Origin of the sequence: Gimesia sp. (genome assembly GCF_048262075.1) — a bacterium.
GTDB lineage: Bacteria > Planctomycetota > Planctomycetia > Planctomycetales > Planctomycetaceae > Gimesia.
In genome coordinates this window covers 57,672-115,342 of the sequence record NZ_JBLXFK010000009.1, presented here as the reverse complement: position 1 = coordinate 115,342, position 57,671 = coordinate 57,672, and the positions used below count along the sequence as shown (strand labels likewise).

The following is a 57,671-nucleotide window of genomic DNA, read 5'->3' as shown; positions in this document are numbered from 1 at the left end:
CAGACATCCCGCAATCCGAAGGCACCATTCTGCAGCGAAGAGACCGGCAGAATGCGACGCTGATCCAAAGCAATGCAGTGTACGACATCGGCGATGCTCACCCCGACGGCAAAACCGGCTCCCCCCTTTTTCTTGATGACTTCAGCTCCGCTGCCACGAGTTTTCTTTTCGACTTCGGCAATCAGGCTGGGGTTACAGCCCGGAAATTTTTCGAGTGGCAGACCACCAATTTGAGCGGCAGACCAGATGGGAACCATGCTGTCGCCATGCTCACCCAGAATCAGAGTCGAAACCTGAGTAGGAGGCACGTCCAGCCGGGCAGCCAGCATACTGCGAAGACGGGTTGTGTCGAGCACAGTACCCAGACCAATCACCTGCTGTGGTGGCAGTCCGAGTTCTTTCATTGCCAGGTAGGTCAGCACGTCGACCGGGTTGGAGACGACAAAAACAATCGCTCCCGGCTTGGTTCCGACACGTTTCACATCTTCCAGAATGTTTTTGAACAGGGCCACGTTCCGGTTGATCAGGTCCAGGCGGCTTTCATCCGGTTTACGTCGCAGACCGGCGGTGATCACAATCACGTCGCTGTCTTTCACGAGTTCGGTTCCACCAGCGTAGATCTTCTGGTCAGCGGTTAAAGAGCTGCCATGCAGTAAGTCCAGGGCCTGGCCTTCGACCAGATCCTGATTGACGTCTACCAGGGCGATTTCCCGGACGATGCCTCCGGCCTGTAATGCAAAGGCGGCACAAGAGCCCACGAGCCCGCCACCACCGATAATACTGACATTCATATTGATATCTTTTCTATATGACGATGTGATGCGTGTTATATAAAATCAGAATACAGGGATTATTTACCCAGAGCCGACATGACCTGATCGGTAATCGCTTTGATCAACTGATCTGAGTTACCGTCATTGGTCGTGGGAGTTGCCTGCGTAGATGGTTTCGACAGGTATCCGGGATAGCTGGGAGCAGGTTCGAATGATTTCTGCTGAGGAATTCCCTCTTGATAACCATCACGGAATGCGCTGTTACCACACAGGTCACAGTCTTCGACATGGAAACGGGGATCATCAAATCCGAGCTTCTTCTTCAGGTCAAGCAGTTCCCGGGTTTCGTTTTCAGTGAAGTAAGTCACGCGACCCAGTTGTTTGGAGAGCAGCAGGATATTGCAGTAGGCATCCAGGATCTCTGTTTTCCAGTAGGCGTCTTCCAGTGATTTACCAAAGGTCACGGTGCCGTGACCGGTCAGGATGATCGTGTTTGTGCCCCCTTTGAGGAACGGCACTACTGTGTCAGCAAATTTCTGACCACCGGGTGTTTCATAAGGAGCCATCGGAACTTCACCCATGAAGACTTCCACTTCAGGCAGTACACATTGAGGAATCGGCTCACGGGCGACAGCGAAGGCGGTCGCGTGAGGTGGGTGGCAGTGCACGACAGCTTTCACGTCCGGGCGTTCTTTCATGATCGCCAGGTGCAGTAGAATTTCGCTGGTACGTTTGCGGGTACCGGCGATCTGATTACCATCCAGGTCAACGGCACAGATGTCGTCTGGTTTCATGAAGCCTTTGCAGATCATGGTGGGTGAGCAGAGCACTTCGTTTTCGCCGACGCGAATCGAAATGTTTCCGTCGTTGGCTGCTGCAAATCCTTTGTTGTACACGCGACGTCCGATTTCGCAGATTTCTTCTTTCAGCTTCCGATCATGAATTCCACTGTTCCATTGATTTGACATGGTTTTAGCTCCAAACATTAAAAAAAATATGTGATTTCAGTGAGGGATTTATTTCAAACTTGTCTCAGTAAACTTCAACCTGATCGAGAATGGCTGACACGTAAGCGTCAATCGGTTTCACATCAGGATGAAAGGGAGCGGCTGCTTCTGCTCCTTCGCTGACTGCTATCTGGCAGCCAGGTGAGGCACCCAGCTCATCGTAAATGATAAAAGGTTCCGTTTTTTTCTTCTTTTTTGAATTCAGTTCATCACTCTTCAAGGGAATCGCGACCAGCCAGCGAGCACCATCCAGACTGGGATGCTTGCGAGACAAGGTCACTTTTCCGATGACTTCTGCGATTTTCATGATTCTGTACTTTCAGCAGGTTAGTTTCCCTGGGGAATGCCTGCCTTGACGAATGTTTTGACCAGGTTTCTCAGTTCAATAAACGATTTCTGTTTTGGGTTCACGCAAATCAGGTTCGGCCCCATTTGCGAGATCACATCTCTTAAGTGATTGACGTCCTGTACTGCTGCCCCACGGACTTTCTGGTTTCGATTTGCCTGACAGGCTGCTTTTTCTGCCACGGAGGCAAACAGGACCACTCCTGCAGCATCAGCACGACACAGGCTGCTGATCGCATCTTGCACAGCGTGATCCAGTGAGGTACTTAATTCCTGTGACCAGCGTGAGCCAGTCTGTTGTTCAATATCAGTCAGCGCGTTTTCCACGGCCGAGGAATGTGTAAGCACAATCGCCCGCCACTTCGTTCCCTGCCCTGTGGAGGCTGTAGAGGTCGAAGCACGATGCACACTGATTTGATTCTGACGTAAATAATCTTTGGCAGTTGGTGTCAGGATGGCTCCCGCGATGATGCCGACGGAAGTTTGTCCCTTAACCTTTGCTGCCAACAAATCTGCTGTAATGACTTTCTCGGTTAACATAACTGAAGAGTCAGCAGCAGGGCCAGTGCGCTGTGTGACCTGACCCTGGCGGGAAAGGGTCGACAGTACATCGGCGACGACCTGATTGACTAATTCTTCAGAAAACTGCATGACTCTGTAATTCACTCTAATTCTATATTTGATTATTCGGGATCAATGACACCCATCGTAGCCCAACGAATGGGAGTATTATTGGCCCCCACCATGTCCCGGACAGCGGCTCCATCGGATGTAAGCAGGACAATATCCCCTTTACCACATCCCAGGCGATCAATGACCAGTTCAGGAAATCCATCCGCGTTGCCCTGGATATCCAGAGTCTGGACCAGCAGTAATCGCCAGCCGGCAAGACTGGGATGTTTTGCCGTTGCGGTAGCTCGTCCTATGACCTGTCCTGTCAACATATAAATTTCATTCCTGCAGCAGAGTTCCGCTTGATATTCTAAATTAAATAATCCGTAAGTGTCCTACGGTGGTGGAACGACGGAAACGTGTGAATGTCAGTGGATTGGTAACTCCTTCACCGGTAGGAGTCGCGATGCTGAATGAAGCATAACCTTCTCCCCCGTTCCCCAAGGCAGCCCCACAGGGACCATTCTGCACAAACAGAGTGGTATCCATGATACGACCCATTTTTGTGATTGTTTCAATATTACGTGAGTGAATCATGCTGGTGTGGCGGAATCCGTGTTCGAATTCTTTGGCCAGCTCAATTCCGTGATCGGCATTGCGACAGCGAACAAAAGGTACGAAGGGCATCATCTGTTCTTCGGGTACGAACGGGTTATTCGTATCAGTTTCGCCGTAAAGTAATTCGGTTCCTGCTGGCACGCTGACGCCGATCATCCCCGCCAGTACAGCGGCGTCTTTGCCGATCATGTCGCGGTTGAGGACAGGGTGTCCACCCGGTTCTTTGGGCGGCGAGAATGCCAGGGATGTAAGTTGTGCGACCTGCTGTGCGTTCAACTGGAATCCGCCATGACGTCCCATGGCGGACATCAGCTGATCAAAAATACTTTCGACCGCGAAGACTTCTTTTTCGCCGATGCAGAGCAGGTTGTTATCATAGGCCGCCCCGATGATGATCGATTTAGCGGCGTTGTCGATGTCGGCGGTTTCGTCGACGACGACAGGCGGGTTGCCCGGCCCAGCGACGATTGCCCGCTTCTTGGCAGCCAGAGCAGCGCGGGCGACGCCCGGTCCTCCGGTAACGACGAGCAGAGGAATGTCGCGGTGATTGAAAATTTCGTCAGCGGTTTCCAGAGTCGGATTGCCGACGATGGTCACCAGATTCTGCAGACCGGTCGCCTGGTGAATGGCTTTGTTAAAGCGGCGAACCCCTTCGCAGGCGATTTTCGCTCCGCTGGGATGCGGGTTGACGACCAGCGTGTTCCCGGCGGCAACCATGTTAATAAAGTTGCAGGCCAGTGTAGGCAGAGAGTGAGTGACAGGGGTGATGGCCCCGATGACGCCGAACGGGGCGTACTCGGTGAGGCTGACACCATAGTCACCGGAGACGGCTTCCGTCTTCAGGAATTCCATGCCGGGAATGTTTTTGATCAGATGCAGTTTTTCGATTTTGTGATCGAGGCGTCCGATTTTGGTCTCTTCCATTTCCATGCGACCGAGTTCATCAGCCTGGCTGGAACAGATCTGTCTCACAATTTCCAGAGCCTTGGCCCGGTCTTCCAGTGTGGCGTTCAGCAGCTGCTTCTGTCCGGCCGTAGCAGCAGCGACGGCCTGGTCGACACTTTGGAATACACCCCAGTCGCCATCCGTTTGAGTGGCAGCGGAAGCGGAACCATAACCGCCTTTGTTATTAAGTTGTGATAACACTTCCTGTACGACACTACGAATGGCTTCTTCAGTCGCCTGCATAATTTAATTCTCCCCGAGTGATCTGGCATTGAACTCGAATGGTCAATGCTGCTGACTCAGTCTGTAAAATTCAGTTTTGGTGTTCCAGGTTATAGTTTTCCATCTGGTTGCGAATCCATCCGTCCAGTTTTGATTTCGTGGGCATTGAAGCGATCATGACCAGCAGTAAAATCACTACCGGGATAAAAGCCAGCTTCTGGTTTTCAATTATCATGGCGACAAGATTGAGCATGGCGGCACCTTCCAGTAACGCCAGCCCGATAATCATTCGCACCATAAAGATCTGATAAAAAGTTCCCAGCACCTGTTCTTCATCCTGATGTTCCTCTTCTCTCGCCTCCTGCATTGCCTGTGCAAACTGATTCCGGGCAATCAGATTGGGAATAATCATTCGCAGCACCAGCATCAATGCCGCCAGGCCCATTCCCAAATAAGTAATGACGGGCAATCCCTTCCCCGGTTCCTTATTCTGTCCAATTAAAATCACAATAATACCGAATGTCACCACACCCATGATCAGCGCCAGCCAGATGACGGTCATCATCATCTGTCGCTGTTGAAGTGTAATTTGTGGCAATTCTCGGGACATGTCGTGTTTCCGAAACAGAACGCGGATCAATCCGTTGAGTTAAATATTTCCTTGGGACCAATATGGACCTGATCGACAATGCCGATGATGGCTGCATCGATAGGCAGAGATTTAGTCTCGGGTGTGAAACGGGCCGAAGACCCCTGCACACACAACACGACTTCACCCTGCCCTGCTCCCACGGTATCGACGACGATAAACGATCGTCCGGTGGGAGTCAGATCACTCTGGTCTTTTTCGTTGACGCGCAACGGTTCGACAATGAGCAGTTTCTGACCGATCATTGTTTCGACTTTCTGAGACGAAACAACACTGCCGGTTATGCGTCCTATAAACATCGAACCAACTCCTGTAAAATCCTCAAAGGGATAACTGTACTCTCCAGGCGTTACGAACGCCCTTCGATGACTTCGACTGTCTGTCTGCCTACTACAATTTCCTCATTCGTAGGCACAACCCAGATTTGTACTTTGCTGTCGTCCGCCTGGATCTGTGCCTCGTTAGAGGCTGTTTTGTTCTTTTCAGAATCCAGACGAATCCCTGCCCACTCCAGGTTGCTGCAGACTTTTTCTCTTAAGCTGACACTGTTCTCACCGATTCCACCCGTGAAAACAATCGCATCCACGCCTCCCAGTACCGTCATGTAAGCTCCCAGGTATTGACGGATGGCTGAGTGAAACACGCCCAAAGCAAGTTGTGCCCGTTTGTGTCCTTTGGCGGCCGCTTCTTCCAGATCGCGACAGTCACCACTCAATCCGCTCATGCCCAGTAAGCCGCCTTTGCTTGACAGGTCTTCCAGAAGTTCCGCCAGGGATTTCCCGGTGGCCTTAATCAAAACCGGCAGAGCAAACGGGTCAAAATCACCCACACGGTTATTGTGCGGCAATCCTGTCTGAGGGCTCATTCCCAGACTGTTGGCTTTGGAGACTCCACCTTCGATGGCACATAAAGAGCTACTACCTCCCAGGTGGCAGGAAATAACCTTCAGATCGTCTTTACCGGTGAGCTCGGCCATACGAGAGCCGATATACCGGTGACTGGCGCCATGAAACCCCCATCGCTGGACTTCGTACTCTTCCTGCCATTCATGGGGAATAGCATAAGCACGATTTTCAGGAGGGATGGTTTCATGGAAGGCGGTTTCCAATGCGGCAACCAGCGGGATTTCAGGGAACGCCTGACGCAGTTGTCGCATTGCCCGGGCATAGGGAGGGTTATGAGCAGGTGCAATATCTGCCAGCGCCTCCATTTTGGTCAGCAACGCTTCATCGACCAGTCGCACGCCACTTAAGTTTCCGGCAAAGACTGCTTTGAAACCAATACCGGCCACTTCTTCTGCAGAATTGAGACAACCCCAATCGGAGTTGGTTAATTGCGACAGACATAAGTTGACGGCAGCCGCATGGTCGGGCACGTTCTGTTCGTGCTCTTCCCCATGCGAACCAATTTCGACGAAACAATGACTCTGTTCCTCACCAATTCGATCAATACCCCCGCGGGCAAGCTGCACTTCGGCGGGCATATCGAACAGGCGATATTTGAAACTGGTGGAACCTAAATTGGCAACAAGTACTTTCATTGCAGGAATCCATTCTGTGACTTAAAGACTGGTGTTTCGACTTCCATTTCCCCGTCGCTCACACGCTGAGCAGCGGGAAGAACCAACAGTGCGTCTCTTACATAAAGTGTGACATCAGGCTTTCAGAGGGGCGAGCGATCACGTGAGCGCCAACCAGTTCTCCGATTTGAGAAGCGGCGGCTGCACCAGCGTCAACGGCAGCGCGAACCGATCCGATATCTCCCTGGATCACAGTTGTGATATAGGCACCACCAATCTGAATCTGGTCAACCAGAGTCACGTTGGCAGCTTTCAGCATGGCGTCGGATGCTTCGATTTGAGCAACCAGACCTTTTGTTTCAATTAAACCAATGGCTTCAGAACTCATTTTATCCTCGATTTTTTTAGTTGTGATGGGTTGAACTGCATTATCCTGAACTGCATACCAGTTGAACGTCAACTGGTTATGGTCATCGTCATTACGATCAGGTTCAGTAATGTCAGCCGTCAATGTTCATAACCCGATTATGATTTCTTGGCTGTAGTCTTAGGCAGTACGCTGGCTAGTTCTTCGTGAGGACGTGGAATCACCTGAACGCTCACTACTTCACCAACTTTGCTGGCAGCAGCTGCACCGGCATCAACGGCTGCTTTTACAGCAGCAACATCACCGACGACAAAACCTGTGACCAGGCCGCTACCGACTTTTTCCCAGCCAATCATCTGTACGTTGGCCGCTTTCAACATTGCATCGGCGGCTTCAATCAGGCTGATCAGCCCTTTTGTTTCCACCATTCCCAGGGCTTCCATTGCTTTCGCCATGAGTCAGTTCTCCTTTTAGAGAGTGTTAAGAAAAAAAACAGTTCGTTGTTTCTGCAGAATCGGAAATCAGGTTCTGCGACAGGTATCAAAGATGTCATCTGCTGAAATTCGCAGTTGAATCCGTTGTCGATCTTTGTCGGATCAGCTGTGTTTACACTTGCAGCCTTCAGGAACAAAGAGTTTTACTGAGGTGGCATGGTCGAGGTCGACGGCATTGCCTTCATCGGTATCGATGTGGACTTCCAGTTTGACTTCGGGGTTTTCGCGGACGACAACGTCTTCCAGCACTGTTGTGCAACCTGCTGATTCAATTCGCAAATGTAAATTATCGCCATTTGAGCAACCGTAATAGGCACAGTCGGCGGGCGACATGTGCACGTGACGGGCAGCACGGATTACGCCGAATTCCAGTTCAACAACACCTTTGGGGCCCATCAGCACACAGCCGGGAGTGCCTTTGAGGTCGCCACTGATACGAATGGGAACTTCCAGTCCCAGCGAAATGGTGTCAGTAAAAGCGAGTTCGACTTGAGTATCACCACGGCAGGGCCCCAGGACACGCACGTTCGGAATCATGCGGCGGCGGGGACCAACGACGGCGACCGTCTGTGTTGCTGCAAAATATCCATCCTGGTAGAGATCTTTCTGAACTTCCAACTGGGCACCTTTGCCGAACAGGATTTCCAGATGTTCTTGAGATAGATGGATGTGTCGAGCGGAAATGTTGACGACCAGCGGGTTAGGAGCGGTCTGAGATGCCGTGGCAACGCCTCCCGTCTGCTGTGTCAAAGCCTGACGAACCAGTTGTTCTACCTGCGAGCGTGAGATGGAATTGGTAAGTTGTGTCATATTATCGGATCTCAATTTTTGAATTTGTATTGGCTTCAGAAAGGGATGAATTATGTTTCGACGACTGTAAGTTCGATGCCAGCCTTATGAATAACGTCTTTCCATTCTTCGGTGATGCCGTCATCCACGACGATGTGGTCGACCGTATCCAGCGGACACAGGTAAGCAAGAGCCGAGTGTCCGAATTTGGTACTGTCAGTGACCACAATTACTTCTTCTGCTGCTTCAAACATTTGCTGTTCTGTTTCAACTAACAGCATGTTGCTGTTATAAAGTCCGTCTGCTGTGATTCCCCCGACGCTGATAATCAGTCGTCGGACATGGACACTTTTCAGTGATTCCACCGCGGTCTTCCCTAATGCGACCCCTGTTTTGGGAAACAGGAATCCCCCGATCAACATCAGGTCAATCTGTGGCTGATTGACCAGCAGATTGGCGATCGGAAGTGAATTAGTGACGACCTGTAACTGTTTGCCTGCCAGTTGCCGGGCGACTTCCAGAGTGGTTGTGCCCCCATCCATCAGCACCGCCTCTCCTGGAGAGATCATGTTAGCCACTACTTGAGCAATCTGCCTTTTTTGCCTGGATGACATAAAAGACCTGTCTTCAAAAGTGGCTAATGATTCTCCACTATAAGCAGCCCCACCTCGGGTCCGCCTGATCTGACCGATCCCGTCAAGATACTCCAAATCCCTTCGAATGGTAGATTCGGAAGCCCCCACAGAATCCATCAAATCCACAAGGGACACAAAACCCTTGTTTTCTACTATCTTTAATATGCTTTCCCGTCTTTCGTCAAGCAACATTGACATGCAAACTCCTCCTGAGACGATATAGTTCCCTGTAGAATATGCCTCTCAAAGCGCTGACTTTCAATCAATATATCCAAAATACCATCAAAAACTTTCAGAAACAATCAAAATCTGTCAGTTGTTTTGGATTTTCCTAAAGACTTCATCTTACCTGAAGGGAATATTCACTTTAGGAGGGAATTCATTAAAGTCTTCCCAGAGTATCTGTCTTGTTTTTGAGTCAGGCCTGTATCAAATCCAGAAATCTCCAGGATGCGCTCTTTCTGTGGCACCGCCAGTAAGCCGGTTCCGAAAATAGCATTTGTTCTGAATGCCCGGATTATTGCCATTGATCTGAATGTCTGTCCTCGGGTTCAGGCGTTTGCTGGCAAGGTAGAACGCGATTCCTTCCGATGAAGATTTAAAGCAACGGCATTTGTACGCGCCAGGATGGCGTGCAGGTTAGACCATTCATGGAGGGTCAGTATGAAAACCGGATTTTCTGTCACTATCGGGTTACTTGCCGTATTACTCGGCGGGTGCGCATCCAGCTCCGAGCGACAGATCAGCGATCTGGGGGATTCAAAGCCCGTGTCGATTGCACTTCGGGATTCCTCTTCGGTTAAAGTCAATACGAATGAGTCTTCACAGCTCGCTGCTGCAACGGACTCAGAAACAAAGCAGGTCTCACACGAGCAGGCGGAAGAACTTCCTTTTGCGGAATACGATATCCCCCTGCTCCCTGTTCCCGGAGCCATTGAGGGGCAGCAGCAGACCGCATACTCTTTGAGTGATCTGGAGTCACTGGCTCAGGCAAATAATCCCACATTGATTCAATCAGCGGCTCAGGTTGAAGCCTCTCGCGGTGCTGCTTATCAGGCGGGGCTCTACCCGAACCCGGTGGTTGGTTATGCCAGCGATCAGATTGGCATTGATGGAACGGCAGGAGAGTTACAGGGGGCCTTTGTCTCGCAGGAATTCGTCACAGGAGGCAAACTGAAACTGAGTCGGGCCAAGTGGACACAGCAGATCTGTATTGCCGAAACCAATCTGTCGGCTCAGTACACGCGGGTACTCAACGACGTACGCATTCACTTCTACCGTACTCTGGCTGCACAGCAGATGTTGTTGGTTCACAATCAGTTGCTGACGAATGCTCAGGACAATCTGCAGACACATAAGGAGATGCTCAATCTGGGGCAGACCAATCAGGCGGGACTGTTACAGGCGGAAGTTGACCTGCATCGCGCGCGGCTGAAGCAGATGGCGGCACAAAATAATCTGGAACAGGAGTGGCGTGATCTGGTCGCGATGGTGGGGGTTCCCGATTTGCAATGTACCAATCTCAAGGGATCACTGGAGCCGGCGACTGAAGTTTATGACTGGAGTTCGGCCATGCATCAACTGCTGGAAAACAGTCCGGAGATTGTAGCTGCCTGGGAGAAGGTGCAGCATGATGAAATCACGGTGGAGCGCGAGCGTGTGCAGCCGATTCCGAACATCCTGATGAATGTTGACTTTGGTCACAATTTTGAGACCAACAACAATGTCGCAGGAGTCACCGCGGGTTTGCCGCTACCCATTTTTGACCGCAATCAGGGGACCGTCGATCAGGCGCTGGCCGACCTGAATCAGTCACGGGCGAATGTCAAACGTCTGGAATTATCGCTGATGAGTAAGCTGTCTGATAAATATCGGGACTATCGCACGGCGCAGCAGCATGTAGAAACCTACCGGAGCGAGATGCTGCCTAAAGCGAAAGAGGCGTACGATCTGCTGCATGAGAGTTATAAACGCAGACGTGCGCCCTGGCCTGAAGTTCTGATGGCACAGAAAATTTATTACGATCTTCAGGCAGAATACATCATGAGCCAGTTACAGTACCATGAAAGCGAAATTGCGATTCGAGGCATGTTGCTGACGGGCGGTTTGGAAGTTCCCGCTGCTCCCATGTCTGGCGGGCACATCGATGCGGTACCGAAACCACGTTGAGCGGAACATGATCTGCTGAAAGTATGAAACACTAATCAAGGAAAGAGGTTCACCAATGGGTTCACCGAACGATCGTCGGGATTTTCTGAAGCATGGTGCAGCAGCAACGGCCGGCTTGTTTGCTGGTGGCGCCACGATGAGTAAGGCAGCAGAAACAGGTAGCGCTCAGTCCCAGGGAGATACTTTTCCGCGTATGCATCCAGGGCTGGGAGGGCCGATCGGCAGCCCCACGGACCGGGGAAAGCTGGTGCCCGGATTGAGGGAAGCGGGACAGGCACCCGTGAATGTGATCGCGCCGGATCTGAAAACGACCTGGGGTAAAATCGTGAATGGAGCGCGCGAATTCCATCTGCACGCGATGCCGGTCCGACGGGAAGTGCTGCCGGGAATCTGGATGGACGCCTATGGATTTAACGGCCAGTTTCCCGGGCCGGTTCTGGAGATGTACCAGGGAGAGCGAATCCGGATTGTCTTTCGTAATGATCTGCCCGAGCCAACCACGCTGCATTCACACGGTCTGGAACTTCCGATCAGTTTCGATGGGATTCCCGCAGTGACTCAGGATCTGGTCAAGCCGGGCCATACGTTTGTGTATGAATATGATGTGCACCAGGAAGGCAGCTATTTTCTGCATCCGCACGTGGCGATGCAGGAAGCGATTGGCATGGTTGTCCCTTTCATCATTCATCCGAAAACCGCTTTTGAACCGACGGTCGACCGTGATTTTGTATTGATGACTCAGCAGTTTGCCATGCTGCCAAATGCACACATTCCCAATACGATGTCGATGGACTGGAATTTTCTCACGATCAATGGTCGCTGTGGTCCCTATACCACTCCCCTGGTCTGCAAACTGGGTGAGCGCATTCGAATTCGGTTTCTGAATTTCAGTACACTCCATCAGCATCCGATGCATTTACACGGTCATACGTTCTGGGTGACAGGGACAGAGGGGGGCCGGATTCCTGAGTCGGCCTGGATTCCCGGTAACACGGTGATTGTGGGTGTGGCGCAGTCGCGGGATGTGGAACTGATAGCGAATAATCCCGGTGACTGGGTACTGCATTGTCATATGTTTCATCACATGATGAACCATATGGTTTCGCAGGTAGGGCCGATCATTCGACAGAAAAAAAATGACCCAGGATTTAAGGTTTCCGGTTATCCGCAGATGATGAAAGGCATGTCGGATATGAAAGTTCTCTCCGAAGGAGAAGAACTGCCTTTTGATGATTATTCGATGCCCATGACGAAAGAAGACATGCGAAAGATCAATGGACGTCGCGAAGTCCAGGGGATGCGGGAAGGCTGGTTTAAAGGAGTGAAGGGGCTGTTTACCGTAATGCGTGTGCTGCCTCCCGATCTGTATGATAAGGTGATGAATACAGACGAGCCGATTCCACCTAACTCCAGCACGCCCCTCAATCCGCCGCCAGGCAGTCAGAAACTTTAAATGAAGTAGAGTCCTCAATCCTGGATGACGGTTCGCCGCTCGACGACTTTGATTTTGCCGGCAGCGAACAGGCGGATCATTTCCGGGTAGAGTTCACATTCCGCCTGGAAAACATTGGCGGCGACCTGGTCCGGTGTGTCGGTTCCAGAAACGGGAACTGTCTTTTGACCAATGATCGGGCCGTGGTCATATTCGTTATCGGCGAAGTGGACTGTGCAACCACTGACTTTCACGCCACGGGCTACAACGGCTTCGTGTACTTTGTGACCATAAAAACCATGTCCACAGAAAGCGGGAATAAGAGCCGGGTGGATATTCATTACGCGGTATTGAAAGTCGTCCGGGATATGTACCAGTGAAAGATATCCTGCCAGAGTGACCAGGTCGGCACCGACTTCGCGACAGAGGCCGAAAATAGTAGTGCTGAATTCGCTGATATCTTGAAAGTCACGGCGGCGAACGACTTCACAGCGCAGGCCGGCTGCTTTGGCTTTGGCGACTCCCCCGCAGTCAGGTCGGCTGGCAATGACCAGCGGAACTTCAATATCGAGTTCGCCGGCAGCACGCTTCTCCAGGAAATTGGTGAGCGTCGTACCGCCACCCGAGATGAGAACGGCCAGTTTCAAGGGGCGATTCGGGGGAACGCTGGGAGTGTGGTCCACATTCATACTATCAGAACAATACTTTTAAGATATTTTAATTAAGTGGGACTATTAAGTACCGGAATCGGGTTGCGGATTTGATTCGGAATTTTTGGTTTCCGGAGTTGTTTTTTCCGGTTGTGTTTTTTCTTGAGGCGTTTCCAACTGGCTGAAGTCAGCCTGGTCCTGTTTTTTTTGCAGGCGTCTTTCGCGAAATTTTTTGTCGCGCTGAGTGGCTTTCCAGATGGCGATCGCGATACCGGCCATCAGGACGATCAGTGTACCGGCCAGAATTTGTGAAAACAACCGGCTGCCCCGTTCGTCTGCCGTCTTTGGGTTCCATTCGAGTTGTTTTGCCAGAATCAAGGGAGCGACGCGGGATGTATCCTGTGCATTGTAGACGTACATTTTAAACAGATATCCTGTCACGGTGACATGATCAATGACGTCTGATCCTTCCGGCAGCCCCTCTTTTAACGCAGGAGGGACCTCTGTGCAAATGATGACAGTCGGGTTTTGTTGTGAATCATCGGTAAAGAGCCAGGCTTCATAGAGTGTTTTCATCCCATACTGGTTGTCATCCGCCGCAGGGTAATGGATCAGTTTGCGGACACGACCGGTTAAGGTGACCAGTCGACCTTTGTAACGATCACTGTTTTTAAAGAGATCAGGGAAAATGGGAAGCTCCCGTTCAGGATGATCGCGCAATGATTTGATTTCGGAACGGCGCTGTTGCAGATTGAATTCGGCGGCCTGTTTCTGATCTTTCAAGCTGGTGTCGCGCAGGTGTTTGAGGACGTAGTAGTAGAGTGCCTTCTCCTCATCCAGAATGCCACCAAAGGCCTTATCCTGAACTTCATTGAAGAGTGATGGAGCCAACTGATCCGGGAATGGCCTGAATGGGTCTGCCTCTGTCTGGTTTGCGAAAACAGTCGATGGGAAGGCGATTACCAGGCAGAGGATGATCCCTGGAATTTGGATGTCTGGAATTCGGATGTAAGACAGCATATTCTGCTCCCAGGGTTCCACTTCTTTAAGTTCTTTAATATAACAGTATTATGACAATTGCCTGCTGTATCTATTTTGTCGAGAGTCCGATGATTTGTCGAGGTTAAAAATAAATAGCAGTCAGTTGGTATGCTGAGCGTAATTCCTTATTTGACAAGAGGTTTTGGCGTTCCAATGCCGGGAGAGAGCATTGACACAAAACCGAGGATCTCTATAATTCCCTTCAATCGCAGGCAGACTAAGTGCTGCCGATTGCTTGAATTATTATGAGTCGTTGCGATCCCGCATCCAGAAAGTTATGTCATTGCAGGGTAGTCGAGAAGATTTTCTCTGCTTTTTTCAAGGTATATATCGAATCCAATTGTAACGGAGACAACCAGTAATGGCTGAAAATGTTTTGGAATTTACTGATGCAAACTTCCAGTCTGAAGTGTTGGAAGCATCTGAACCTGTCCTGGTCGATTTCTGGGCTCCCTGGTGCGGTCCCTGCAAAATGATGATGCCCACCATTGAGGAAATCGCCAGTGATTATTCAGGCCGTGTCCGCGTCGGTAAATTGAATACAGACGAGAATCCGGGTATTGCTTCGGCCAGCAGTATTAATGCGATTCCCACAGTAATGCTTTACAAGAACGGCGAAGTTGTCGAAAAGTTTGTAGGCGTCACTCCTAAAGAACGCTTTGCCGCTTCCCTGGACAGCCAGCTATAATTACCTGGCTGATAAGCTGTGTGATAAAGAATTAGAGTGGGCAGAGGAGTTGTAGTTACTCCTTCTCTGCCCTTTTTGTCATAAGTATATTTGCGTTATTCCGGATTGAATGTTGCACTCGGGAATTGGATTCCTCAGCTTCGATCCCGATTCGAGTAACGTTGCGAGACGCTTTTCAGGGAAAGGAATCCCGGCATGAGCGAAGAAACCAGGCCCGATCAGAAATCTCAGGCACCCTCCCCGTTTGCAGGCGTACAACGTCCTGCCAGTGACTCAACCGACTCACATCCGCTGAGTAGTCCTCCGGGAGTGGAACGTCGTGCAGATGCGCCCCATTCTTTCACTGAACCGGGTATTTCAGAAGAGAATTCTTACTTCAGTGATCAGAAACAGAAAGCTTTGGAAGAGAGTCTGACGCATGCAGCGCAAGCGTCCGAGACCCAGACCCAGGGGGCTACTGAAGCAGGTGCTTCTTTAACTGGTGCAGAACTGCTGTCCCAGGCGGGTGAAATCGCCAATTACCTGAAGTCCCAGTTTGCAGAGATCAGTCGCCGCGAACAGACCGTTACCAGTCAGCTGAATGAAATCGACAATGAGCGTCGCAAAATCCGCATGTGGGTCGGGCAGATTGAGGAGCAGTACGACGAACGGGAGGCCAGTGTTCGTGATAAAGAAAGCGAGCTGATTCGCAAAGCCGTTGAGTGTGAAAAACTGGCGAAGACCGTACAGCGGGAACAGGAAAAAGTATTCGAAGCCCAGGATTCACTGGAGCAGGAACGCGCAGAAATGCGGGACCAGATTCTGCGGGAGTTTGCGGAACAGCGGGAAACGCTGGAGCGACAGCGGCTGGATTTGATTAACGAACAGAAGCGGATTCGGGAGCAGGTTCTCGAAACTCTGTCCGAGCAGCGGACTGAACTGGAACACGACCGCGCGGAGTGGCAGGGAGTCAAGCAAACAGAGCTGAACCACTTGAAACGGGAACGTGAAGTTCATGAAGAGGCGGTGCGGAAAGTTGAATCCGATTTGACTTCACGAAAAGAAAAGTTTGACCTGGAACTGAAAACGCGACAGTCAGACTGGGATTCGAAACGTCAGGCAGAACTGGAAGCATTAGAGTCTCGCAAGCGGGACTTTGTCATCAGTTCCGAAGAGATAGAGCATCAGCTTAAAATTCAGCGGGAAGACCTGCAACGCGAATACGGTGCCCGTGAAGAAGAATTTGACCAGAAGCGGACCTTGATCGAGAACCGGATCAAATTTCAGGAAAACCACCTGCTACGTCTGCGCAAGCAGATTGAAAAAGAACAACATGAGTTTCAGCGACAGCAGCAGATTCAGCAGCAGCAACACGAACAAAATGAGCGGATTCATATCCTGCGAATGAAGCAACTGGATCGCTTCCGTGACCTGTTGCAGCAGCGCGAACAATCATTGAGCAAGGAACGCTCATTGCATGCGGAGCTGCGTCGTTCGGTTGAACGTTACGAGCAGAACCAGAAACAGAGAATGTCAGGTGAATACGAGGTCTGGCAGAAAGAGCGTGATGCCCAGAAAGCAGAATTGCGTCGGCAGCATGACATGCTGGCTCTGCATGCTGAAAATCTGGAACGCCGGCGCGAACGACTGGATACGTTGCGGGCAGAAGTGGAAGAGACACATCGCGGTACCCTGGAAATGCGACTGGCTCTGGAAGAAGGCTGGGCACAATTGACACAGGTGGAAGGAGACGATGCTGCCCGTGAGCGACTGGAAAAAGCCAGGGAGGCACTTGCGACACACTATCGACAATTACGTGAATCGATGTCTGTCGAACGTCAGGAACTGGATCATTCCCAGGAGCTCTTTCATCGCCATCGGGATGAATTCCGCCAGGAACGCCAGGACCTTTCAGAATGGGTAGCGGAACGTGACGAGCAATTGCGTCAGCGCAGCGAACAATTGCGGTTTGAAGCAGAGCAACTCGCAATTCGTGATGCAGCCTGGGGACAGAAACGGGAATTCTGGTTACAGGAAAAAGTGTCTGCTGAAGAAATTATCCGTAATTTACTGGAACAGCTGACTGAATTGACGGTAGGCCAAGGGGCGGCCATCCAGCTGGCAGCAAAAAAGAGCCGGCAGTCTCCAGGGCAGGATGTAGAGGTGAAGCCCGTTGATGAGGCAGCAAAGGAAACAGAATCTGCGAAGACAGAAAAAATTCTGGATCCGCTGGATTAACGCAGATCTTTCCACGCATCCCAGCAGAGAAACATGACCAGGCCAGCGGAAATCAGGAACATGATGTCCATCATGGTGCTGCCCCGGAAGGGGATTCCGATGGCAATATCTGCCAGAGCCAGTAATACCACGATCCCGGATACGGCCATTGAGCCCATGATCATTTTTTTGGGTGCATCCGCCATGGCGATCCCAGTCCCTCTCTACTCATGCTGAAGCTGTTTGATTTATAGATGTCTGTCTGAGCTGTATTTTCAGTTAAAAATCAGACCCCGTCTGAGCTCTGTTGTACTAAGTATAGCCTAATGTCTGGTGCAATTTCCAGTCGATTTTATGGCAGGAGCATCTACCCTGTCACGAATGCCTCCAGCGGGCAGGGCGAGACCGATAAAACCGCTACAAATCCGATATTCCGTTGCTCAGGTGGGTGAACAGAGTTCGATAATATGACCATCCGGGTCATTGACGAAGGTCTGCGTGGCCCCATCCGGCCTGGATTTGGGAGGGGAAACGATCGGAATCCCCCGTTCGACTGCTTTCTCATAGGCCTGTTTCGCATTGCCCACCTGAAAGGCGAAATGATGAGTTCTCGTGTTCTGATCCGGGTTAGAGTTGCCTGCCCTGCCCGACTGATCGTGTTCGAGTATCAGGTGAATCTGCTGATTCCCAATCTGAAACCAGTGTCCGTCGAATGTAAAAGCGGGCCGAGGAACGTGGTCCATGCCGAGAAAGTCGACATAGAATTTGCGGGATGCTTCCAGGTCTTTGACAACCAGTGTGATGTGGTCAAATGACTGGACCTGCAGGTTTTCGGTCAGGGCAGAATCACTCATGAGTCGCTTACTCTCCCGTATAGAAGTAAATCAGGATGCGGCGGCAGCCATAATCGGTTCGCCTACGCTCCAGTTGGCCCCCTCGCGGACGATGTGCCTGTAGAGTGTATCGCGTTCTACCGGGATACGTCCTGCTTCTTCGATGAGACGGTGTAACTGTTCGACCGTGAGTCCTTCGGGTGTTTTGGCGCCGGCATCATGGTAGATCAGTTCATGGACTACGGTGCCATCCAGATCATCTGCACCGAAGCTCAATGCGGTTTGTGCCGTCTTCTCGCCCAGCATGATCCAGTAGGCTTTAATGTGATCAAAGTTGTCGAGCATGATTCGGGACAACGCAATTACTTTAAGGTCCATCAGGCCGGATGGTTTTATGATTTCTGACATCCCCGTGTTTTCAGGATGGAATGCCAGTGGGATGAACGTCTGGAATCCACCTGTTTCGTCCTGCAGTTCCCGCAGGCGACAGAGGTGGTCAACGCGGTGCTTTGCCTGTTCATAGTGTCCATACAGAATGGTTGCATTACTGCGGAGACCAAGATTATGTGCTTCGCGATGAATTTCGAACCAGCTTTCAGCGTCAGCCTTGTGTTCGCAAATCTGTTCACGGACTTCGGGATGAAAGATTTCCGCGCCTCCGCCCGGCATACTGGAGAGTCCCGCTTCCTTCATCTGTTCCAGTACCCAGCGGACCGGCTTTTTGGTCATGAAGCTGAACCAGTTTATTTCCACAGGGGTCCAGGCTTTGATGTGCAGTTCAGGATATTCTTCATGGATGATACGGACGACATCGAGGTACCACTCGAATTTTTTCTGATGATGCAGACCGCCAACTACGTGAATTTCGGTAGCACCGGTGCTGCGTGCTTCCTGAACACGTTCACGAATCATGTCATCGGTGAAGGTGTAACCGCGGGGGGATTTCAAGTCGGCCCGGAATGCACAGAACTTGCAGCGATAGACACAGACATTCGTGGGGTTTAAATGAATGTTGGTGTTATAGAATGCGAAGTTACCGTTTTTGCGTTCGCGTATCCGATTGGCCAGATCACCCAGTGTCAGAATATCGACTTTCTCATCCAGAAAAACGCCTTCATCAAAGGTGATGCGTTCTCCCGCGTCGACTTTGCGGGTAATGAGATCCAGTTGTTCCTGTTCGTTTTGATTCAGATTCATCAGACTGACTGTTGATTCTTTTCGCTGTGGGTTTGTCAGATTGGGTACCTGGCGGTCGAAAAGACCACTCAATGGAAGCTTGTTTCTATTATTGCGTTTCAGAGCCGCTTATGCGAGCCAGACGTCAATCAATCCCACAAAGAACAATCCAATACTGATGATGGCGTTCACGTGAAAAAATGCCAGATTGACGCGTCCCAGATCATCCGGATTCACCAAAAGATGCTCATATATTAAGAGCCCTGCTACAGCAACGACTGCAATTAAAAAGGGAATTCCTAAGGCGGCGACATACCAGAGGCTGAACAGACAGACGATTGTCATGAAATGACTGAACATGGCAAATCGAAGTGCGTTTCTGATTCCCCAGCGGGAAGGAATACTGGACAGCCTGGTTTCCTGATCAAAATGAACATCCTGGCATGCGTAAATAATGTCAAACCCGCCAACCCAGAAGAATACAACGGCTCCCAGCAGCAGTGGTTCCAGCGACAGGCTGCCACGAATGGCAATCCAGGCTGCGATGGGAGAGAGCATGAGGGCGGTAGAAAGCCAGTAATGACAGAAGATGGTAAACCGTTTTGCATAGGAATATCCCAGCAGAAACAGCAGAACGGGAATCGACAGGTACAGAGGCCAGCGATTGGGTAGAAACAGAAGTGTCGAGGCGATAAATGCCAGCGAAGTCAGGATCGTAAAAATGGTAACGGTGCTGACACTGATCAGGCCGGCGGGAAGGTGGCGGCCTTGAGTACGCGGATTTTTCGCATCAATCTCACGGTCTACGAGCCGGTTAAAAGCCATCGCTGCGGAACGGGCAAACAGCATACAGAGCAGAATTCCCACCAGTTCCTGCCAGCGAACCTGCTGTCCACGCCAGGCCAGAACCGCAGACAGGAGGGCGAATGGGAGAGCAAATATGGTATGGCTGAAGCGAATCAGTTCCAGGAGAAGGCGCAGTCGGGCCAGCATTACATCTATCCGGTTAATAGTTGGAGAAGATCCCGTCGGGCAAGATCAAAGCACGCATTTGATGCTGTATCTTAGCGGATGGGGGGATGACACCCAACCCAGAGCCGGATGAAACTAGCGGTGTGCTATGGGAAATCGGAATCCGGCTGGAGACTATCTGGTCGGAAAGGTATTCAGGGATGCCACATAATTCACAAAGCGTTCATCGACGCCGGGAATATTGCGAGGGAGCCGGGCACTTAAGACTTCCGGCTTTTCATTGCTTTTCAGTTCCGCCAGATATTCGAGCAGGGTATCTTTGGTTTCCGGGGTGCTGTTCAGCATAAAATGAACCCAGGCCCAGGCTTCCTGGTAGTCGACCCGTTGCATCTGCGATACTTTTTCCAGCTGTTCCAGCCGTTTCATGTCAGGTTTCCAGCCATTATTCAGTGCGGCGGAAAGTCGAGAAGCATGATCGCGGTTGATCTGACCGGGCGTGTTACCGGCGACTTCAAAATATTCAGCAAGACCCTCATCCAGCCAGAGGGGGACGGTCTTCAGGCTGGCGTGTAACAGTCCATGCGTAAATTCGTGTCGCAGGTCTTCCTGGATGCGATCACCCCAGAATGTATAGACGGCGAGTTCCTTAGGCGTACCCACAAAGTAAGCACGTCGCGGAGGCAGGCCCGGGTAGGTTAAATCCAGGTAGTTGCGGTACTCTTCCTGATTTGAAAACAGGTAAACGGTGACCTGCTCGCTGTTGAGTGGAATATTCAGGGTCTCAGCGACATCTTCGCGCAGTTTTATCAGATCCTGAAAGAGCTCGTGGTCCTGTCCCAATTTAAAATCACTGAGCACGATGAGCTGCTCTGCACTGACACTATGTCGTGCAGGCAGATGGACGGACTGATTTTTGGCAACAGAATGACAACCGGGAAAAAGCAACAGGCACGACAATATACATGCATGCAAAACGGCTGCATTGTATGTGACTCGCGACATCATGTCTGAAGTCTTGTCCTGACTGACGGGGTTTTCTGATTTCACGGTTGGCTGTGTTATCTCATGAGGCAATGAAAGAAGTTAAACGGAAGGTTGAGCAAATTATTTATAGCGATGATCAGGAGTTGTCTGCCGGGCAGCAGAACGTTTTTTATTTGAACTCTGAAACAGTCCTTCGAAGATACTACCATTCGAAGCGGATTGAATAATGAGATTTCCTTTGCCATTCTGGATCAGTGACTGCGCAAGCTGGGGATGACTTTTCCAGGTGGTCGCCTGCCACTTGCGGATGTCGGCGTAGGTATCCTGCAAACCCACCTGGGACTTGGGAATAAAGAGCCAGCCTTCCCTGGATTGGACAATGTGATATTCAAAGGCAGCATACATGCCTCCCGCTCCAATGAGCATGAAGATCAGTGCCGCGATGATTCGGCGCATCTAATTCACTTCCTTGTGTTTCTTAAAACTGCTTCGCCTCAGTTCAGGGGCGGAATCATCTCAGAATACGTAAAACGCGGCAAGAGTGAACTGCCCGTTTTAGGCAGGGTGAGTGTACATTAGTTGCTTTCTGTGGGCGGATTACCAAAGACATCACCCGGCTTGATCTGTTTACCACACAAAAACTGACTGATTTCCATAGCGCGTTTCCCCTGAGGCTGGATCTGTTTGATTTCCAGCAGTCCCTCTCGAGTGCGAATAACGACACGTTTAGTGTTGCTGAAAGCGACTGTTCCTGGGGGGCATTCCTGCGTTTGAGGATCCATTTCCAGCGATTTCTCAGCTTCTGAAGAGAGCGTTTCAACATCCAGAATCAATAATCTTAAAGGTTCCTGACCGGATTGCAGCAGAAACGAAAACGGACTGGGCCAGGGTTGCATGGCCCTGACGTGGCAGGCGATCTGTGTGGCGGACTGATTCCAGTCTATGGCGCCTTCCTGTTTGTCCAGTGTGGGGGCAAATGTGGCTGCGGAATGGTCCTGGGGCGTTTCTACCAGGGTTCCCTGCTCAATTTGGTCGAGCACGTCCATCGCCAGGGGGGCAGCCAGTTCCGCGAGTCGATCCTGTAACATGCCGGTCGTTTCTTTCGGATCGATGGGAGTTTCCACCATCGCGGCAACAGGACCAGAATCGAGGGCACGTTCAATACGGAACATGGAAACGCCGGATCTGGTCTCTCCGTTGCGAATCGCATAGAGAATGGGGGCAGCCCCTCGATATGCGGGCAGAAGCGAAGCATGTAGATTGAATGCTCCCAGGTGGGGTAAGTCCAGCAGTTTTTGTGAGAGGATCTGTCCATAGGCGGCGACGAGCAGGACATCTGCTTTCAGTTGACTGAGTTCTTCCAATGACTCTGGAGTATTTATTTTTGCAGGCTGGAAAACAGGGATCACATGTTCCAGCGCGAGTTCTTTCATCGGATTTTTGTGCCTATGATGTCCCCGTCCTGTGCGATCAGGCTGTGTATACAGTCCGAGGACCTCATGTCGCGAATCGATAAGTGCCTGGAAGGCGGGGATGGCAAAAGTACCGGTTCCCATCATGACCACTTTTAATGCCACTGTGGTATCTCCTCATAGCGGACCGTTTAGTATTTGAATTTGAGCCGGTAAAGTCGTGCTGGCCCCGCTGTTAATGCACGGGCTGAAAGCTCCACAATCTGCAGCTCGAGCGGTGGTTGTTCTGCTCAGCCCAGTTGCTGTTCGAGTTGCGCCAGTTGTTTGCGAATTTCTTCATCAGGCAGGTACTCCCCCGTTTCCTGCTTGTGACGAAATTCTGCTTCAAAATCGGCAATCAGAACATCAATTTCATTGCGCTTGGCTTCGACCATGCGATCAGGGAACATGATACCTTCAATATGATCGTGTTCATGTTGCACGGCACGGGCTGCGAGATCATCCAATGTGATCTCAAACAACTGGCCTTCCAGGTCATAAGCTTCGACTGTAATCTCTTCTGACCGTTTCACATCGCCATAAACCTGAGGCAGGCTCAAGCAGCCTTCTTCACCTTCTGCGGTTCCTTTGCGTTTTGTGATCTCCGGATTGATGAACACAAATTCTTCTTCTGATTCATTGGGGTCCGAAGTGAGATTGATCACAAACAGGCGATAGGGAAGTGCGACCTGATTGGCAGCCAGGCCGATTCCGCGTGCTTCGTACATGAGATCAAACATGTTCCGCACAATATCACGCAACTCGGGTGTGATACTTTTAACGGCTTTGGATTTCCAGCGAAGTGCCGGATGCGGATAATTGACAATTTGCAAAGCAGGCATAATAAACGGATACCCGGCGGGGTATGATATACAGACGAAGTTCTAGAAACCAAAGACCATCACTCCGCCCGCAGATCATGCGCAGCAGGGATGATGGATAACATTAGTACCTGTATATCAAGGCTGAACTGTAGATACAATCCATATCTCTGCGAACAACTGGTTTGTTGCCGTATTTTGTTCCGCGCAGACCGGGATTGGTACGGAGCGCATTTTCACCTGCCCATCGGCCTGAACCAGGCCGAGCTGATAGACTGTGTCCAGTTTTACTGTAGCGTTTCCAATGCTGTTTGGCCCGAGTCTATTAGATTGAGAGCCGCCAGACTTAAATGTGATGCGCTCTGGAGCACCCGGGAGTAGTGAATTCCCGGGGGGTGTTAATACATCGGCAGTGGATCCAGTGGTGCGTAAGCAGTCGTAGGCACATTTCCCTGAATCACAGGTGCACTTGCTGTTGACTGATACGTATCGTAAGTGTTGTAAGCGCCTTGAGGTGAATAAGTAGGAGCACCAACACCGCAGTTACCGGTTGAACAGCCACCGCCGCCACCACTAAAGGGTGCCATTGTGGGACCGTAATTACAGCTGCCACATGAGCCATATCTTCCGCACTGGCAACCTGTTGTCAGGGCGATCAACGCGAGACCCAGCATCGTAATTCCGAAACGTTTCATGAGTTCAATCCTTTTCTTCTACAAAATAGCGAGAGAAATATTCAATCGCTGAAATCAAGCTTTCATGGGGAAAGTCAGTTTTTACGAAGCAGCAGCTGCTGCAAAATTTTTAAAGTCAAATGGAATCAGGCTGGAAGAGACTCCCGCCCAATGTGCAGTAAATCCTCCGGGATGGCGTTCGGCGTTGTTCGCGAACGCGGTAACATCATCTCGGATTTCATTCACTCCCCGGTATAAGGCAACCGTGGCTGAATGCTGGCTTCTCCAGATCTGCAACGCAGGGCTGAATCCTTCGAAGTTTCCAGAGATAATAGTTTCCCAGCCGGTAGAAAGTCGATTAATACTGACTGAGAATTGGCTTCTCAGTTTCCACCAGCGAAAGAATGTGTCGAGTGACGTCACCCAGACCAGAGACATCTGTTTGCGATCCAGGTGAATGTCTTGAAATAACTGGTTCAGTTCGACGCGTGAGGAAACAGACGAGAGCGAAACCGGTAAACCCTGACGGTATCTGCTGATCAATTCCACACGCAGTTTTTTCTGAGTTTCTGAATTTGATTCGGCCTGCCATTCTGCTTCCGATTGGCAATGCAGCAAATCCAGAGATAAGGGTAAAGGGCTCATCACGTTTGAGAATTCGCGAAAATCATTTCCGAGTGCGGATTCGTCATAACAGATGACACCCTGGTAGGGATAAGGATAATCTCCCAGGCGGATCCAGGCACCACCCGATTGTTGAATGCGGGTTTTCAGTTGAACCACAAACTGCGAGTTGAACTGTTCTACTCCCGAGTTGGCTTTTTTCGCCAGTTCCGGAATCGTGCGGCCTATGCCCGTCTTGTTATTGAATTCTGCCAGATCAATGATGGGGATCCTGCAGCGAGAGAGAGTCTGCAAATCCTGTTCATTAAAACATTTCTGCGAACCAACCAGCAGTAGATTCCAGCGGGATGACTGATATCCCGTCAATTGTGCCAGATCGTCCTGAAGTTCTGTTATCGGCAGTCCCATCTCGCGCAGTCCTTTTACGACAGGAGTCGAAACTCCAGCCAACAGGATCGGATAATCCGGTAAATGACGCGAGACGGACATGGTTTCCAAAATCTTAATAAGACAATGATATGGGGTGCTTAGTGAATTCGTTACCTTGGAAGGAACTCACTGCGGTATCAACTTGAAGTGTTGTGTGCGAATCTATTGATGGGTAATCAGTGTGGGAGGTGAGTGACCAGCCTATAGAACAGGCGCAGAGGTCACTAATGTGAGGCGGGAAGATATTGCTTTTCCAGAATCAGGTCAATACGAAAGAACGAAATGAAATAAAAAAGCGGCAAACCTTTAATCTTTTTTCAATTTCCAATCTGTTTTTTGAAAAAAAATTCTGCATCAGAATCAAAATCAGTGTGGAATCACGTTCCGAAAGAGACCGTTATGTCCACTGGATTCTTAGGAAGGGGTAACGTTTTCTGCAGTTGAAACCTGAAATTGAAATGAGAGTAAGTGGTTGAACTGGCACTATGAATTTCTCTTCAAAATTGGGGTTGGTGAAAATCAGGAATGCCATCTATAATCCGCCCCTCGCGAAACAAATGGATTGGTTTGCGAGAATAACTTTCGTAGAACTACTGAGATGTCAAAGAGTTTCGTATTGAGCGAGAGTTTAATGAACGAAATTTTTACTGACTGATATAACAACAACGTCTAAGCATGGAGGCGCGGCGTGGAAACAGTTCTGGTTATTGGACTTGATACGGTTGCCGGAGCAAATATTGCAACCTGTTTATCCAGTCGATATCGGGTTGTCGGATTAACTTCAGCATCACCAGTTTCCATCCAGGGATGTGAAACTCATACTTACCAGGAAGACGATGTCGAAACAGCCGAGCACTGGCTATCGATGGTTCGTCCCAACTGGGTGGTCTATTGCGGCGTTGCTGCAAATTCTGCCTGGACTGTTGATCCTGAGAAGTTTTTAACGAAGGATCCAGTGCTCGCAGTGCGCAACTGGGTGAATGCCGCTGAACTGCATTCATCCCGCTTTACGCATATTTCATCTGATGCTGTATTTACAGGTCCCTGGATGTTCCATGAAGAGGACTGCCAGGGGTTGTGTGAAAGCCAGCAGGCAGAAGTACTGCGTGCGGTTGAACGTGAAGTCAGCCTGTGTGATAACGCACTGATTATTCGAACCAACGTGTTTGGCTGGACCCCAGCGGCTTATGGTCAGGGGCAGATAGAAAGTCTGGTACAGTCCCTGGAAAACGGGTCGTTTTCTGAGCAGGACTGTTATCGGCATGCCACACCATTGCTGGCAACGGACCTGGCAGCGATCATCGAACACGCTTATCAGGAACGATTGACGGGAACCTTCCATGTCGCTGGTGGCGAGCGTATCAGCCCGATCGAATTTGTGCAGCGTCTGGCTGCCACATTCGGGCTGACTGTGCCGGTACTTCCGCGGGCTACAGTTCTTAATGAACGCACCACAGGTTTTGCCAACGGCGAAACTTCTCTGCATACACGTAAAATTCGTCGGTCACTCAGCATTTCCATGCCGATGCTGGATGATGGACTGCAGCGTCTGCTCGATCAGCAGCACAATGGTTATCTGAACCGTTTGAACAATGCACCGGCTCGGCTCTATGAGCAGGAAATTGCTGCCTGATACGCGTTGAAAAAATCAAAAAAGTAAACCCCTGGTCAGTTTAGACCAGGGGTTTACTTTTGTATCAGGCCAGTATTTTTGTGACGATTTTCGCCGGGTTGACACCGATCAGTTTTTGATCAAGTCCCTGGAAACGGAACGAGAGTCGATCCGGATTCAGTCCCAGCAAGTGCAGTATCGTAGCATGCAGATCGTAGACGGGGACTTCATCTTCGATCACATTGAAGCCGAAATCATCAGAGCCACCAATGGTGGTTCCCCCTTTAATCCCCCCGCCGGCCAGCCACATGGTGAAGGCATTGGGGTGATGGTCGCGACCGTCATTGCCCCCCTGTACCATGGGGGTGCGACCGAATTCTCCTCCCCACACGACAAGCGTGTCGTTTAACAGACCTCGCTGTTTGAGATCTTTGATTAAAGCCGCAGAAGCCTGGTCAGTGGCTTTGCAGTTGTTTTTTAATCCACTGACCAGTCCGCCATGCTGATCCCAGGATTCATGAAACAACTGCACACAGCGAACCCCCCGTTCTACCAGTCGACGGGCCAGCAGGCAGTTATTTGCAAATGACGTTTTACCCGGTTCTGCGCCATACAGATCGAGTGTCTCTTTGGTTTCCTGACCCAGGTCCATGACATCGGGAGCACTCGATTGCATGCGATAGGCCATTTCAAAAGAATTGATCCGGGTGGCAATCTCAGGATCACCGACCTGTTCAAGGTGATTCTGATTCAAAGCCTTGAGTGTATCCAGCGAATCACGTTGCAATTGTGCAGAGACTCCGGGAGGGTTCTGCAGGTAGAGCACCGGCTCCTGTCCCCCGCGGAACATGACACCTTGATGTGTAGAAGGCAGAAAGCCACTTCCCCAGCAGGAGCTGCCGCCACTGGGGCCTTTGTTTCCTGAACTGAAAACAACAAAGCCGGGAAGGTTTTTCGATTCGCTGCCCAGACCATAAATGGTCCAGGCACCCAGGCTGGGTTTGCCAAATAACTGAGATCCGGTCAGAGCCTGTATCTGGGCGGGAGCATGATTAAAGGCGTCGGTTTTCATACTCTTGACGATGGCAGTATCATCGACAACTTCAGCGAGGTGAGGCAGAATTTCAGAAACTTCTGCCCCGCATTCCCCATGTCTTGCAAATTTAAACTTGGGGCCGAGAAATTTGGAATTCGGATTGATAAACGCAGCGCGGTACCCTTTTAACAGGTCTTCGGGTGGCAGTTGTCCATCAAACTTGCCCAGCACTGGTTTATTATCGAACAGTTCCAGGTGACTTGGTCCCCCGCCCATAAACAGGAAAATGATATTTTTCGCCTTGGGGGGATGGTGTGGTTGCCTGGACGCCAGCGGATCTTGTGCTGCATCACGATTTGAACTGTCAGCGTAACCGGATTCCTGGAGCAATTGATTGACGGCGATTGCTCCGAGGCCGACTCCACATTGTTCCAGAAACCAGCGGCGGGCCAGCGGATGTGCCGGGGGATTTAAGTTATTCATCAGCTTCACCTGTTAAAGTTCACTAGACTGTGTCCAGTTTTACTGTAGCGTCTCCGGGGCTATTTGAACCGAGTATAGTAGTTTGAGAGACGCTATGATTAAATGTGATGCGTTCTAGTTCAATTCGATAATCAGCTATTCTTTGGTGATCGTCTCGTCCATATTGAGCAGCACCCGTGACAGGGCGACCCAGGCAGCAAAATCGGGAGTAGTATCTTTGACTTTTCCCTTAGCGGAAATCTGTTTTGCTTCTGTGGGATGGTCGTCAAAATATTGGCGCTGCCTGTTCAGGAAACGAGTCAGTACCTGTTTTTCCACAGCAGTCGGATAACGGGATACGCAGCTTCGAAAAGCCATTTCAATCCGTTCTTCCTCAGTTGCAGACTTTGTAGAAAGCGTAGTCTCTGCAAGTCCGATTGCACATTCCATGAACAGGGTTTCATTGAGTGTGGTCAAAGCCTGCAGCGGTGTATTGGAACGTGTGCGTTTGACGGTGGAAATATCACCATTGGGAGCATCAAATGCCTGGAGCATTGGATAGGGAACCGAGCGAAACCGGAAGGTATAGATTGCACGACGATAGCGGTCGGCATCTTTATCTACATTCCAGGTTTTGGGACCATAGCTGGCCGGTTTGTCAAACAGGAAGGCGGGGGCCGGCGGATACACGGACGGGCCGCCGATTTCAGGGTTCAATAAACTGCTGGCTCTCAAGGCGATATCACGGACAAGTTCCGCGTCGACACGGTGGCGCGGTCCCCGGGCCAGCAGGCGGTTATAGGGATCTTTCGTAATCAATTCAGGGCTGACCTTAGATGACTGTTGATAGGTACGGGATGACACAATGAGGGTATGAAGTTTTTTCAGATCCCAGCCTTCGTCCATAAACCAGACTGACAACCAGTCCAGTAGTTTTCGATGCGTGGGCGCGGCTCCCTGGGAGCCGAGATCTTCACTGGTTGAAACAATTCCCTGGCCAAAGTAAGCCTGCCAGACCCGGTTTACGATCGCGCGAGCTGCTGTCGGGGATTGACGATCCACAAGCCAACGGGCAAATGTCAGTCGATCCACGGGGGTCTCTGTGGGGAGTGAGTTCAGGAAACCAGGCACTCCTGGCTGCACGACCTGTTTCTGTTTGAGGAAGTCGCCACGATCCAGCAGATGTGTCTGACGGGGCTGAGGCCGTTCCTGGTAAACCAGTTGTGTCGTTCCTTCCGGATGCTGTTGCCAGAGTGTTTCGATTCGCTCGTTTTCTGCTTTCCACTCGGGGACAGTGGTCCGCCAGTAGCTGAAGACCTGCTGCTGCTGTTGGGGCGTGCGTTCTGCAACTGGTATTGCCAGAATTTCTCTGACCTGATCGGGAACGGGATCTGCCTGTGCATTCTGACTATTGCTCCAGGAAATGCGGAAACGGCCGAGGTTCATCGTCTGATTGTTATCACTATTCCAGCCACCATGCATCTGCACCAGACTAATTTTTAATTTACTGCCCTCCGGGTAACCGAATGGTTTTTCGGCGCGAAAGACAGCTTCGTGCGGCTGGTTAACACGCCCCGGTCCCGCGTCAATTCCCCAGGCTGTTGAGTTGTCTCCATCAATCGCGTAGCTGACCGGTCCGGTAAAGCCACGGACTCCCTTTTTATCTTCATATGGATACTGTAGCTGGAGTCGGGGATTACTGAAATCGGCGGTGGCTTCTGTGAATTTGATATTGGTTTTCTGCTCGGGGTTCTTGAGATCTTCGACAGAAAGTTTGATGTCGGTCAGGGCACAGAGACCGGATGTGGCGCGACCCGGGCCTCCTGCTGGCAGATTGGGGTGGTTTAACAGTTCCAGTCGGATAGCAGTGATCTCGGAGGCATCGGTCTCGGCTTCAAAGTTCGAAGTGAACCGGGACGGGGCATAACCCTGTGCCAGCATGGAATGATCGGGTTGCTCAAAGTAGCGCTGGGAATTACTGTCGATATTTTTCAGCTTCATGACATGCCAGACAGGTTGCTTCTGCTGTACTTGCTTTTCCCATGCGGCCATGCGTTGAGACCAGTCTGGCAGGGATGTTTTGAGGGATCTTTCGATGGATTCGATTTCTGTAAACAGCTTTTCCCGCTGCTGCTGTTCTTCATTTGTATAACCTCGCATACTGGCTTCATATGAGTTGTTAATACAGGCGAAAATCTGATAGTAATTTTCATGAGTTAACGGATCGTACTTATGGGAATGGCATTGGCTGCATTGCAGCGTCAGTCCGAGAATACTTTTTCCGATCGTATCCATGCGATCGAACATGGCAGCCATACGAAATTCTTCCGGGTCGATGCCCCCTTCCTCATTGAGCATTGAATTTCGCATGAAACCCGTGGCAATTTTCTGATCCTGTGTTGCCTGAGGCAGTAGATCACCGGCGACCTGTTCAATGATAAATTGGTCGTAGGGCAGATTCTGATTGAATGCATCAATGACCCAGTCACGATAGAGCCAGACTTCGCGGGGTGCATCTTTTTCATAGCCGTTGGAATCGGCATAGCGTGCAGCGTCGAGCCAGAGACGTCCCCAGCGTTCTCCATAATGGGGTGAAGTCAGCAGGCGTGTTACCTGTTTCTGATATGCATCAGGGCTTTTGTCAGCAAGAAAACGATCGATTTCTTTGATGCTCGGCGGCAGGCCGATCAGATCCAGACTTAACCGTCGCAGGAGTGTCGTTCGATCTGCAGATTCCGAGAAGGTTAATGCCTGCTGTTCCAGTTTTTCCAGTACGAATGCATCTATGGGGTTTTGAATTAATTCTGGTTGTCTGACTTGAGGTAACGCTGGTTTAACGGGTGTTTGAAAGGCCCAGTGCGAAGCCCAGGGGGCTCCTGATTCAATCCACTTCCGAATATTTGCAATGTCGGAATCAGATAGTTTTTTCCCGGAGTCAGCGGGAGGCATGCGTTCGGATTCATCGGCAGCAGTCATGCGTAGATAAATCAGGCTGTCAGCAGGTTTGCCTGGTACGATCAACGCCTGCCCATTGTGATCTGCGAAGACGGCTTCTTTCAAATCCAGTCTGAGTTCCGCTTCACGATGTTCGGGATCAGGACCATGACATGAGAAACAGGCGTCGGAAAGTAAAGGGCGAATGTCGGTCGCAAAGTCGAGAGTCTGATTAGAAGCAGGGGGCGTTTCCGGCTCTGCGTTTAGATGCAGAATGCATGCAAATACAACACAAAAGGCAGCGAACAGGCTGATCGTTCGAGCGAACATGATCTTTTCTTTCGGTCTACGGAGAAAGATCAGAAATCAGAACCGTTACAGGGAAAAAGCGAGGCGGCTTTGACAAAACATGAAGTCTGGTCTGGCAGGCTGCAAACCCGGATTTTCTGTGAATCGGAATGATTTCTCAATCTCAAAATCAAACACGAGTGAATACCGGTCCGCCACTTTCCTCAAAGTGGGGGTAGCTCGTAGTAGTTCTAACACTCTTTGAGCAGGTGACTTAGGATCCGGTTTTATCAGTCCGGCTCCTGATATTTCTCCCATAATTATACGAGCTTTGGATGGGGAAATTCAAGTTTTGTCTCTATCAGGTAGCCTGAAACGCAGCACATTTTTATGAAGATCACCGCAGAAACCTAACTGTATATTAATGAAACGCTAATAATACGCCGTATTTGATCAATTATGCTACGCATTATTCATTGCTTCTTAACGTAACGGGGGGAAAAAACTTCACAGTCGCACGATACCGTATGCCCATCTGAGAAATACAGCCGGCAAACTATTTTTCAGATGCACGTTACAAATCGAATTCGAAGTGAGTGAGTTTTAAGAAAACTGAGTGAGTATAAGAGTTCAAGGGGAGAGCAGTTCAGTTTCATGCATCCAACGCCAAGCTGATGGGGATGGCCTGTTTCTTTCAAAATCAAAATCAATTGTTTTTAGCCTTCATTGTTCGCGTAAACTTCAAGCAACTTTTTAAAAAACAGGAAACACAATGCAAAAATCACGTGCTCATAACACGAAACGATCAGGTTTTACTCTGATTGAACTTCTGGTGGTGATTTCGATCATCGCGTTATTGGCTGCTCTGCTGATTCCAGCAGTATTCGCAGCTCGGGAATCTGCACGGTCTTCACAGTGCAAAAGCAACTTGCGTCAATTCGGTCTTTCCATGCACTCCTTCGCTTCTACTGACCCCAGTGGTCGATACTGCACGGGTGCCTACGACTTCCGTCGTGATGGATGTCCTGACACCTGGGGCTGGGTTGCTGATATGGTTAACAGCGGTTCAGGTCTTCCCCAGAAGATGCTGTGCCCTTCCTCCACTCTGCTGGGATCTGAAAAGCTGAACGACATGATTGGTGTCGCTAACACCAGTAACAAGGACTCAGCTCCGCTGTCACGCCTGAGTGAAGGCGTTTGTGCTACCTGGACCACTGGAACTGAAGGAACAGACGCTCGTCTGCTTCAGGTTGCCAAGCTGCTGGAAGACGGTTACGGCACGAACTATGCATCCAGCTGGTTCCTGGTTCGCTCTGCTCCCAAAACATCCGCTGGTGTAACATCTGCTGGATTGAAGGGTTTTGGCGGTACACTGGGACCATTGACGATTCGTCGTCTTGATTCTTCCCGCGTCGCTTCTTCTGCTGTCTCCTTCATGGGCTGCGGAGCCCCTGGTGACGTTGGTGAAGCGGTATTAAGTCACTCGATTCCCGGTTTCCTTGATGCTGGTGAACGTCTGGCTGAATCTTTCAATGATGGTCCTGCTTACTGGAATTCAACTGCCATTGATCTGATGCCAACCGGTACCAATGTTGTAGGAGCTATTCCAACAGAACTGCCAGATCCCAATCGTGTCGGAACTCCCGGTTCAGACGGTATCCTGTGGTTGCAGGATTCACGTGACTGGTTTGCATGGCACGGTCGTGGACGTAATAAGATCTGCAATATCCTGATGGCAGATGGCAGTGTAAAAGCAATTGTTGACCTCAATGGTGATGGCTTCCTGAACCCAGGTTTCACTGGTTCTGCTACAGGTGGATCTGGTTATACCGATGCCACAGTTGAGTTGCGTCCTTCCGAGTGCTTCTCTGGCCCATGGTTGGATGCTCAGTTGACTAAGGGTAACTTCGAATAGTCGAAGACCTGATTCAACGAATCTTTTAAAGAGAAAACGAGTGACTGGATCTGAACCGGTCACTCGTTTTTTTTGTTGTAATAATCAGGAAATGATGTCTGTAATTACATGGCCGTGTACATCGGTCAGACGACGATCAATGCCGTTGTGCCTGAAGGTCAGTTTTTCATGATCAATGCCAAGCTGATGTAAGATCGTCGCGTGCACATCGTAGCACATCGTCGGATTGGCAGGATCTGCCGGTTTGAAGGACCACTGATCTGATTCGCCATAAGTCGTACCCCCTTTGATACCGCCTCCGGCCAGCCAGTTGCTGAAGACAAACGGATTGTGGTCGCGCCCTTTACTGCCTTGACTGCAGGGCATTCTGCCAAATTCGGTCGTCCAGAGAATGATGGTATCATCGAGCATACCCCGCTGTTTCAGGTCTTTGATTAACGCAGAAGCTCCGATAGACATACCCCGCCCTAAAGGCCAGTGATCGCGTTTGATATCTTCGTGCGAATCCCAGTTGCGGCGGGGATGGCCGTTGTCGGCACCCGACCAGATTTGTACGAAACGCACTCCCTGTTCCAGCATGCGACGGGCCACAAGACAGTTTCTACCGAAATACGCAATCTCAGCTGCTTCGCTGATGCCTTCCTGAACTTCGAAATCGACGGTATCCAGGCCGTACATCTGAAGTGTACTTTTTGTTTCGCCGGAAAGATCAAGGACTTCCGGTGCCTGCAGCTGCATTTTGGCGGCGAGTTCATAGGATTGAATCCGCGCATTCAGTCGAGAATCACCGTCGCGATCCTGCTCGTGTTTTTGATTAAGCTGTTTGAGAGCTGTTAAAACATCGCGATCACTTTTTCGGGTGATAAAGTCATTCTCAGGGGGAAATAAATTAGAGATGGGAGTTTTAGAATTCGGGCGAATCATGGTCCCCTGGTTATTGGCGGGCAGAAAGCCGGCTGACCAGTTCGCGGCACCATTGGGCGCGAAGCCGCGCGGGTCGGGTAGCACGACGAACGTGGGAAGATTATCGGTCATACTGCCAAGGCCGTAGCTGACCCAGGCGCCCATGCCGGGAAATCCGGGCAGAATGAATCCGGTAGCCTGCATGAAAGTCGCGGGACCATGCACATTCGACTTGCTGACCATATTGTGAATGAAAGCCATGTCGTCTACGCAGTCTCCCAGCGGTGCGACGCATTCATTCAGCCACTTCCCAGATTGGCCATATTGTTTCCACTTCCAGGGGGCCTGCATGGTTTTGCCCGGTGAGGACTGAAAGAGCTGTACCTGTTCCCCGGGATCCCAGTCGTTGCCATTGTCTTTGATCAACTGCGGTTTGTAGTCGAACGTATCACACTGACTGGCGGCACCTGACATGTAAAGCTGGACAACACGTTTCGCTTTTGGCGGGTGATGCAGCGTCTGTGTGCTGGTGTGAGATTCTGCCAGTAGTTGATCATTTTGCAGCAGCGAAGCCAGGGCCATTCCCCCCAGTCCACCGCCGGCTGACATCAGAAACTCTCGACGATCCATAAGATCACTTTCTGCGTGTTTGATTAATCGATAAAGATAAATTCGTTGCTGTTTAAAATCAGGCGACAAACATTTATCAGCCCATGCTGTTGGCCGATATTCTTTAATATTTTCAGTTCATCCGGCCCTGGTTCCCTGCCTAGTGCTGATTGAAATGCCTGGCTGATTTGAGTCGTCAAGTCGGCTGATTGGGGCTCGATATTCTCTGCAAAAAAAACTGACATGCTGACCATAAACGGGTCATTTAACAGGGAGAGCGCCTGGAGTGCCGTCAAGGTTTCAATTCGCTTGGGAGTGATCTGCGAAGGGTCGGCACAATCCAGCGATTCCATGAACGGATCGGGGACCGAGCGGACGATAAATCGATAGATGGAGCGACGATGCTTTTCCGCTGTCGCGGGATCATACTTTTGATAGAGATAGTGGGGAGAATGCTGTGGTTTCTCCAGTACAAACAGTCGGTCACCCGGTCCATACATTTGGAGATCCAGTTTTCCACTGATCTGCAGGACGGAATCACGAATCGCTTCTGCTTCCAGTTTGCGGCGGTTCATGCGCCAGAGCAGACGGTTATCGCCGTCAAGCTGATTCCCTTTGGGACTGGTGCGTGATGATTGTCGATAGGCGGTGCTTAAGACGATGAGTCGATGCAGATCTTTGAGAGACTGTCCTTCATCGCGGAAGCGGCTGGCCAGGTAGTCAAGCAACTCCGGATGTGTAGGTTTGGCTCCCATTTTGCCAAAGTCATTCGGTGTGTCGACGATGGCTTTACCAAAATGATAGAGCCAGACACGGTTCACAATGGAACGCCACGTGAGTGGGTTGCGGGGGCTGACGATCCAGTTTGCCAGCGCCAGGCGGCGGGCTCCTTCGTTGTCTGGATCTTTCAGATGCAAATCACCGTTAAGTCCGTCGATCAGGTTCGGGGCGGAAGCTGCAACCTCCCGGATCGGTGCTTTTTCACTGCCCCGACTGAGCAGAAACACGGGACGCGGCTCTCCTCCCGTTGGTCGAAAGTTACCTTTCGCAGGGAAATCGGTGGCCGCTGCGAAGACCTTTTCAGGCTTCGGAAGTTTGTCGAGATTCGACTGAGCCTGTTTGATTCTGAGAGTCCAGTCGCGGAGATTATTTTTCTCTTCCTCGGACGACAGGCTGGCCAGCAGATCATCCCGTTTCTGTTTCAGTTTGGCCAGATCCTCGTAGTATTCCAGGCTCTGATAAAAATTACCATCGATCAGATTCTTGCGGGCCCAGCGGGGGTGAACATCGATTGAATCCAGCGAGGTTACCTGCGCCTGTTTTGCCAGATTTCGGTCTCCCTTCGCGAGGACCTGAATTTCTCCCAGCGCGAAAATGAAATCATTGGAGCGGGGGGCGAGTTTTGTGGCGGTCATTCGCAGATACTGAATCCGTTCTCCTTTGAGCTCAATCTCCAAAGGTGTTGTACCGGGGTTTGCGTAGTCCTGGCCCGTAAAATCGGCGATGACGGTGGTCGATTTGAAATCAGGGGTCTCTGAAATTTCCAGTTTGAACCGCCGGGGGAAACCGAAGCCGGCGCCGATGTTGTTGTAATTGTCAAAGGCAGGAATCAGTCTGATCTTTTCGGCGGTCATCGGCTGTTTAAAATTCAACTGCACCCATTTGGGAAAGCTGTCTGACTTTTCAATCTGACTGTGATAGCCAAATTCGACACTCTGCCCTTCTTTCGCGTTTTGAGCCTGTTTGAGTTCTGCTTCGAGACGGGGCAGTTCGGCTCCACCCCGTTTCCTGATCTGAGTATCGAGTTCCTGATGCAGTTGTTGGACCCGGGCCTGTTCCGACAGCAGAATGTTACGTCGTTGAGCAGTTTCGTGATCAAGATCATAGCTACGCTCGGCGCGATCGATGCCGGCGAAGACGGCCTGCAGGCCGTAGTAGTCTTCCTGAGAAATTGGATCGAACTTGTGATTGTGGCAGCGGGCGCACTGGACCGTCAGACTGACCGTGGTATTCATGACGGTGGCGACCATGTCGTCGCGATCGAGATTGCGGGTGATCTTTTTCTCGATCAGTTTTTCGCTGATTTCAATCTGGCCAACCCAGTCGAAGGGGCCTGCGACGATGAATCCGGTGGCGGGAGTACTGTCTGGTGACATGGGACTGTTGGGTAGGAGTACATCACCAGCCAGTTGCTGTTGAATAAATTGTGCGTAAGGTCTGTCTTCATTCAGAGAACGAATGACGTAATCCCGGTAAGGCCAGGCGTTTTCACGGAGTTTGTCTTTGTCGTAGCCATGTGTGTCCGCGTAATGAACCACATCCAGCCAGTGCCGCGCCCAGCGCTCCCCGTAACGGGGAGAAGCCAGCAGTCGGTCGACCATAATTTCATAAGCACGCGGATCAGGATCTTTGACGAAGGTCTCGACTTCCTCCGGCGTGGGAGGTAAGCCGATTAGATCGAAATAGATACGGCGGATCAACGTACGGCGGTCGGCGGGTGGGGAATAATTCAACCCGGCTTTGCGGAGCCTGGCCAGCAGAAATGCGTCAACAGGGGTGCGAACCTGCTTTTGTTCTTTGTCGGTCAGATCGGGTAAATCTGGTTGCATTAAGGGCTGAAAGGACCACCAGTCATAATCGTTGAGCTGTGCTTCCTGAATACGAAACGCGGCAGGCCAGACGGCACCGGCATTGATCCAGTTGCGGAGTGTTTCAATTTCCGCTTTGCTGAGCGGTTCTCCCTTTTTGGGCATCTCCGGTTCAGGGCCCGTTACATAATCGAGGAGTATACTCTCATCCGCTACACCTGGCATCAGAATGCGACCGTTTTCTCCGCCTGCCAGTGCCCCCTGCTTAGTTTCCAGGGAGAGTCCACCATCCTTTGTACTCTCGTTATGGCAGCGTATGCAGTGCTGCTGCAAAATCGGGACAACCTGCTCTTTAAAATCAGGTGCAGCGCACGTTGCTGAGACAGCAATTGTCAGAAAGAGAGCCAGGCAAAAGAGTCGTGAAACAAAGAATGGAGGAAGAACAATCATCTGTTTTTTCTATCTCTCTGGAGTGAGAAGTAATAGCTCGTACACGTGAGCTGTGTCTGCTCTGACTTTATCATTATAAACGACAGGGCCATTCAATGTATGCTTGATTGGAAAAACTAACCTGAGCCAGGCGTCTCAGGGGATAAAATGAGAGACGCCAGAGTGAAGCAGGCGATTCTCTATTTGGTTTCCAGATCGAAAAGCTGTTGATTATTGCCCTCTTTGAGCGTGACTGTCAGTTCCGTTTGCCTGTTGAAGCGGGGTGGGATGCCGTTTTCATATTCGGTAACCATTGTTTCACCATCGGTATCCAGAATCTGTTTGCCGGTAGGAATACTGGAATCAATTTCCACTTTATACTCTCCCGGGCTGGGGCCAGTTTCTTTAGGAATGGCAAATTTTCCCGATTCAATTTTCGCTCCAGCAGAAGCCCCTTTGCCGGCAGGGATAAATGTGATGACCCCCTGTTCCACCGGATTGCCATTCAAAGTCACTACGCCTTCCACCTGGGTTCGCTCGAATGTGCTTTGGTTGTTACAACCTCCCAGCCCGATAACAGCTGCACTATATAATATCAGCATCAGACAAGTCTGTAATTTCATCGGTCAGCCCTTCTCGGAATCTCCTGGATTCCTTTAAGCAGGTCATATATGATGGATGTTCAGGAAGTGAGTCCGCACGAATTGTTTAAAATTCGCCGATCACTTCTTCGCCACTCATACTGCTCAGACTTTGCCAGGTGTTAAGATCAATATTTTCAGAAATGAAACGGACGGCACCATCACACATCAAGGCATGAACTCCCCCCACATGCAGACTGCGTGAGGCATTGCTGCGATCATTTCCCGAGATGGAACCTGTGCAGGGGAGACGCTGTCCTTCCGAGACACAATGCGTAACCAGATCGGGAGCCGAACTGTTGGGACCGACGCGTGTCATGACGACACTTTCCGGTTCATCATTCCAGATCCAGGCTCGATAATCGTCTGCACCCGTGGCTGGCTTCAGCATCTCCATCATGGCCAGGGTGTTGCTGGAACCATCTGTGATATCCCGCATTTTGGCTCCGAATGCATTTTTAAATGGCGCGGGTTTGATTTGAGTTCCAAATGTGCCCTGCCCCCAGTTGACACCATAGTTTCCTCGAATACTTCCATCCGGATTGGAATTCCAGATGGCTTCTCGATCGGTAGGACATTGCCAGACTGGAAGCGGTACCAGTCGCACACCGTTGCCGGCTGGTTGAGGATCATGCACGGTCGCATGCCAGTTCTGGTCATGATCGTACAGGTTGTATACATTGGCCTTGTCAATATAAGGCAGCAGATGCAGGCAAAAGGGAGTTCGTTTTCCTGATGGTGAGGATGGCGTCACAACTCGATATATCATTCCCGGGGGAAACAGCCGATGTGTTTCGTGATAATTATGTAGCGCCAGTCCCAGTTGCTTTAAATTGTTTTTACAGGTACTGCGGCGGGCTGCTTCGCGTGCCTGCTGTACCGCGGGCAGTAATAAGGCGATCAATATCGCAATGATGGCGATGACGACCAGCAACTCAATTAACGTAAATGCGGAACGCATGCGATAGTCATGTTTGCGAGCGACGAACATAAGTTCTCCTTGGGTTGAATCAGATGAAAATAAATCGAAATAGAAAACAGAACTCCTTGGATATGAGGGAAATAACAATCATCGGAACTGCATTTCAGAAGGGAGAACAGTAAAAACGCAGCAGGCCCTCAATAGGTATATGGCGCGCTGAGTGGCCGATTCGTACCAGAACTTTCTGCTTTTTATAAAAAAATGTGGAATTCATAATTTTCCAGTACCAATCGGGAAGACTGCGCGCCACATACTATAGAAGGCAGCTTCACGGGTCTGCTCCTGCGCGCATTTCTGTCGCCTGAATGTTTTCTTCCGTTCTCTGTGACTGATAGACTTTACCTCGTTATGAGTAAGCATTTAGACAATCCGGTTATGAGTGAAGAGTTCTTTCGACTGTTCTCGCGGGAAGACCGCAAAATCTATGGATTTATTCTCGCCCTGGTACTGGATGTCTCTGCTGCGGAAGACATATTCCAGGAAACCTGCGTGATCCTGTGGAAAGAATTTTCGGGATATGATCCTGATCGCAGTTTCCTGAACTGGGCGAACGGGATTGCATTCAACCAGGTGCGAAAATACAGACGGAAGTATCAGAATAAACGGCTGATCTTCAGTGATAACCTCGTGACGGAACTGGCGGAGGATGTTTCGAGTATGGTGGAGGAACAGAGTCAGCGTCAATTGGCGCTCACCCAGTGTATGCAAAAGCTAAGTCCGCGCGAACGTGATCTGATCGACGCGTATTACGGAGACCGGGAGACGGCGGCCACAGTCGCCGACCGCTGGAAATGTTCCTCTCATGCGATCTACAAAACAATCAAAAAAATCCGGAAAGTATTATTTGATTGTGTCAATCGCCGTCTTTCCAGTGAGATGACTTCATGAAAAAATCTGAATCCATACTACCGGAACAAATTCTGGAACTGGCTGACGCACAATGTTCGGGGATCATCACTGAAGTAGAGCTGGCAGCCCTGGAGCAGTTGCTGACGGAGCATCCCGAGTACCGTCGCGAATACCTGAATTACGTGTTTCTGCATATCGGGCTGGCGAGTGCAGCAAAATCCGGACAGTTACCGCCTGCTGAGGCAGAACCTCCCACGATTCCACAGAAGCGAAGGCGCGTGTCTGCCCGGTTTCTGCTTGTGCCGGGCTTCTGTCTGCTGGTCTGTCTGTGCGCGGTCGGGCTGTTTCTGTCCTTACAGAGTGCACCTCAAAAGGCTGGTGCGCCTGATGTCGTGCAGGATCGGTCTCAATATTATTTTGATGAAAATGCCGTACCTCCCTCAGAAGTCGCTGTTGTGCAATCGACGCTCCAGGCGAAATGGGAACTGCTGGGCAAGAATCCGGTGATGACAGATCACTTCCAGCCGGGCACTGTGAAAGTGACTTCCGGTAACGTGGACTTTGCTTTTTCGGGTGGTGCCGATGTTTCCCTGACAAGTCCTTCCCTGTTCGGTATGGAAGGCAAAGATCAGGGGACACTTTTTTCCGGGAAGTTGCTCACACATCGCTCTGATCGCAAAGCTCCTTTTAAACTGGAAACGCCCAGTGTGGAACTGATCAATCGGGGAACCGAATACGAGGTCAGTGTGAATGCCGATTCTGAAACTTACGTGCATGTACTGGATGGTCAGGTTGAAGTGAAGCCCCGGGGACGTTTACCTCGATTCTACTGGAACTTCGATCAGAGAGAATCGGAGTCATTACAGGATGCGATAGGCATGGGAGCAATTCGTGCCGGTAAAAATGCAGTGCGGGTTGAAGGCATCATTGGCAGGGGGGCAATACGGTTTAACAATCACCCTGATGCGAGTCTGCTGCTGGGCAATGGGGGCGGCAAGGAGGTGGGGACCGGTGATTATGCGGTTTCGACTGGGGTGACTATTGAAGCCATGGTGATCTCTGAGTGGCAGATTTCAGATCATCAACCTGCTAAAAAACCCTATGATTATGATGAAATCTTCCGTAAAGAGGATGGCAGCTATCGGATGTTACTGAGTTTTCAGAATGATAATAAAGCCGGTATTTCTCAGATTCCTATAGTGGAGGGAGGTCCGTGTCTGTCATTTGGTCTGTTTTTGTCGGGTATGGGTTACAGCGAACTGGATATGCCCCTGGACGGGAAAGAGGGACGCCCCACGCTGGCTGAAATGCGAGATGGCAAGCCACATCATATCGTTGCCACTTATAATGGCTGGACGGGAGTGAAAGCCATTTATATTGATGGCAAGCTGCGAATGAGCCATCGATTTCCGGTCGGCACGATGATCATCAGCGGTGGTTCGACCCCCGCGGTGATTGGTAACCTGATTACCTCCGATTTTGAATCATTCGTAGGCCGCGAGCCATTTAGTGGCGTGATTGATGAAGTCGCATTCTATGATTACGCACTGGATCCGGCGACGATCGCCGCTCACTTTGAATGCGTCCAAGCGGGCAGAGATTATTTTGAAGGCCAGTTAAACAAATTTGTGCTGCAGGAAAAACAGGGTAAAAACATGCTGCTCAACAAGGGGCAGAAGATGAAGTTTTCCGCGGAGACCGGGAAGCCGGTGCTGTGATTGATCACTCCTCCAGTGAATTGTGGCGGGTTTCTTTGATGGTGAGGGTGATACAGAAGGAAATCGCGGCGATGCCGGAGAGGTACCAGGCGATGGAGAGCGGATTTCCGGTCGCATGGACGAGCCAGGCGGCGACCATGGGAGCAGTGCCTCCGAAGATCGCAAACGGAATATTATAGCTCACGCTGGCCGCGCTGACACGGACGCCGCGTTTGAAGAGTTCGGTAATCGTCGCAGGGATGGCACCGGCGAAACAGGCGACGAGTACAGCAAAGCCGATCTGACCGGCGAGGATCATCTGGTAATGCTGGTGGTGCATCAGCCATAGTAGAGGGTAAGAGAATAGTGTCACTCCGGCTGCGCCAAACAGCAGCAATGGTTTGCGACCATATTTATCGGCGAGCATCGCTGCAAACGGAACCATCACCGTTAAAGCAGCCATGCTGATGGTATTGATGTCGAGTGCCTCCGCGCGGGTTTCGCCCACTTCTTCTACCAGCCAGGTGGAGAGATAAATGAAGACCGTATAAAAGGTGACGGCGTTCATCATATTCAGGCCGGCCGACTGCAACAGTTCTTTTTTATGGCTGCCCCAGGCCTGCTTGAGAGGCGAGTAGACTTCCTGCTCTGACAGTTCTTCTGCGATCGGTTGATCGGGGATACCATGCCGGATGAAATAGCCGACGAACGCGACGAGTACGCCAGCAAGGAACGGAATCCGCCAGCCCCACTCCATGAGTTGCTCATTCGTGGTAAACGTATTGATTAACGCGCCGACGGCGGAGCCAAGCAGAATGCCGCAGGTAGCGCCGATCATACTCCATGAACCAAAAAAAGCACGCCGTCCTGCAGGCGCGTGCTCGACGAGGAAGACGAACGAACTGGTATATTCCCCGCCAACCGAAATGCCCTGAATCATGCGGAGTAGAACCATCATGATGGCAGCGTACATACCGATCTGAGCGTGTGTGGGAAGGATGCCCACGAGCATCGTCGGAATCGCCATCATCAACACGGAGAGCGTCAGCGCTTTCTTACGACCAATACGATCGCCGATATGACCGAACAGCACAGCGCCGACCGGTCGCATCAGAAAGCCGGCAGCGAACGCACCGAAGGCGGCGATCAGCGAGACCCGGGGATCTTCCGACGGGAAGAAGAGTTTGCCGATGGTGGGAGCGAAAAATCCATAAACGGCGAAGTCATACCATTCGAGAATATTACCAATAAAGCCGGCTGCCAGGACCCGGATCTTTTTGGTATCCGTTTCTTCAGGTTTCATACTTGGAGCCGCGGTCGACATGGAATTTTTATCCTCTGATGGGATGTGGTGATATCAGGAAGACTGAATGCGTTTGCAGTTTAGGTAATTCGAAATCATGTGGGAATGCGGATTTGGAGAATGCAAAGTGAAACATTACTTTAGCTTACTGATCCGAGACAATTGATAGAATAGAACAGCTGAGATGCCCAGAAGTACCAGGCCGATCAGAAAAGGGATGAGCATCGCAGGGCCTTTTGTGCGTTCTTTCCAGGCCACAATTCGTTGAATGGCTTCGGTTTTACAGTCGAGGCCTTCCAGTTCGAACCGCAGGGCATCTTCGATCATCAGAGGTTGAAGGTAAAAGGCTGCTGGCAGGACACAAAGCTGGAACAGGCCCACCAGAGTCACGACGATGGCACAGTTTCTGAGTGTTACGATACGGGAATCCAGGTTGGATGGTTCCATGCGAGAGCACTTTCGTTTCATTGATCAGGGAAGTTTAATATAGGAACCTTCTCGTTCAACTTCGATGCCTGCATCCTGCAGGGCTTGCAATGACTCGTCAGTTAATACTTTCTCGACACCTCTGACTCGGACCAGTCGAGGCATGTTCAATAGGCTGTAGATAACCTGACTGGTGATTTTTGTATTACCTAAATGCAGATACTGTAAATTGTCCAGTTGCGTCAGATGTTTGATGCCTGCATCTGAGATCGCGGTATTTGTCAGAAAGAGTACATTCAGGTTTTTCATATCGGTAAGGTGGGCCAAGCTCTGGTCAGAAATATCAGTCTCATCCAGGTGGAGTTGTGTCAGCTGAGACAGTTTCGCTGTTTCTCTGATATGTGTGTCGTTAATTGTCGATCCATTCAGATGCAGACTCTGCAGTGATGTCAAATCAGTCAGGTAAGTCAGTTCGCCGGGATCAAACTCTGTAAAATAGAGGGACATAAGGCTGAGTTGGCTCATATTAGACAATTTGCGAAAACAGTCTTTCTCAATGGTTGTTTTAGAGAATTCAATTGATTTCAAAGCGGTGAGTGACGAGACGTGATTTAAATTTGTATTCGCAATATTCATATCTGCCAGACATAAGGAATTCAGCCTTTTCAATTGAGAGATGCCACATAACCGATCCGTCTGAGAATCGAGATTGCGAAGTTTCAGAAAGCGGAGTGATGGAAACTGACTCAGTTCTTTGTAACTGGAGTCAGTCAATGTCACACCTGTTAAATCAAGAGAAACAAGTTCAGGGAACTGTTTCATTGCAGAAAAGCTACGATCAGTAATCCGTGCCGGATGAATTCTGTCTCCCAGTTTCAGCGTGCAAAGAAATGGTTGATGATTCATCGATTCAACAAAGGAGTCGTCGATGGGGCAGGAGTTCGAGCCGGTATAAGAGATATAGGTTATCCTGCTTAAGCTTTCACTGACAGCTAAGGGAATGTAGAAGCAGGCTCCATTATAACAGACATGCTGGTCGAGACGAACTTCACCGCCATGACCGCGAATGGACTCGACGAGCGACTTTGTCTGCCAGCGTTGAGACAGAAAAGGAGCCAGACAGAAGGCAAGAACGATCAGGAGTAGTGCCAGGAATTTGCGTATCGATATCCATGGGAGCAGTTGTTGATATTGACTACGAATATCGGTCATTGTCTGATCCACGACCATGAGCAATTTTTCTGTGGAAATTGTGATTGAATTATAAAGGGCTTCTTTCCGTATGGAATTTTGAAACGTCGATGCCCGCATCGCGAATGTCTTCGATGGTGACGGGGGAGATGCTGGTATTGAATGCTTCAATGGATTCCAACGCTGGAAACTGCAGGAGAATTTGTTTCGCCTGATCGGTGACGCGGGTGTTTGACAGGTTAAGCATTCTGAGTGCCGGTATTTTGCTGAGTTGTCGCAGCCCCTCATCACTGATTTGCGTGTCTGACAAATCCAGATAATCCAGTTTCGGAAGTTGACTCAGAACTTTTAAGCCGGAATCAGTGATCTTTGCTCCTGTCAGGAACAGGGTTTCCAGGTTTTTCATTGTTGCCAGATGTCGGAGCCCCTGATCTGTTATCTGAGACTGGTCTAACCTGAGTTGTGTGATTTGATCCAGTTGGGATAATTGCAAAGCTACGGCATCATTGACTGCAGTTCCCTGCAGATCGAGTTGATAGAGTCTCTTCAGATTCGCCAGTTTGGCGAATGCTGCCGCTTCAATATTCAGATTTCCCAGGCGAAGAGCACGCAGATTCGGGAACTTTGATAATTCCTGCAGTCCTGCACTGCTGACATTGGTGTTACTGAGGTGCAGGTAAACCAGACTGGCATTGGGAGACAGATTCTTCAGTCCCTGATTTGTAAATCGTGTATCAGACAAGTCCAGCATTTTCAATTTCGGGAAAGTGTTCGGAGGGAGTTGATCTCCTGTGATCGCCAGGTGATGCAGTCCGAGGGTTCGTAGCGAATTCATCTCAGCCAGTTCATTCAAGCCATTATCTGTCATGGATCCACCCGTAATACCGAGGTGTCCCAGCTTCTGTTGCTTTAAATATGTAGCTCCCTGATCCGTGATGATGGTTGGATTGTGGGGGTTGCCTAATGTGAGGTTTTGAATGGAGTGCAGATTTCCCAGTTCCAGAAGAAAGTCATCGTCGACCTGAAAGCTACCGGAAGGACGCGTATACACACTGTAGATGTTTCCCCAGAATGCGTGTGTCTGGGGTGAAACCGACCACCAGTCTATCTGGGTGAGTAGACTATTTTTAAATCTTATTTCTCCGTCATGCTGGATTACTTTTTCGGCCAGTTTCATGGCACGCCAGCGTTGCAGGCCTTCCGGGATCAACAGAATGAAAATACTGACGGAAAGAATCAGCCACAAAGTGCGAACACTCAACCCTGACTGTGAAACAATATTTGGTTTTTCGTTCAGTGGTAATTCTTTATGGGCAATCATAGACGGTTCTTCGAAGTTGAGTTCTACTCACCAAATGATGAGTTCGAGTTTGCTATCGAATGGTTTCAGATTCGGATTCTCAGACTGTGTTCCCTCTTCTATCTTTTTGAATAACTGATCCATTGATTCGGACAGATATTGCTCGCGTGGATTGAAGCCTTCAATAGCTAAAGAGGGATTGCGGTGCAGCAGTCGCGCGACCCCGGCCTGGGTGATTTTTGTCTCGCTGATATCCAGGTACTTGAGGCTTCTCATGCGGCTGATGGAATCGATGGTTTTGTCAGAGGCATCGGATTCAGACAGATCCAGTCTGATCACATGATCCAATTCTTCCAACACTGTCAGGTCTGCCTCTGAGATCTCACAAGATCTGAGTTGAACATAAACAATTTTGTGAAACGGCTGTAAGAAGAATTCTTTCAATCGAAAGGTCAACTCCAGGTTTGAAAGCATGGGTGGTATGGGTGATGCTTCGGGACCGCAGTAAATATCCAGGCGGGTGGTGCCACCCAGTTCTTCGATCCGTGCCTGTACTTGAAGGGTACTGTTCGGCTTCAGGAACCAGAAACAGGCCACACAGAGAATGAGTCCGGAGATGATGAAAACTTTTCTCTGATGCCTAAAACAACGGGGCATGGCAGTTTTCCGAAAGGCGATTCACTGGAGAATAGAGATTACATGAATATATTTAACCGTGAAGTCTCCGAATTGAAATTTTCTGTCGGTGTTTCTATTTCGTAGAATCGTGTCTGATATCACGGTTTGAAATTAGTTGAGTCATGATGATGATCACTGCTCTTCATTTTGTTACGGAGTCAGGGCCGGGATGCCGATGGTGCGGCCGTAAGCCTGGCTGAGTTGGTCGACGGTTAAACCATAGGCGCGTTGCAGGCTGTCCTGCCAGGTAAGTCCTTCTTTGATGCCGTTGAAGAAGAGCTTGAACTGTTCCGGGCTGGCTTTGAGCATGAGTTGAATGATCGCGCTGGCGGAGCCGTACTGCCAGCTGTCGAGGCGTTCGTTATTGAAGAACTGTCCGCCGAACGTCTGGACCTGTTTTAAGCGGAGGGCGGCTTCGGTCTGACGGAAGCGGACTTCTTTGGAACTGGGGACGACCATCATGGCAATCCAGTCGGCAATACCTTCGTTGATCCAGGTCGGGATATTGACGGTCGATTTATAGCGATGAATGTATCCGTGCGCGGTTTCGTGGACGAGGACGGCACCGAAGAAGTTGGGGTCATTGCCTCGATAACAGGAGACGATGACTTTTCCATCGCCGTGCGAGTGGCAGAGACCGATGGCGTTGCCGGTTTCCGTGCGGTTGTAAAACTGCTGCTCAAATTCCAGGAATGCGGGTTTCGCGAGAAACGCTACGATCACTGCTTTGCCGCGCCAGATGTTGTGACCGGGTTTAAATCCGAAGGACCGTCCGAGCAGTTCGTTCATTTTGTCGAGTTGCACCAGATAGGGGGCAACCTGATTTGCCGGCATGTCGCTATAAAACAGGAAGTACCTGGTCTCGTATAATTTCATATTGAAGGCGGCATAATGTTTGCCGACTTTTTCCAGGAACTCTTTGTACTCGTCGACATATTTCTGTTGTTCCTCGTCCGGGATCTCTTCCCAGAACTCTTCGTTTGAGGTTCTGAGTTTTTCAGTGATCGCAGCGTTCTTTTTATTGAGATCTTCCAGCATGGCTGCTTTGATGGAGGGCAGGTATTGGAACTGATAGAGTTTGTCGTCGACTTTCATTTCATCCAGGCGTGTGACCAGCAGTCTTTTACTGCGTGTTGCGTTGGGTGCTTTGACTTCGATCGATTTGATCTGGCTCTTGTCGCGGCCGGTTAAGAAGCGGGTGATCTCAACCCCCTGCTCTGCTTTCCCATTGGATGCAGTGATGTCAGCCGTCTTGCCGATCAGCTGTTCGACTTCCTCCGCATTGAGCGCGAATTCCAAGGCAGCAGCTTCAATGGTACTGGCTGGAGTGGCATTGAGACGGGGAGAACGTCTCTGGGCAGATGCCTGATTCGTTGAAACGGTGAGTGCTAACAGCAGCACCAACAGGCTGACGGCCTGCGTGTGAAAAGGGGTTGAATCCGGGCGAGGAACCATCATGAGTACTCGCTTTCTGAGATGTAATAAGAAGATGTGACACTCGAAATCGGGAAACTACTCTTATCGTCTGCCGATCTGGTACAGTTGTCAAGTAGCATCTGATAAGGGAAGGGTAAGATTATGGGATTCAGTGTGATGAACTATTTTAGAGCGCATCACATATTTATAGCGTCTCTCAAGCTAAGATACTCGGATCAAACAGCACTGGAGACGCTACAGTAAAGCTGGGCACCGTCTGGTTGAGGAGGCAGGCAGGAACTACCTCTTCGTACTCAGTGGGCGTTGTGGGTGCTGCCTGTGGAATGGGAGATGAAGAGTAGGATTCCCTACCCGGAAATGGGGAGGAATGCCTGAAATCTTGAGGATTTCAGCAAAACCGTAAAAGTTTTTTTAGGACTTCTAGTACTGGAAAACAGGCACTTCTATGCGAAAATAGCTATCTCCGGGGTGTCATGACAGGAGATTATTGTTCACTCAGCTTGTTTTATTATTGGGGCCGGTTAGAATCGAATCTTGCGGCTGAGCGACCTGAACCAGTTGTTTCGGGAGACGCCGCATTTTTTATTTTTTAGGAATCGGAAAAGAAGATGGCTGAAGGTACAATCAAAAAAGTGACACAAAAGGGATTTGGGTTTATCGACACAGAAAGTGGAAAAGACCTGTTCTTCCACTCGTCTAACCTCGAAGGTGTGTCATTTGAGCAGCTCTACGAAGGGCAACGCGTTTCTTTCACTGAAGGACGTGGCGAAAAAGGACCAAGAGCAGAAAATGTTAAACCTATCTAGTCCTGACTAGAGAATGGTGACATTCAGAAACTCAGAGAAGCCGGCGCAAAAACGCTGGCTTCTTTTTTTATAGCCGTATGATAAAAATCAGCTGCCTGAAATTCTGCTGTCTGAAATCATTATGCCAGGCGCAGTCGCTTTCGGGCGAATTCGAGGGCATCAATCAAAGCGTCTATTTCATCGGTGGTGTTATAGAACGCGAGGCTGGCACGTACGCTGGCAGCGATTTTGAGATGCTGATGCAGGGGCATGGTGCAGTGATGTCCGTGTCGCACAGCGATTCCTTTTCGGTCCAGGAGCGTGGCGAGGTCTTCGGGATGGGCTCCAGAGACGTTAAAGCTGAAGATGGTTCCCCGCTGTACGAGTTCCTGCGGGCCATAAATCTGCAAGCCGGGAACTTCGCGCAACTTCTGTAACGCGTATTCGCCGAGGGCGTGTTCCTGTTCCTGGATCGCGTCAAAGCCCAGCTCTGTAATATATTCGATGGCGGTTCCCAGGGCGATGGCATCGGTGATTGCTGGTGTTCCCGCTTCAAAGCGGGCAGGAAGACTGGCCCAGTGGGATTCTTCGAGATGCACTTCTGAAATCATATTTCCGCCATACAGGAACGGAGGGAGAATTTCCAGTAGTGCTTTGCGGCCATAGAGGACGCCAACGCCTGACGGGCCAAACAGTTTATGGCCTGAAAATGCGAGGAAATCGATCTCGCTGTTGATGACATCGACCGGTTGATGGGGAACGCTTTGTGCGCCGTCGACAAAAATCAGCGCGCCGGCTTCATGGGCTTTTTGCGCCATTTCAGAGATGGGGTTAATCGTTCCCAGAACATTTGACATGCCTGTGACGGCGACGAGTTTTGTTTTGGATGTGAGTAGACTTTGATAATGTTCGAGGTCAAGGCGTCCGTCGGGTGTCAACTGGATGAACTTGAGGATGGCACCACGCTCTCTGGCGATCGCCTGCCAGGGCACGAAGTTCGCATGGTGTTCCATTTCATTGAGAATGATCTCATCACCACCTTTAAGGAAGTGGCGGCCCCATGTCTGGGCAATCAGGTTGATTGACATGGTTGTCCCTGAAGTGAAGATGATTTCTTCGGGGGCTGCCGCGCCGATGAAAGACTGGATCCGGGTGCGGGCCGCTTCCATTTCCGTGGTGACACGGTCTCCCAGTTGATGGACGCCGCGGTGCACGTTGGAATAATACTGCTCATAAACTTCAGTGATTTTGTTGATCACAGAACGGGGACGCTGCGCGGATGCACCACTGTCGAGATAGACAAGTGGCTGCCCGTTGGGGAGGTTCTGATTCAGAATCGGGAAATCATCCCGAATGGATGTGAGATTGGCGACCATTGCTGCCTGCTTCAGAGTGATAAATACAAATGAGGTTGTTCATCAGGAATTTTAACACGAATTCAGCTAATGAAAAGGGAGCCGTCTAAAAGCGGTTTTGTGGCTGCGTTCAGTAACATTAGACACGGCAAGACTTTGTTACTGGCTAAGACACTGTGTCCGTAAGTGAAGTTCGCCGGATGCCGATCGAGACTGTTGAGTGTTCATCTCAACGATCTGGATTCTTTCCTTAAAATGTGAGACAGCCGACTGAGCAGATTGAGCAGAGAAAAAAATTGGATATTGAGCAGGAGACGATAATGATGTTGAGTTTTGTGGATAATAGAGGATTATTTTCGGATCACCATGAGGATGCAATGTTTATTTTATGCTTGAAACTGGTGCAAGTATGGTGAGCTTTTGGTGATGAAAAGGCACACTGTGGCGAATTGTTGTCGTGAAAATGGCGTTTTGCGCTTCATGAATACTGAAAATTCGGAATGGTTTTATCGCATTATTATTCAGATTTGTCTGCCGCCCGTGGGTTTCATACTGGTGGTTTCGCCAGGTGGAATTACTGGCAGTGTGTAAAAAAACGTGTTTTCACGCATAGACAATAAAAAAAGCCCTGTGAACAGGGCTGGAGTTTAGAGTCTTCGGGACTGAGCTTCCAGGTTGTCAGTTTCACCGATTTATTTTTTAGGAACGAGGCGTTGTGCTTTCGAGATGCGATAACAGGGTTTGCCCATCCGGTCCTGTTTTGAGCCATCGATAGAGCCATCGAGGAGTACGACATCGCCGTTAGTAAAGCGATTCAGTTGACCTTGATCGATGAGTACGATGTTACCACCAAATTTATCAGATTTTTCGGGAGTGGCATTGTAGGTGATGTTCCAGGATTTTTCCTGTTCATCAAATTCGATGATTCCCCGTAACCAGCGGTAGTTTTGTTTATCATAATTAAAGGGAGAGGGGGATTGCTGGTCGGTACTGGCAGGAAGATCGAATGAAGCAGGTTGAAATCTGGCTGGTTTCATAAAGGAATCGTCTCTGACCAGTTGAGGTCCTGAGGCGGCTCTCTGGTGATCGGCGTGACTGACTTGTCCTGTTGCTGGATTCATTGTCGAACTGTTATTTGGTCCGAAGATATCATCGCCACTGTCGTTACCTGGAAACGGTTTGATGGGAGGTTGAAATTCCTGGCTGCTGTCGTTGGAATTCTGGTTAAAAGCATCATCAGCGGGCATGGAATTGGCTTCGAATTTATTTGGATTCGCACCGAAGGCATCATCGCTGCTCTCGAAACTCTGCTGCTCAACCGGGTTCTGAGGTTGTATGGGATTGGGAACACTGAAGCCCTGATTTGATTCAAATTCATCTTTTGGTTGCTGGAACTGATCAGGTTGTTCGAACTGGCTGGGTTGGTTGTTTTGAAACTGATCGCCGCCACTGGGACCGAACTGGTCATTCATCTGAATGGAAGAGCCTGCAGATGATTTTGGTGTCGAATTGCTTTCGAAGGTATCTCCGGAATCTCCCGGGAATGCGTTGTTGCCGGGAGCAGGATTACTGTTGCCGGGAAATTCGTTATTCAATGGCTGATTATTTGGTTGAATCTGGTTGGGGTCCTGATAGCTGGGGACCGTCTGGTTGTTCGGAAGGTTATTATTGATACCACTGCCGGGATTGAGGCTTCGTCCAGATGCGGTCGAGTTGGCATCGAAGGGCGTTGCTGCCCCGGGATTACTGTTAATGGGCTGCTTCCACTGAGTGTCGACGCCATCGTAGTTTGTATTATTGGTATTTCCTGGAAACGCGTCGCTGTAAGCTTGTGAATTAGGGGAGGGTAGCGATCCCTGGGGTGGCGGGACCGGTTGGCCCAGTTCTGGTTGCACGGGATAACTGCCAGGGGGCATGTTGCCGGGCATGACGGTTCCAGGGGCCATTTCGTAAGGACCAGGGGCTCCATAAGGGCCAGGATAGGTTCCACCATAAGGATACTGATGATGGGAATAGCATCCGGTGAAAACGCAACTCAGAAGCGCGCACCAGCTCATATTGAAAAGATAACGTGTCGACATGATAGGGTCCTTAAAGTTCCAAATACTTTCCCGGAAGAGACTGGTCATCTGCAGATAAGGGAAAAATCTATGGACGGGATGCCTGCTGAAAACAGGATTTCGGGAGTTTTTGCATCACATGCAGTGGGGATTGATGTGAATCGTCTCTGCGGGGAGACAGCTACAAAAACGGTCTTGTTTCCAGTAAGCGAGCGGGATTTTAGGGAATCTTGAATATGTGTCTATACCGAAACCGCGATTCTGATTCTTCCTCTGGAAAAGTTGAGAAGAAAATCAGGTATCCGGCTTACTTTGCGTTTGGTTTTTGTAATCTTTACAATAAACCCCAGAGTATTTGAACAGATTCCATCACTGATTAAAGAGTTCGTATGCCGTCTCCCCGCTTGAAGCTTCCTGTGATACAGAACTGGAACTGCCATAATTGTGGTGGTTGCTGCAAACAACATGAGATTGAGATCACAGTTGAGGAAAAAGAACGAATTGAAAAGCAGCGCTGGGATCTGGATGAATCGATCCCCGCGGGCCAACCGGTGATTGAGAAGTTGGGGCTGTCGCCGACGAGCAAGCGATATCGACTGGCTCACCAGGAGGATGGTTCCTGCGTGTTTCTGAATGAACAGGGGTTGTGTCGCATTCATGCGAAGTTTGGAGAACCTGCGAAACCTCTGGCCTGTCAGGTCTATCCGTATGCCTTTCATCCGGCGGGCAATGATGTGGCTGTCAGCCTGCGATTCAGTTGTCCTTCTGTGGTTTCGAATCTGGGGCAACGGGTTGATCAGCAGGAGCCTGCCATTCGGAAGATTGTGAACCAGGTGCTCCCTAAACGTCGCAAGACTCCTCCTGCACCCCGGCTGACTTCCCGAGAAGCCTTGAGCTGGCCGGATACCCTGAAAGTGACTGCAAAATTAAATCAGTTTTTTGAATCAAATGAGGCACCCTTTCAAATTTGTCTGCTGCGTGCGCTCAACTTTGTAGACCTGATTGAATATTCTCGATTCGAGACCATTCGAGATGAGCGACTGGAAGAGTTCCTGGAACTGATTTTTCAGGCAACCCTGCAGGAATTACCTGCCGACCTGGAGGTGGAGCGGATTGCTCCCAGTCGACTGGGGGGGATCCAGTTTCGACTTCTGGCAGCGCAATATGCCCGAAAAGATACGTATGCGGAATCGGCTCGTGGTTTGGGGCGACGTATCACTTTACTGCATTCCGCATTAAAATTCGCCATCGGAAAAGGGCAGATTCCCTGTCTGCAGGAACGATTTCATTCTGTTGCATTCTCGCAGGTAGAACCGCCTTTTGGTGGCTTACCACCGGAAAGCGTGAAATTATTTTTCCGATATTATCGTGTCAAAATTGAAGGCCTGCATTTTCTAGGCGCTGCCTACTATGACATTCCCTTCGCGGAGGGGTTTAATCATCTGGCATTAATGTTTCCAGCGATCATATGGATTGCCCGCTGGATTGCTGCGGGAGAAGGAAGAACCAGCTTGAAACCGGAAGACGTGGATGAAGCGATGTCGATTGCCGATCATCATCACGGCTACTCTCCCGTGTTTGGACAGCCTCATTTTCGAAGCAGGGTTAAAACCCTGTCCCGATCTCAAGATATCAGAAAACTGATCAACTGGTATTGTTTATAACCAAGTCCGCCTGTCCATTCAGGAATCTCAGTAAAGTTCAACGCCTTTCCAGAAGGCGATTCGGTTTTTGAGCGCTCCATACTCTTTTTGCGGATCCAGGTAGTACCAGGCGGCATCGCGATTCACTTTATCTTTGACCACCACATCATAGAAGAATGCTTTCCCTTTCTGGGGGCTGGTAGAGGTGGAAGAGCTTTTCTTAAGAAAACTACTGTTAACGGACTCAAGTGGAAAGTACACATCTCCGTCAACTGTTACCGTATCATCGGAATCTACGAGGATCGCCTCATTCCAGATCGCTTTGGGCACACCTTGCTCCTCATCGCTAAGTATTTACTAAGTGACTTAATTAACGAAATGAGAATGGTTTAGAATGAGGTTGCCCACAAACATCCTAGACAAGTTTTACTTGAATACCATCAATTTTTTTAAAAAAAGATCTCTTTATCGAAATCAACTCCGCCCGGTCAAATCAATTATGGCGCGTCTGAGAAATTCAGGACTCCGGACTGGTGTCGTCAGGAACTCCTCGAGGACTGTAGGAAATGATCCCGAGCTCCCATTGCTTGCGTTTGAACATGTTTTCAGAGTTCAAAGTATGGATAAATGAAGCATCTTTTCGCTGATAGGAGATCAGCCCGCCATCCTCAAGTTCAACGACAAAGATCAGTTCCTGCTGATGTGCGGAAGGGTACTGTTTGATTTCAATCTCTGCTGCATCCACCAAATCTGTGATGGACCTGGGAGGCTCTGTTTGACTGAGTGTAAACCGTCCATTGGTATTGGGAATCTGTTCCCATTGGAAGCGTTTCAGCAAGTCTTCGATTTTCATACTGATTTTTGTTGTTAGCTGGAGAAGTTGATTGAGACGAGGAATCATTTAAAACAGGTGAGTCTTAAGTCTATAGAGATGTGTCTGAAATTTAAAGGAGGAGGAGATAGTGTGAGCCAGAGTCTTGTGTCCAGTTATACTGTCATATTTTCAGAAACATTGGGGCCGCGTATAATGGATTGAGAGACGCTATGTTTCAGTCTGATGCGCACTTGTAGAAAAGACGATCTATAAAAAAAAATGATGTTTCTCAAAAAGAGAGACACCATTTTTAAATATTCTCAATTGCTAGCTCAAATGATCAGATTATTTAAATTTCTGAACTTCAATCGTAAGTTTCAAAACAAATTGTCTTGTGAAGTCCGTCCGAGGGAATAATTCCCTCGGACTTGACGTTCACGATTATTGAAGCTGCCCTTCGGACCTGATAGGCCAATCCCGTAGTGTAGGGATTACAGAAATCCTCAAATCTGACTAGTTGCAGCAAGACTTGGGAGAAGGAGCACAGCAAGTTGGTTTAGGAGCTGGAGCACAGCAGGTTGGAGCTGGTGCACAGCAGCTTCTCTTAACTTTGCAGCACTTAACCTTTACTTTGCAGCAACGGTCTTTGCAACGGTTGAACATTTTACCGCAACGATCTTTACATCCTCGCAGGAAAGATCCTTTGAAGAGCTTCTTGTGACCGCAGCAGGAATCACATGTGTTGCAGCAAGACTTAGGAGCTGGTGCACAGCAGGTCTTGGGAGCTGGAGCACAGCAAGTTTTAGGAGCTGGGGCACAGCAGGTCTTTGGTGCAGGAGCACAGCATTTTGGAGCTGGTGCACAGCACTTAGGAGCTGGAGCACAGCAGGTTTTAGGAGCTGGGGCACAGCATGTTGGTTTAGGGGCAGGAGCACAGCATCCTTTACCCAGGAAGCCAGCAGCTTCAGCATTAACACCAGCACAACAAACAACCGCTAAAGCGGCAACATAACTTAACAATTTCATTTAGGCAATCTCCAAGGATTCGCTTCGTGGACGGTAGTGAGGTACTCTATCAGTGTTGATTCAGATGAGGTTTTCCGATCAACCTGGGAGTCCAAATCCTCACGTAATTAAAAAGGTAAACCTGTTTATTTTTTCGGTCAGATATCTCAGGAAGTCCTTGAAGAAACACGAAATTGTCCACTCTCCCCTCAAAGTGGGTCCTGAAAATTCGCTTATATCGATTATGACGGCCATGGATTCAGTGCTGTAATGGATTGTCGATTTTCAATTACAATTCGGACTGTAGTTGAGTGTTGATTTGTATATTTTCCCTGTTGGTGCCCCTGAGGATTCAGAGACTGTTCATTGAATTCTGAAAAAAATAGATCAGCCTGCGAATCCTGAGGCTGCATATGAGTTGTAATCAAAGCGGGGGTGTATACGATTGTGTTAGAGACTGGCAGTCTGCGATCAACTGCGGCAGTTGACATGGTCTAATGTTCAATGTGACGGGAGCTTTATGAGAAAAGTGTTTGTTCTAGAGGAGCGGGCACACATTGTTTCTGAGCTGCAATGGCAGTTTGAAGGTGAAATCGACTGGCAGATTCGTGGGTTTTCTGCTGAGCTTGATCTATTTCAGCTTGTGCTGCGGGAGAATTCAGAAGAATTCCTGGTCATTCTTGATTTAAGTGTTGGTAAACAGGTCTGTCTACAGTTTTTACAAAGGTTCATGGGATCTCGTGGTTCTTTTCCGGTGATCGTATTTTCAGAAGACCCAAAGCTGAATCTGGAATGGGCTTTACGGGAATTGGGTGTCTTTCATTTACAATTGGGAAGCCTGGAGCCAGAGCGAATTGCGAAGATCTGCCGCTGGCATTTTGATCTGCAGAGGCCAGAGCAATTAACTCCTTTACAGATTAATCAGCGATCCATTTAAAAACCTGATACGAGCCCGGTCGGCGTTTCAGACAACTGGATCAGATTCTCAGACGAGCATCAAAATGTTCCGGCCACCCCTTCAACAGATATTGATAAAATCCAAGGAAAGCAGAATAAGCTGATGGCGAATGCTGAATTGAATGAAGCAAATCTTAAGAGTTGTCTTTTTTCCGTAATAGATCCCGTATTTGAAAAAACACTGTCTGTGTCCGGATTTTTAAAATCTGTCACAGCAGATGATTCATCCCGGGTTGCAGTTGAGATTGAACTGCCAGTTCCTTCGTACCCGAAGGAGTCTGAACTGTCGGAGTTAATTCAAGCGACGATCCAGCAGGCGTTTCCTGAATGTCAGGATGTCAGCATTAAGTACAGTGTTAACATTCGTGGCAAACAGTCTGGTGGTCGTATCGGGCTCAATGTGAAAAATATCATCGCGGTTGGCGCTGGCAAAGGTGGAGTTGGTAAGAGTACGGTCGCTGCAAGCCTGGCGTATGCTCTACAACAGTTTGGCGCTCGGGTTGGGCTGGTCGATGCTGACGTGTATGGTCCCAGCATACCGCATCTGGTAGGAACCAGTGAAAAGCCAGTTGCCCAGGAGTTTCACAATAAAGACGGGCAGCCAGTCACCCGCATTGTTCCCGTTGAAGCCAGGGGCCTGAAAGTCATGTCGATGGC

The 57,671-nt window shown here is 49.9% G+C and carries 55 protein-coding genes (2 of these 55 cut by a window edge); 13 read left to right on the top strand and 42 right to left on the bottom strand.

The window, feature by feature from the left end:
• The 13 genes from ACN0YH_RS17960 to ACN0YH_RS17900 form a co-directional block, all read right to left on the bottom strand.
• Positions 1-791, bottom strand: partial view of a malate dehydrogenase gene (locus ACN0YH_RS17960; protein ID WP_002647069.1) — the 5' portion only. The gene continues 142 nt to the left of window position 1, outside the view; 791 of the gene's 933 nt are visible here — the first part of the coding sequence; the start codon lies at positions 789-791; its stop codon lies beyond the left edge, outside the window.
• Positions 792-850: 59 nt separating this feature from the next.
• Positions 851-1,741 carry a class II aldolase/adducin family protein gene (locus tag ACN0YH_RS17955; protein ID WP_417380959.1) on the bottom strand — a complete coding sequence of 297 codons (891 nt, stop codon included), beginning with the start codon at positions 1,739-1,741 and terminating at the stop codon, positions 851-853.
• 64 nt (positions 1,742-1,805) lie between these two features.
• The gene (locus ACN0YH_RS17950; protein WP_145231410.1) at positions 1,806-2,087 is read right to left on the bottom strand and encodes a EutN/CcmL family microcompartment protein; all 282 of its coding nucleotides are present in this window, start codon (positions 2,085-2,087) and stop codon (positions 1,806-1,808) included.
• 20 nt (positions 2,088-2,107) lie between these two features.
• Positions 2,108-2,776: a hypothetical protein gene (locus ACN0YH_RS17945; RefSeq protein ID WP_417380958.1), complete on the bottom strand. Its 669-nt coding sequence runs from the start codon at positions 2,774-2,776 to the stop codon at positions 2,108-2,110.
• 32 nt (positions 2,777-2,808) lie between these two features.
• Positions 2,809-3,069, bottom strand: coding sequence for a EutN/CcmL family microcompartment protein (locus tag ACN0YH_RS17940; RefSeq protein ID WP_417380957.1), 261 nt, complete (start codon positions 3,067-3,069; stop codon positions 2,809-2,811).
• A gap of 43 nt (positions 3,070-3,112) precedes the next feature.
• Positions 3,113-4,543, bottom strand: a complete 1,431-nt coding sequence (locus tag ACN0YH_RS17935; protein ID WP_417380956.1) for an aldehyde dehydrogenase EutE — start codon at positions 4,541-4,543, stop codon at positions 3,113-3,115.
• A gap of 70 nt (positions 4,544-4,613) precedes the next feature.
• On the bottom strand, positions 4,614-5,132 hold the full coding sequence (locus tag ACN0YH_RS17930; protein WP_417380955.1) for a hypothetical protein: 519 nt from the start codon (positions 5,130-5,132) through the stop codon (positions 4,614-4,616).
• Positions 5,133-5,158: 26 nt separating this feature from the next.
• A complete protein-coding gene (locus tag ACN0YH_RS17925; protein ID WP_044238456.1) occupies positions 5,159-5,470 on the bottom strand; it encodes a EutN/CcmL family microcompartment protein in 312 nt (103 codons plus the stop codon).
• Positions 5,471-5,520: 50 nt separating this feature from the next.
• Positions 5,521-6,711, bottom strand: a complete 1,191-nt coding sequence (locus ACN0YH_RS17920) for an acetate/propionate family kinase (protein ID WP_417380954.1) — start codon at positions 6,709-6,711, stop codon at positions 5,521-5,523.
• Between the two features lie 97 nt (positions 6,712-6,808).
• Positions 6,809-7,078, bottom strand: coding sequence for a BMC domain-containing protein (locus ACN0YH_RS17915; protein ID WP_044238516.1), 270 nt, complete (start codon positions 7,076-7,078; stop codon positions 6,809-6,811).
• A 137-nt stretch (positions 7,079-7,215) separates the two neighbouring features.
• Entirely contained in the window at positions 7,216-7,512 is a 297-nt protein-coding gene (locus tag ACN0YH_RS17910) for a BMC domain-containing protein (protein ID WP_417380953.1), read from the bottom strand.
• Positions 7,513-7,653: 141 nt separating this feature from the next.
• A complete protein-coding gene (gene pduL, locus ACN0YH_RS17905; RefSeq protein ID WP_417380952.1) occupies positions 7,654-8,361 on the bottom strand; it encodes a phosphate propanoyltransferase in 708 nt (235 codons plus the stop codon).
• Positions 8,362-8,411: 50 nt separating this feature from the next.
• Positions 8,412-9,173 carry a DeoR/GlpR family DNA-binding transcription regulator gene (locus ACN0YH_RS17900; protein ID WP_417380951.1) on the bottom strand — a complete coding sequence of 254 codons (762 nt, stop codon included), beginning with the start codon at positions 9,171-9,173 and terminating at the stop codon, positions 8,412-8,414.
• A 252-nt stretch (positions 9,174-9,425) separates the two neighbouring features.
• Between ACN0YH_RS17900 and ACN0YH_RS17895 the strand changes: the two genes are divergently transcribed.
• From ACN0YH_RS17895 to ACN0YH_RS17885, 3 genes are all read left to right on the top strand, one after another.
• The gene (locus ACN0YH_RS17895) at positions 9,426-9,569 is read left to right on the top strand and encodes a hypothetical protein (protein ID WP_417380950.1); all 144 of its coding nucleotides are present in this window, start codon (positions 9,426-9,428) and stop codon (positions 9,567-9,569) included.
• Positions 9,570-9,638: 69 nt separating this feature from the next.
• Complete coding sequence (locus tag ACN0YH_RS17890) at positions 9,639-11,144, top strand: TolC family protein (RefSeq protein WP_417380949.1); 1,506 nt, start codon at positions 9,639-9,641, stop codon at positions 11,142-11,144.
• A 55-nt stretch (positions 11,145-11,199) separates the two neighbouring features.
• Entirely contained in the window at positions 11,200-12,597 is a 1,398-nt protein-coding gene (locus ACN0YH_RS17885; RefSeq protein WP_417380948.1) for a multicopper oxidase domain-containing protein, read from the top strand.
• A 14-nt stretch (positions 12,598-12,611) separates the two neighbouring features.
• On the opposite strand, the gene purN is transcribed toward ACN0YH_RS17885, so the two are convergent.
• Positions 12,612-13,265 (bottom strand): phosphoribosylglycinamide formyltransferase, encoded by a 654-nt coding sequence (purN, locus tag ACN0YH_RS17880; RefSeq protein WP_417380947.1) that lies wholly within the window; start codon positions 13,263-13,265, stop codon positions 12,612-12,614.
• A 45-nt stretch (positions 13,266-13,310) separates the two neighbouring features.
• Entirely contained in the window at positions 13,311-14,246 is a 936-nt protein-coding gene (locus ACN0YH_RS17875) for a hypothetical protein (RefSeq protein ID WP_417380946.1), read from the bottom strand.
• A 382-nt stretch (positions 14,247-14,628) separates the two neighbouring features.
• Here ACN0YH_RS17875 and trxA point away from each other — a divergent pair, with 382 nt between their 5' ends.
• Together trxA and ACN0YH_RS17865 are read left to right on the top strand one after the other, a co-directional pair.
• Complete coding sequence (gene trxA / locus ACN0YH_RS17870) at positions 14,629-14,955, top strand: thioredoxin (protein ID WP_002647087.1); 327 nt, start codon at positions 14,629-14,631, stop codon at positions 14,953-14,955.
• Positions 14,956-15,150: 195 nt separating this feature from the next.
• Positions 15,151-17,172: a hypothetical protein gene (locus ACN0YH_RS17865; RefSeq protein ID WP_417380945.1), complete on the top strand. Its 2,022-nt coding sequence runs from the start codon at positions 15,151-15,153 to the stop codon at positions 17,170-17,172.
• Here ACN0YH_RS17865 and ACN0YH_RS17860 read toward each other — a convergent pair.
• The 10 genes from ACN0YH_RS17860 to ACN0YH_RS17815 form a co-directional block, all read right to left on the bottom strand.
• Positions 17,169-17,357, bottom strand: coding sequence for a hypothetical protein (locus tag ACN0YH_RS17860; protein ID WP_417380944.1), 189 nt, complete (start codon positions 17,355-17,357; stop codon positions 17,169-17,171). The genes ACN0YH_RS17865 and ACN0YH_RS17860 overlap by 4 nt on opposite strands.
• Before the next feature lie 234 nt (positions 17,358-17,591).
• The gene (locus ACN0YH_RS17855; protein WP_417380943.1) at positions 17,592-18,005 is read right to left on the bottom strand and encodes a VOC family protein; all 414 of its coding nucleotides are present in this window, start codon (positions 18,003-18,005) and stop codon (positions 17,592-17,594) included.
• 30 nt (positions 18,006-18,035) lie between these two features.
• Positions 18,036-19,181: an aminofutalosine synthase MqnE gene (gene mqnE / locus ACN0YH_RS17850; RefSeq protein WP_417380942.1), complete on the bottom strand. Its 1,146-nt coding sequence runs from the start codon at positions 19,179-19,181 to the stop codon at positions 18,036-18,038.
• A 108-nt stretch (positions 19,182-19,289) separates the two neighbouring features.
• A complete protein-coding gene (locus tag ACN0YH_RS17845) occupies positions 19,290-20,153 on the bottom strand; it encodes a UbiA-like polyprenyltransferase (protein ID WP_417380941.1) in 864 nt (287 codons plus the stop codon).
• 153 nt (positions 20,154-20,306) lie between these two features.
• Positions 20,307-21,137, bottom strand: coding sequence for a DUF1570 domain-containing protein (locus ACN0YH_RS17840; protein WP_417380940.1), 831 nt, complete (start codon positions 21,135-21,137; stop codon positions 20,307-20,309).
• Positions 21,138-21,236: 99 nt separating this feature from the next.
• On the bottom strand, positions 21,237-21,572 hold the full coding sequence (locus tag ACN0YH_RS17835) for a hypothetical protein (RefSeq protein ID WP_417380939.1): 336 nt from the start codon (positions 21,570-21,572) through the stop codon (positions 21,237-21,239).
• Between the two features lie 119 nt (positions 21,573-21,691).
• Entirely contained in the window at positions 21,692-22,693 is a 1,002-nt protein-coding gene (fmt, locus tag ACN0YH_RS17830; protein WP_417380938.1) for a methionyl-tRNA formyltransferase, read from the bottom strand.
• Positions 22,694-22,818: 125 nt separating this feature from the next.
• Complete coding sequence (gene def / locus ACN0YH_RS17825) at positions 22,819-23,409, bottom strand: peptide deformylase (protein WP_417380937.1); 591 nt, start codon at positions 23,407-23,409, stop codon at positions 22,819-22,821.
• A gap of 377 nt (positions 23,410-23,786) precedes the next feature.
• Positions 23,787-24,083: a hypothetical protein gene (locus tag ACN0YH_RS17820; RefSeq protein WP_417380936.1), complete on the bottom strand. Its 297-nt coding sequence runs from the start codon at positions 24,081-24,083 to the stop codon at positions 23,787-23,789.
• Between the two features lie 81 nt (positions 24,084-24,164).
• On the bottom strand, positions 24,165-25,175 hold the full coding sequence (locus ACN0YH_RS17815) for a hypothetical protein (RefSeq protein ID WP_417380935.1): 1,011 nt from the start codon (positions 25,173-25,175) through the stop codon (positions 24,165-24,167).
• A gap of 628 nt (positions 25,176-25,803) precedes the next feature.
• Here ACN0YH_RS17815 and ACN0YH_RS17810 point away from each other — a divergent pair.
• Positions 25,804-26,748, top strand: a complete 945-nt coding sequence (locus tag ACN0YH_RS17810) for a sugar nucleotide-binding protein (RefSeq protein WP_417380934.1) — start codon at positions 25,804-25,806, stop codon at positions 26,746-26,748.
• A 64-nt stretch (positions 26,749-26,812) separates the two neighbouring features.
• On the opposite strand, the gene ACN0YH_RS17805 is transcribed toward ACN0YH_RS17810, so the two are convergent.
• On the bottom strand, positions 26,813-28,246 hold the full coding sequence (locus ACN0YH_RS17805) for a DUF1501 domain-containing protein (RefSeq protein ID WP_417380933.1): 1,434 nt from the start codon (positions 28,244-28,246) through the stop codon (positions 26,813-26,815).
• A 135-nt stretch (positions 28,247-28,381) separates the two neighbouring features.
• On the bottom strand, positions 28,382-31,489 hold the full coding sequence (locus ACN0YH_RS17800) for a PSD1 and planctomycete cytochrome C domain-containing protein (RefSeq protein ID WP_417380932.1): 3,108 nt from the start codon (positions 31,487-31,489) through the stop codon (positions 28,382-28,384).
• A 730-nt stretch (positions 31,490-32,219) separates the two neighbouring features.
• On the opposite strand from ACN0YH_RS17800, the gene ACN0YH_RS17795 reads away from it, so the two are divergent.
• Positions 32,220-33,362, top strand: a complete 1,143-nt coding sequence (locus ACN0YH_RS17795; RefSeq protein ID WP_417380931.1) for a DUF1559 domain-containing protein — start codon at positions 32,220-32,222, stop codon at positions 33,360-33,362.
• A gap of 84 nt (positions 33,363-33,446) precedes the next feature.
• Here the strand turns inward: ACN0YH_RS17795 and ACN0YH_RS17790 are convergent, their stop codons facing one another.
• The 4 genes from ACN0YH_RS17790 to ACN0YH_RS17775 form a co-directional block, all read right to left on the bottom strand.
• A complete protein-coding gene (locus tag ACN0YH_RS17790) occupies positions 33,447-34,895 on the bottom strand; it encodes a DUF1501 domain-containing protein (protein WP_417380930.1) in 1,449 nt (482 codons plus the stop codon).
• Positions 34,896-34,918: 23 nt separating this feature from the next.
• Entirely contained in the window at positions 34,919-37,912 is a 2,994-nt protein-coding gene (locus ACN0YH_RS17785; RefSeq protein ID WP_417380929.1) for a PSD1 and planctomycete cytochrome C domain-containing protein, read from the bottom strand.
• 179 nt (positions 37,913-38,091) lie between these two features.
• Positions 38,092-38,514 (bottom strand): hypothetical protein, encoded by a 423-nt coding sequence (locus ACN0YH_RS17780; RefSeq protein ID WP_145231382.1) that lies wholly within the window; start codon positions 38,512-38,514, stop codon positions 38,092-38,094.
• A gap of 85 nt (positions 38,515-38,599) precedes the next feature.
• Complete coding sequence (locus ACN0YH_RS17775) at positions 38,600-39,523, bottom strand: DUF1559 domain-containing protein (RefSeq protein WP_417380928.1); 924 nt, start codon at positions 39,521-39,523, stop codon at positions 38,600-38,602.
• A gap of 339 nt (positions 39,524-39,862) precedes the next feature.
• Here ACN0YH_RS17775 and ACN0YH_RS17770 point away from each other — a divergent pair, with 339 nt between their 5' ends.
• Together ACN0YH_RS17770 and ACN0YH_RS17765 are read left to right on the top strand one after the other, a co-directional pair.
• The gene (locus ACN0YH_RS17770; RefSeq protein ID WP_417380927.1) at positions 39,863-40,402 is read left to right on the top strand and encodes a sigma-70 family RNA polymerase sigma factor; all 540 of its coding nucleotides are present in this window, start codon (positions 39,863-39,865) and stop codon (positions 40,400-40,402) included.
• Complete coding sequence (locus tag ACN0YH_RS17765) at positions 40,399-42,081, top strand: LamG-like jellyroll fold domain-containing protein (protein WP_417380926.1); 1,683 nt, start codon at positions 40,399-40,401, stop codon at positions 42,079-42,081. Before ACN0YH_RS17770 ends, ACN0YH_RS17765 begins: the two co-directional genes overlap by 4 nt.
• Positions 42,082-42,085: 4 nt before the next feature.
• On the opposite strand, the gene ACN0YH_RS17760 is transcribed toward ACN0YH_RS17765, so the two are convergent.
• From ACN0YH_RS17760 to ACN0YH_RS17735, 6 genes are all read right to left on the bottom strand, one after another.
• Positions 42,086-43,384 carry an MFS transporter gene (locus ACN0YH_RS17760; protein WP_417380925.1) on the bottom strand — a complete coding sequence of 433 codons (1,299 nt, stop codon included), beginning with the start codon at positions 43,382-43,384 and terminating at the stop codon, positions 42,086-42,088.
• A gap of 114 nt (positions 43,385-43,498) precedes the next feature.
• Positions 43,499-43,810 (bottom strand): hypothetical protein, encoded by a 312-nt coding sequence (locus tag ACN0YH_RS17755; protein ID WP_417380924.1) that lies wholly within the window; start codon positions 43,808-43,810, stop codon positions 43,499-43,501.
• A gap of 24 nt (positions 43,811-43,834) precedes the next feature.
• Entirely contained in the window at positions 43,835-45,001 is a 1,167-nt protein-coding gene (locus ACN0YH_RS17750) for a leucine-rich repeat domain-containing protein (protein ID WP_417380923.1), read from the bottom strand.
• Positions 45,002-45,050: 49 nt separating this feature from the next.
• Positions 45,051-46,301, bottom strand: a complete 1,251-nt coding sequence (locus tag ACN0YH_RS17745; protein WP_417380922.1) for a leucine-rich repeat domain-containing protein — start codon at positions 46,299-46,301, stop codon at positions 45,051-45,053.
• A gap of 27 nt (positions 46,302-46,328) precedes the next feature.
• A complete protein-coding gene (locus ACN0YH_RS17740) occupies positions 46,329-46,937 on the bottom strand; it encodes a hypothetical protein (RefSeq protein ID WP_417380921.1) in 609 nt (202 codons plus the stop codon).
• 171 nt (positions 46,938-47,108) lie between these two features.
• A complete protein-coding gene (locus ACN0YH_RS17735) occupies positions 47,109-48,416 on the bottom strand; it encodes a hypothetical protein (RefSeq protein WP_417380920.1) in 1,308 nt (435 codons plus the stop codon).
• A 587-nt stretch (positions 48,417-49,003) separates the two neighbouring features.
• On the opposite strand from ACN0YH_RS17735, the gene ACN0YH_RS17730 reads away from it, so the two are divergent.
• On the top strand, positions 49,004-49,201 hold the full coding sequence (locus tag ACN0YH_RS17730) for a cold-shock protein (RefSeq protein ID WP_002647116.1): 198 nt from the start codon (positions 49,004-49,006) through the stop codon (positions 49,199-49,201).
• 119 nt (positions 49,202-49,320) lie between these two features.
• Here the strand turns inward: ACN0YH_RS17730 and ACN0YH_RS17725 are convergent, their stop codons facing one another.
• Both ACN0YH_RS17725 and ACN0YH_RS17720 read right to left on the bottom strand, forming a co-directional pair.
• Positions 49,321-50,556 carry a cysteine desulfurase gene (locus ACN0YH_RS17725; RefSeq protein WP_417380919.1) on the bottom strand — a complete coding sequence of 412 codons (1,236 nt, stop codon included), beginning with the start codon at positions 50,554-50,556 and terminating at the stop codon, positions 49,321-49,323.
• A gap of 671 nt (positions 50,557-51,227) precedes the next feature.
• Positions 51,228-52,616 carry a hypothetical protein gene (locus ACN0YH_RS17720; RefSeq protein WP_417380918.1) on the bottom strand — a complete coding sequence of 463 codons (1,389 nt, stop codon included), beginning with the start codon at positions 52,614-52,616 and terminating at the stop codon, positions 51,228-51,230.
• Between the two features lie 368 nt (positions 52,617-52,984).
• Between ACN0YH_RS17720 and ACN0YH_RS17715 the strand changes: the two genes are divergently transcribed.
• Positions 52,985-54,259: a YkgJ family cysteine cluster protein gene (locus ACN0YH_RS17715; protein ID WP_417380917.1), complete on the top strand. Its 1,275-nt coding sequence runs from the start codon at positions 52,985-52,987 to the stop codon at positions 54,257-54,259.
• Positions 54,260-54,286: 27 nt separating this feature from the next.
• Here ACN0YH_RS17715 and ACN0YH_RS17710 read toward each other — a convergent pair whose 3' ends face one another.
• The 3 genes from ACN0YH_RS17710 to ACN0YH_RS17700 all read right to left on the bottom strand — a co-directional run bounded on the left by ACN0YH_RS17710 (position 54,287) and on the right by ACN0YH_RS17700 (position 56,023).
• A complete protein-coding gene (locus ACN0YH_RS17710) occupies positions 54,287-54,568 on the bottom strand; it encodes a DUF427 domain-containing protein (protein ID WP_417380916.1) in 282 nt (93 codons plus the stop codon).
• Positions 54,569-54,755: 187 nt separating this feature from the next.
• Positions 54,756-55,091 carry a hypothetical protein gene (locus tag ACN0YH_RS17705; protein ID WP_417380915.1) on the bottom strand — a complete coding sequence of 112 codons (336 nt, stop codon included), beginning with the start codon at positions 55,089-55,091 and terminating at the stop codon, positions 54,756-54,758.
• Positions 55,092-55,678: 587 nt separating this feature from the next.
• Complete coding sequence (locus ACN0YH_RS17700) at positions 55,679-56,023, bottom strand: hypothetical protein (RefSeq protein ID WP_417380914.1); 345 nt, start codon at positions 56,021-56,023, stop codon at positions 55,679-55,681.
• 554 nt (positions 56,024-56,577) lie between these two features.
• Between ACN0YH_RS17700 and ACN0YH_RS17695 the strand changes: the two genes are divergently transcribed.
• Both ACN0YH_RS17695 and ACN0YH_RS17690 read left to right on the top strand, forming a co-directional pair.
• Positions 56,578-56,994, top strand: coding sequence for a hypothetical protein (locus tag ACN0YH_RS17695; protein WP_417380913.1), 417 nt, complete (start codon positions 56,578-56,580; stop codon positions 56,992-56,994).
• 123 nt (positions 56,995-57,117) lie between these two features.
• Positions 57,118-57,671 carry the 5' portion of an Mrp/NBP35 family ATP-binding protein gene (locus tag ACN0YH_RS17690; protein ID WP_417380912.1) on the top strand. It continues 529 nt past the right edge of the window, so 554 of the gene's 1,083 nt are visible here — the first part of the coding sequence; it begins with the start codon at positions 57,118-57,120; the stop codon falls past the right edge of the window.

Coding starts and splice junctions, on each gene's coding strand:
- ACN0YH_RS17955 (WP_417380959.1), bottom strand. CDS start 1,741: ATGTCAAATCAATGGAACAGTGGAATTCATGATCGGAAGCTGAAAGAA.
- ACN0YH_RS17950 (WP_145231410.1), bottom strand. CDS start 2,087: ATGAAAATCGCAGAAGTCATCGGAAAAGTGACCTTGTCTCGCAAGCAT.
- ACN0YH_RS17945 (WP_417380958.1), bottom strand. CDS start 2,776: ATGCAGTTTTCTGAAGAATTAGTCAATCAGGTCGTCGCCGATGTACTG.
- ACN0YH_RS17940 (WP_417380957.1), bottom strand. CDS start 3,069: ATGTTGACAGGACAGGTCATAGGACGAGCTACCGCAACGGCAAAACAT.
- ACN0YH_RS17935 (WP_417380956.1), bottom strand. CDS start 4,543: ATGCAGGCGACTGAAGAAGCCATTCGTAGTGTCGTACAGGAAGTGTTA.
- ACN0YH_RS17930 (WP_417380955.1), bottom strand. CDS start 5,132: ATGTCCCGAGAATTGCCACAAATTACACTTCAACAGCGACAGATGATG.
- ACN0YH_RS17925 (WP_044238456.1), bottom strand. CDS start 5,470: ATGTTTATAGGACGCATAACCGGCAGTGTTGTTTCGTCTCAGAAAGTC.
- ACN0YH_RS17920 (WP_417380954.1), bottom strand. CDS start 6,711: ATGAAAGTACTTGTTGCCAATTTAGGTTCCACCAGTTTCAAATATCGC.
- ACN0YH_RS17915 (WP_044238516.1), bottom strand. CDS start 7,078: ATGAGTTCTGAAGCCATTGGTTTAATTGAAACAAAAGGTCTGGTTGCT.
- ACN0YH_RS17910 (WP_417380953.1), bottom strand. CDS start 7,512: ATGGCGAAAGCAATGGAAGCCCTGGGAATGGTGGAAACAAAAGGGCTG.
- pduL (WP_417380952.1), bottom strand. CDS start 8,361: ATGACACAACTTACCAATTCCATCTCACGCTCGCAGGTAGAACAACTG.
- ACN0YH_RS17900 (WP_417380951.1), bottom strand. CDS start 9,173: ATGTCAATGTTGCTTGACGAAAGACGGGAAAGCATATTAAAGATAGTA.
- ACN0YH_RS17895 (WP_417380950.1), top strand. CDS start 9,426: ATGCGCTCTTTCTGTGGCACCGCCAGTAAGCCGGTTCCGAAAATAGCA.
- ACN0YH_RS17890 (WP_417380949.1), top strand. CDS start 9,639: ATGAAAACCGGATTTTCTGTCACTATCGGGTTACTTGCCGTATTACTC.
- ACN0YH_RS17885 (WP_417380948.1), top strand. CDS start 11,200: ATGGGTTCACCGAACGATCGTCGGGATTTTCTGAAGCATGGTGCAGCA.
- purN (WP_417380947.1), bottom strand. CDS start 13,265: ATGAATGTGGACCACACTCCCAGCGTTCCCCCGAATCGCCCCTTGAAA.
- ACN0YH_RS17875 (WP_417380946.1), bottom strand. CDS start 14,246: ATGCTGTCTTACATCCGAATTCCAGACATCCAAATTCCAGGGATCATC.
- trxA (WP_002647087.1), top strand. CDS start 14,629: ATGGCTGAAAATGTTTTGGAATTTACTGATGCAAACTTCCAGTCTGAA.
- ACN0YH_RS17865 (WP_417380945.1), top strand. CDS start 15,151: ATGAGCGAAGAAACCAGGCCCGATCAGAAATCTCAGGCACCCTCCCCG.
- ACN0YH_RS17860 (WP_417380944.1), bottom strand. CDS start 17,357: ATGGCGGATGCACCCAAAAAAATGATCATGGGCTCAATGGCCGTATCC.
- ACN0YH_RS17855 (WP_417380943.1), bottom strand. CDS start 18,005: ATGAGTGATTCTGCCCTGACCGAAAACCTGCAGGTCCAGTCATTTGAC.
- mqnE (WP_417380942.1), bottom strand. CDS start 19,181: ATGAATCTGAATCAAAACGAACAGGAACAACTGGATCTCATTACCCGC.
- ACN0YH_RS17845 (WP_417380941.1), bottom strand. CDS start 20,153: ATGCTGGCCCGACTGCGCCTTCTCCTGGAACTGATTCGCTTCAGCCAT.
- ACN0YH_RS17840 (WP_417380940.1), bottom strand. CDS start 21,137: ATGATGTCGCGAGTCACATACAATGCAGCCGTTTTGCATGCATGTATA.
- ACN0YH_RS17835 (WP_417380939.1), bottom strand. CDS start 21,572: ATGCGCCGAATCATCGCGGCACTGATCTTCATGCTCATTGGAGCGGGA.
- def (WP_417380937.1), bottom strand. CDS start 23,409: ATGCCTGCTTTGCAAATTGTCAATTATCCGCATCCGGCACTTCGCTGG.
- ACN0YH_RS17820 (WP_417380936.1), bottom strand. CDS start 24,083: ATGAAACGTTTCGGAATTACGATGCTGGGTCTCGCGTTGATCGCCCTG.
- ACN0YH_RS17815 (WP_417380935.1), bottom strand. CDS start 25,175: ATGTCCGTCTCGCGTCATTTACCGGATTATCCGATCCTGTTGGCTGGA.
- ACN0YH_RS17805 (WP_417380933.1), bottom strand. CDS start 28,246: ATGAATAACTTAAATCCCCCGGCACATCCGCTGGCCCGCCGCTGGTTT.
- ACN0YH_RS17800 (WP_417380932.1), bottom strand. CDS start 31,489: ATGTTCGCTCGAACGATCAGCCTGTTCGCTGCCTTTTGTGTTGTATTT.
- ACN0YH_RS17795 (WP_417380931.1), top strand. CDS start 32,220: ATGCAAAAATCACGTGCTCATAACACGAAACGATCAGGTTTTACTCTG.
- ACN0YH_RS17790 (WP_417380930.1), bottom strand. CDS start 34,895: ATGGATCGTCGAGAGTTTCTGATGTCAGCCGGCGGTGGACTGGGGGGA.
- ACN0YH_RS17785 (WP_417380929.1), bottom strand. CDS start 37,912: ATGATTGTTCTTCCTCCATTCTTTGTTTCACGACTCTTTTGCCTGGCT.
- ACN0YH_RS17780 (WP_145231382.1), bottom strand. CDS start 38,514: ATGAAATTACAGACTTGTCTGATGCTGATATTATATAGTGCAGCTGTT.
- ACN0YH_RS17775 (WP_417380928.1), bottom strand. CDS start 39,523: ATGTTCGTCGCTCGCAAACATGACTATCGCATGCGTTCCGCATTTACG.
- ACN0YH_RS17770 (WP_417380927.1), top strand. CDS start 39,863: ATGAGTAAGCATTTAGACAATCCGGTTATGAGTGAAGAGTTCTTTCGA.
- ACN0YH_RS17765 (WP_417380926.1), top strand. CDS start 40,399: ATGAAAAAATCTGAATCCATACTACCGGAACAAATTCTGGAACTGGCT.
- ACN0YH_RS17760 (WP_417380925.1), bottom strand. CDS start 43,384: ATGTCGACCGCGGCTCCAAGTATGAAACCTGAAGAAACGGATACCAAA.
- ACN0YH_RS17755 (WP_417380924.1), bottom strand. CDS start 43,810: ATGGAACCATCCAACCTGGATTCCCGTATCGTAACACTCAGAAACTGT.
- ACN0YH_RS17750 (WP_417380923.1), bottom strand. CDS start 45,001: ATGACCGATATTCGTAGTCAATATCAACAACTGCTCCCATGGATATCG.
- ACN0YH_RS17745 (WP_417380922.1), bottom strand. CDS start 46,301: ATGATTGCCCATAAAGAATTACCACTGAACGAAAAACCAAATATTGTT.
- ACN0YH_RS17740 (WP_417380921.1), bottom strand. CDS start 46,937: ATGCCCCGTTGTTTTAGGCATCAGAGAAAAGTTTTCATCATCTCCGGA.
- ACN0YH_RS17735 (WP_417380920.1), bottom strand. CDS start 48,416: ATGATGGTTCCTCGCCCGGATTCAACCCCTTTTCACACGCAGGCCGTC.
- ACN0YH_RS17730 (WP_002647116.1), top strand. CDS start 49,004: ATGGCTGAAGGTACAATCAAAAAAGTGACACAAAAGGGATTTGGGTTT.
- ACN0YH_RS17725 (WP_417380919.1), bottom strand. CDS start 50,556: ATGGTCGCCAATCTCACATCCATTCGGGATGATTTCCCGATTCTGAAT.
- ACN0YH_RS17720 (WP_417380918.1), bottom strand. CDS start 52,616: ATGTCGACACGTTATCTTTTCAATATGAGCTGGTGCGCGCTTCTGAGT.
- ACN0YH_RS17715 (WP_417380917.1), top strand. CDS start 52,985: ATGCCGTCTCCCCGCTTGAAGCTTCCTGTGATACAGAACTGGAACTGC.
- ACN0YH_RS17705 (WP_417380915.1), bottom strand. CDS start 55,091: ATGAAAATCGAAGACTTGCTGAAACGCTTCCAATGGGAACAGATTCCC.
- ACN0YH_RS17700 (WP_417380914.1), bottom strand. CDS start 56,023: ATGCTGAAGCTGCTGGCTTCCTGGGTAAAGGATGCTGTGCTCCTGCCC.
- ACN0YH_RS17695 (WP_417380913.1), top strand. CDS start 56,578: ATGAGAAAAGTGTTTGTTCTAGAGGAGCGGGCACACATTGTTTCTGAG.